Annotated in this window: 54 protein-coding genes (1 of these 54 only partly in view); 30 read left to right on the top strand and 24 right to left on the bottom strand. The window is 71.8% G+C overall.

All coding sequences use genetic code 11. The annotated features are described in order from the left end of the window. A protein-coding gene (locus AB0G10_RS37065) for an ABC transporter ATP-binding protein (protein WP_360932972.1) crosses the window boundary here: on the bottom strand, positions 1–640 show its 5' portion. The gene continues 134 nt to the left of window position 1, outside the view; 640 of the gene's 774 nt are visible here — the first part of the coding sequence; the start codon lies at positions 638–640; the stop codon falls past the left edge of the window. After that, entirely contained in the window at positions 633–1,529 is an 897-nt protein-coding gene (locus tag AB0G10_RS37060) for an ABC transporter permease (RefSeq protein ID WP_360932969.1), read from the bottom strand. The genes AB0G10_RS37065 and AB0G10_RS37060 overlap by 8 nt, the downstream gene beginning before the upstream one ends. Positions 1,530–1,717: 188 nt before the next feature. On the opposite strand from AB0G10_RS37060, the gene AB0G10_RS37055 reads away from it, so the two are divergent. The 3 genes from AB0G10_RS37055 to AB0G10_RS37045 all read left to right on the top strand — a co-directional run bounded on the left by AB0G10_RS37055 (position 1,718) and on the right by AB0G10_RS37045 (position 3,388). Beyond that, on the top strand, positions 1,718–2,317 hold the full coding sequence (locus tag AB0G10_RS37055) for a TetR/AcrR family transcriptional regulator (RefSeq protein WP_360932966.1): 600 nt from the start codon (positions 1,718–1,720) through the stop codon (positions 2,315–2,317). Positions 2,318–2,408: 91 nt separating this feature from the next. Beyond that, positions 2,409–2,774 carry an Atu4866 domain-containing protein gene (locus tag AB0G10_RS37050; RefSeq protein ID WP_360932963.1) on the top strand — a complete coding sequence of 122 codons (366 nt, stop codon included), beginning with the start codon at positions 2,409–2,411 and terminating at the stop codon, positions 2,772–2,774. A gap of 50 nt (positions 2,775–2,824) precedes the next feature. Continuing rightward, complete coding sequence (locus AB0G10_RS37045; RefSeq protein ID WP_360932960.1) at positions 2,825–3,388, top strand: hypothetical protein; 564 nt, start codon at positions 2,825–2,827, stop codon at positions 3,386–3,388. Between the two features lie 7 nt (positions 3,389–3,395). Here AB0G10_RS37045 and AB0G10_RS37040 read toward each other — a convergent pair whose 3' ends face one another. Further along, the gene (locus tag AB0G10_RS37040) at positions 3,396–3,866 is read right to left on the bottom strand and encodes a cysteine dioxygenase family protein (RefSeq protein ID WP_360932957.1); all 471 of its coding nucleotides are present in this window, start codon (positions 3,864–3,866) and stop codon (positions 3,396–3,398) included. 315 nt (positions 3,867–4,181) lie between these two features. Here AB0G10_RS37040 and AB0G10_RS37035 point away from each other — a divergent pair, with 315 nt between their 5' ends. From AB0G10_RS37035 to AB0G10_RS37025, 3 genes are all read left to right on the top strand, one after another. Then, on the top strand, positions 4,182–5,246 hold the full coding sequence (locus AB0G10_RS37035) for a neprosin family prolyl endopeptidase (protein WP_360932954.1): 1,065 nt from the start codon (positions 4,182–4,184) through the stop codon (positions 5,244–5,246). A 134-nt stretch (positions 5,247–5,380) separates the two neighbouring features. Beyond that, positions 5,381–5,902 (top strand): sigma-70 family RNA polymerase sigma factor, encoded by a 522-nt coding sequence (locus AB0G10_RS37030; protein WP_360932951.1) that lies wholly within the window; start codon positions 5,381–5,383, stop codon positions 5,900–5,902. Beyond that, positions 5,899–6,618 carry a zf-HC2 domain-containing protein gene (locus AB0G10_RS37025; RefSeq protein WP_360932949.1) on the top strand — a complete coding sequence of 240 codons (720 nt, stop codon included), beginning with the start codon at positions 5,899–5,901 and terminating at the stop codon, positions 6,616–6,618. Before AB0G10_RS37030 ends, AB0G10_RS37025 begins: the two co-directional genes overlap by 4 nt. On the opposite strand, the gene AB0G10_RS37020 is transcribed toward AB0G10_RS37025, so the two are convergent. Next, positions 6,615–7,079 (bottom strand): response regulator transcription factor, encoded by a 465-nt coding sequence (locus AB0G10_RS37020; protein WP_360932946.1) that lies wholly within the window; start codon positions 7,077–7,079, stop codon positions 6,615–6,617. The genes AB0G10_RS37025 and AB0G10_RS37020 overlap by 4 nt on opposite strands. A gap of 93 nt (positions 7,080–7,172) precedes the next feature. Here AB0G10_RS37020 and AB0G10_RS37015 point away from each other — a divergent pair, with 93 nt between their 5' ends. Beyond that, the gene (locus tag AB0G10_RS37015) at positions 7,173–7,835 is read left to right on the top strand and encodes a hypothetical protein (protein WP_360932943.1); all 663 of its coding nucleotides are present in this window, start codon (positions 7,173–7,175) and stop codon (positions 7,833–7,835) included. On the opposite strand, the gene AB0G10_RS37010 is transcribed toward AB0G10_RS37015, so the two are convergent. Genes AB0G10_RS37010 through pseB form a run of 6 tightly spaced genes read right to left on the bottom strand, consistent with a single transcriptional unit; the run spans position 7,813 to position 14,012 of the window. Continuing rightward, positions 7,813–8,820, bottom strand: coding sequence for a spore coat protein (locus AB0G10_RS37010; RefSeq protein WP_360932940.1), 1,008 nt, complete (start codon positions 8,818–8,820; stop codon positions 7,813–7,815). The genes AB0G10_RS37015 and AB0G10_RS37010 overlap by 23 nt on opposite strands. After that, the gene (locus AB0G10_RS37005) at positions 8,817–9,542 is read right to left on the bottom strand and encodes a glycosyltransferase family protein (protein ID WP_360932937.1); all 726 of its coding nucleotides are present in this window, start codon (positions 9,540–9,542) and stop codon (positions 8,817–8,819) included. The genes AB0G10_RS37010 and AB0G10_RS37005 overlap by 4 nt, the downstream gene beginning before the upstream one ends. Next, a complete protein-coding gene (locus tag AB0G10_RS37000; RefSeq protein WP_360932934.1) occupies positions 9,539–10,960 on the bottom strand; it encodes a hypothetical protein in 1,422 nt (473 codons plus the stop codon). The genes AB0G10_RS37005 and AB0G10_RS37000 overlap by 4 nt, the downstream gene beginning before the upstream one ends. Further along, a complete protein-coding gene (locus AB0G10_RS36995; protein WP_360932931.1) occupies positions 10,957–11,910 on the bottom strand; it encodes a hypothetical protein in 954 nt (317 codons plus the stop codon). Before AB0G10_RS36995 ends, AB0G10_RS37000 begins: the two co-directional genes overlap by 4 nt. Before the next feature lie 3 nt (positions 11,911–11,913). Next, positions 11,914–13,032: an aminotransferase class I/II-fold pyridoxal phosphate-dependent enzyme gene (locus AB0G10_RS36990; protein ID WP_360932929.1), complete on the bottom strand. Its 1,119-nt coding sequence runs from the start codon at positions 13,030–13,032 to the stop codon at positions 11,914–11,916. Continuing rightward, positions 13,032–14,012 carry a UDP-N-acetylglucosamine 4,6-dehydratase (inverting) gene (gene pseB / locus AB0G10_RS36985; RefSeq protein ID WP_360932925.1) on the bottom strand — a complete coding sequence of 327 codons (981 nt, stop codon included), beginning with the start codon at positions 14,010–14,012 and terminating at the stop codon, positions 13,032–13,034. Before pseB ends, AB0G10_RS36990 begins: the two co-directional genes overlap by 1 nt. Before the next feature lie 187 nt (positions 14,013–14,199). On the opposite strand from pseB, the gene AB0G10_RS36980 reads away from it, so the two are divergent. The 9 genes from AB0G10_RS36980 to AB0G10_RS36940 all read left to right on the top strand — a co-directional run bounded on the left by AB0G10_RS36980 (position 14,200) and on the right by AB0G10_RS36940 (position 25,245). Further along, positions 14,200–14,442, top strand: a complete 243-nt coding sequence (locus AB0G10_RS36980) for an acyl carrier protein (RefSeq protein WP_360932922.1) — start codon at positions 14,200–14,202, stop codon at positions 14,440–14,442. Continuing rightward, positions 14,439–15,170 (top strand): SDR family oxidoreductase, encoded by a 732-nt coding sequence (locus tag AB0G10_RS36975; protein WP_360932919.1) that lies wholly within the window; start codon positions 14,439–14,441, stop codon positions 15,168–15,170. Before AB0G10_RS36980 ends, AB0G10_RS36975 begins: the two co-directional genes overlap by 4 nt. Beyond that, a complete protein-coding gene (locus tag AB0G10_RS36970; protein ID WP_360932916.1) occupies positions 15,167–16,390 on the top strand; it encodes an AMP-binding protein in 1,224 nt (407 codons plus the stop codon). Before AB0G10_RS36975 ends, AB0G10_RS36970 begins: the two co-directional genes overlap by 4 nt. Further along, positions 16,387–17,421 (top strand): acyl-protein synthetase, encoded by a 1,035-nt coding sequence (locus AB0G10_RS36965; RefSeq protein WP_360932913.1) that lies wholly within the window; start codon positions 16,387–16,389, stop codon positions 17,419–17,421. Before AB0G10_RS36970 ends, AB0G10_RS36965 begins: the two co-directional genes overlap by 4 nt. Continuing rightward, the gene (locus AB0G10_RS36960; RefSeq protein WP_360932910.1) at positions 17,418–18,626 is read left to right on the top strand and encodes an acyl-CoA reductase; all 1,209 of its coding nucleotides are present in this window, start codon (positions 17,418–17,420) and stop codon (positions 18,624–18,626) included. The genes AB0G10_RS36965 and AB0G10_RS36960 overlap by 4 nt, the downstream gene beginning before the upstream one ends. Continuing rightward, the gene (locus AB0G10_RS36955) at positions 18,626–20,938 is read left to right on the top strand and encodes a hypothetical protein (protein ID WP_360932907.1); all 2,313 of its coding nucleotides are present in this window, start codon (positions 18,626–18,628) and stop codon (positions 20,936–20,938) included. Before AB0G10_RS36960 ends, AB0G10_RS36955 begins: the two co-directional genes overlap by 1 nt. A gap of 71 nt (positions 20,939–21,009) precedes the next feature. Further along, complete coding sequence (locus AB0G10_RS36950; RefSeq protein WP_360932904.1) at positions 21,010–22,314, top strand: sensor histidine kinase; 1,305 nt, start codon at positions 21,010–21,012, stop codon at positions 22,312–22,314. A 13-nt stretch (positions 22,315–22,327) separates the two neighbouring features. After that, the gene (locus AB0G10_RS36945) at positions 22,328–22,972 is read left to right on the top strand and encodes a response regulator transcription factor (protein WP_360932901.1); all 645 of its coding nucleotides are present in this window, start codon (positions 22,328–22,330) and stop codon (positions 22,970–22,972) included. 71 nt (positions 22,973–23,043) lie between these two features. Continuing rightward, positions 23,044–25,245 carry an MMPL family transporter gene (locus AB0G10_RS36940; protein WP_360932898.1) on the top strand — a complete coding sequence of 734 codons (2,202 nt, stop codon included), beginning with the start codon at positions 23,044–23,046 and terminating at the stop codon, positions 25,243–25,245. Between the two features lie 56 nt (positions 25,246–25,301). Here the strand turns inward: AB0G10_RS36940 and AB0G10_RS36935 are convergent, their stop codons facing one another. Next, complete coding sequence (locus AB0G10_RS36935) at positions 25,302–27,173, bottom strand: hypothetical protein (RefSeq protein ID WP_360932895.1); 1,872 nt, start codon at positions 27,171–27,173, stop codon at positions 25,302–25,304. Continuing rightward, entirely contained in the window at positions 27,173–28,072 is a 900-nt protein-coding gene (locus AB0G10_RS36930; RefSeq protein ID WP_360932892.1) for a hypothetical protein, read from the bottom strand. Before AB0G10_RS36930 ends, AB0G10_RS36935 begins: the two co-directional genes overlap by 1 nt. A 379-nt stretch (positions 28,073–28,451) precedes the next feature. On the opposite strand from AB0G10_RS36930, the gene AB0G10_RS36925 reads away from it, so the two are divergent. After that, positions 28,452–28,784 carry a CrcB family protein gene (locus tag AB0G10_RS36925; RefSeq protein WP_360932889.1) on the top strand — a complete coding sequence of 111 codons (333 nt, stop codon included), beginning with the start codon at positions 28,452–28,454 and terminating at the stop codon, positions 28,782–28,784. Further along, entirely contained in the window at positions 28,781–29,122 is a 342-nt protein-coding gene (locus AB0G10_RS36920; RefSeq protein ID WP_360932887.1) for a CrcB family protein, read from the top strand. Before AB0G10_RS36925 ends, AB0G10_RS36920 begins: the two co-directional genes overlap by 4 nt. Before the next feature lie 157 nt (positions 29,123–29,279). Here AB0G10_RS36920 and AB0G10_RS36915 read toward each other — a convergent pair whose 3' ends face one another. The 7 genes from AB0G10_RS36915 to AB0G10_RS36885 all read right to left on the bottom strand — a co-directional run bounded on the left by AB0G10_RS36915 (position 29,280) and on the right by AB0G10_RS36885 (position 37,623). Beyond that, positions 29,280–30,212, bottom strand: a complete 933-nt coding sequence (locus tag AB0G10_RS36915; RefSeq protein ID WP_360932884.1) for a hypothetical protein — start codon at positions 30,210–30,212, stop codon at positions 29,280–29,282. Beyond that, positions 30,209–31,135 (bottom strand): hypothetical protein, encoded by a 927-nt coding sequence (locus AB0G10_RS36910; RefSeq protein WP_360932881.1) that lies wholly within the window; start codon positions 31,133–31,135, stop codon positions 30,209–30,211. Before AB0G10_RS36910 ends, AB0G10_RS36915 begins: the two co-directional genes overlap by 4 nt. Then, complete coding sequence (locus AB0G10_RS36905; protein WP_360932878.1) at positions 31,132–32,685, bottom strand: hypothetical protein; 1,554 nt, start codon at positions 32,683–32,685, stop codon at positions 31,132–31,134. Before AB0G10_RS36905 ends, AB0G10_RS36910 begins: the two co-directional genes overlap by 4 nt. 1 nt (position 32,686) lies before the next feature. Then, entirely contained in the window at positions 32,687–33,703 is a 1,017-nt protein-coding gene (pseI, locus tag AB0G10_RS36900; protein WP_360932875.1) for a pseudaminic acid synthase, read from the bottom strand. Continuing rightward, entirely contained in the window at positions 33,700–34,152 is a 453-nt protein-coding gene (locus AB0G10_RS36895) for a GNAT family N-acetyltransferase (protein WP_360932872.1), read from the bottom strand. The genes pseI and AB0G10_RS36895 overlap by 4 nt, the downstream gene beginning before the upstream one ends. 4 nt (positions 34,153–34,156) lie before the next feature. Next, the gene (locus AB0G10_RS36890; protein ID WP_360932869.1) at positions 34,157–35,218 is read right to left on the bottom strand and encodes a glycosyltransferase; all 1,062 of its coding nucleotides are present in this window, start codon (positions 35,216–35,218) and stop codon (positions 34,157–34,159) included. A gap of 74 nt (positions 35,219–35,292) precedes the next feature. Next, positions 35,293–37,623: an EAL domain-containing protein gene (locus tag AB0G10_RS36885; protein ID WP_360932868.1), complete on the bottom strand. Its 2,331-nt coding sequence runs from the start codon at positions 37,621–37,623 to the stop codon at positions 35,293–35,295. 92 nt (positions 37,624–37,715) lie between these two features. Between AB0G10_RS36885 and AB0G10_RS36880 the strand changes: the two genes are divergently transcribed. Further along, complete coding sequence (locus tag AB0G10_RS36880; protein ID WP_360932867.1) at positions 37,716–39,269, top strand: APC family permease; 1,554 nt, start codon at positions 37,716–37,718, stop codon at positions 39,267–39,269. Here AB0G10_RS36880 and AB0G10_RS36875 read toward each other — a convergent pair. Together AB0G10_RS36875 and AB0G10_RS36870 are read right to left on the bottom strand one after the other, a co-directional pair. Further along, positions 39,266–39,766 carry a hypothetical protein gene (locus AB0G10_RS36875; protein WP_360932865.1) on the bottom strand — a complete coding sequence of 167 codons (501 nt, stop codon included), beginning with the start codon at positions 39,764–39,766 and terminating at the stop codon, positions 39,266–39,268. The two genes, AB0G10_RS36880 and AB0G10_RS36875, sit on opposite strands and share 4 nt — an antisense overlap. Positions 39,767–39,833: 67 nt before the next feature. After that, positions 39,834–40,418, bottom strand: coding sequence for a TetR/AcrR family transcriptional regulator (locus AB0G10_RS36870; RefSeq protein WP_360932863.1), 585 nt, complete (start codon positions 40,416–40,418; stop codon positions 39,834–39,836). Between the two features lie 77 nt (positions 40,419–40,495). Between AB0G10_RS36870 and AB0G10_RS36865 the strand changes: the two genes are divergently transcribed. From AB0G10_RS36865 to AB0G10_RS36835, 7 genes are all read left to right on the top strand, one after another. Next, positions 40,496–41,686, top strand: a complete 1,191-nt coding sequence (locus tag AB0G10_RS36865; RefSeq protein WP_360932860.1) for an MFS transporter — start codon at positions 40,496–40,498, stop codon at positions 41,684–41,686. A 76-nt stretch (positions 41,687–41,762) separates the two neighbouring features. Further along, positions 41,763–43,325 carry an alpha/beta hydrolase gene (locus AB0G10_RS36860; protein WP_360932857.1) on the top strand — a complete coding sequence of 521 codons (1,563 nt, stop codon included), beginning with the start codon at positions 41,763–41,765 and terminating at the stop codon, positions 43,323–43,325. A gap of 189 nt (positions 43,326–43,514) precedes the next feature. Further along, on the top strand, positions 43,515–44,102 hold the full coding sequence (locus AB0G10_RS36855; protein ID WP_360932854.1) for a TMEM165/GDT1 family protein: 588 nt from the start codon (positions 43,515–43,517) through the stop codon (positions 44,100–44,102). Positions 44,103–44,116: 14 nt separating this feature from the next. Then, complete coding sequence (locus AB0G10_RS36850) at positions 44,117–45,325, top strand: tetratricopeptide repeat protein (RefSeq protein WP_360932845.1); 1,209 nt, start codon at positions 44,117–44,119, stop codon at positions 45,323–45,325. A gap of 40 nt (positions 45,326–45,365) precedes the next feature. Next, positions 45,366–46,064, top strand: coding sequence for a hypothetical protein (locus AB0G10_RS36845; protein WP_360932842.1), 699 nt, complete (start codon positions 45,366–45,368; stop codon positions 46,062–46,064). Between the two features lie 9 nt (positions 46,065–46,073). Next, the gene (locus tag AB0G10_RS36840; RefSeq protein ID WP_360932839.1) at positions 46,074–46,463 is read left to right on the top strand and encodes a RidA family protein; all 390 of its coding nucleotides are present in this window, start codon (positions 46,074–46,076) and stop codon (positions 46,461–46,463) included. 43 nt (positions 46,464–46,506) lie between these two features. After that, positions 46,507–47,205, top strand: a complete 699-nt coding sequence (locus AB0G10_RS36835; protein WP_360932836.1) for a LamG-like jellyroll fold domain-containing protein — start codon at positions 46,507–46,509, stop codon at positions 47,203–47,205. Between the two features lie 384 nt (positions 47,206–47,589). On the opposite strand, the gene AB0G10_RS36830 is transcribed toward AB0G10_RS36835, so the two are convergent. After that, positions 47,590–48,795: a glycosyl hydrolase family 18 protein gene (locus AB0G10_RS36830; protein ID WP_360932833.1), complete on the bottom strand. Its 1,206-nt coding sequence runs from the start codon at positions 48,793–48,795 to the stop codon at positions 47,590–47,592. Positions 48,796–48,902: 107 nt separating this feature from the next. Between AB0G10_RS36830 and AB0G10_RS36825 the strand changes: the two genes are divergently transcribed. Both AB0G10_RS36825 and AB0G10_RS36820 read left to right on the top strand, forming a co-directional pair. Continuing rightward, on the top strand, positions 48,903–51,005 hold the full coding sequence (locus AB0G10_RS36825; protein ID WP_360932830.1) for an alkaline phosphatase family protein: 2,103 nt from the start codon (positions 48,903–48,905) through the stop codon (positions 51,003–51,005). A gap of 6 nt (positions 51,006–51,011) precedes the next feature. Beyond that, on the top strand, positions 51,012–52,124 hold the full coding sequence (locus AB0G10_RS36820) for a hypothetical protein (protein ID WP_360932827.1): 1,113 nt from the start codon (positions 51,012–51,014) through the stop codon (positions 52,122–52,124). Here the strand turns inward: AB0G10_RS36820 and AB0G10_RS36815 are convergent. Together AB0G10_RS36815 and AB0G10_RS36810 are read right to left on the bottom strand one after the other, a co-directional pair. After that, positions 52,093–52,923 carry an SDR family NAD(P)-dependent oxidoreductase gene (locus AB0G10_RS36815; protein ID WP_360932824.1) on the bottom strand — a complete coding sequence of 277 codons (831 nt, stop codon included), beginning with the start codon at positions 52,921–52,923 and terminating at the stop codon, positions 52,093–52,095. The two genes, AB0G10_RS36820 and AB0G10_RS36815, sit on opposite strands and share 32 nt — an antisense overlap. An 88-nt stretch (positions 52,924–53,011) precedes the next feature. After that, positions 53,012–53,677 (bottom strand): DedA family protein, encoded by a 666-nt coding sequence (locus AB0G10_RS36810; RefSeq protein WP_360932821.1) that lies wholly within the window; start codon positions 53,675–53,677, stop codon positions 53,012–53,014. Positions 53,678–53,988: 311 nt separating this feature from the next. On the opposite strand from AB0G10_RS36810, the gene AB0G10_RS36805 reads away from it, so the two are divergent. Beyond that, complete coding sequence (locus AB0G10_RS36805; protein ID WP_360932818.1) at positions 53,989–54,801, top strand: RNA polymerase sigma factor SigF; 813 nt, start codon at positions 53,989–53,991, stop codon at positions 54,799–54,801. Between the two features lie 145 nt (positions 54,802–54,946). Continuing rightward, positions 54,947–55,489 (top strand): ATP-binding protein, encoded by a 543-nt coding sequence (locus AB0G10_RS36800; protein WP_360932815.1) that lies wholly within the window; start codon positions 54,947–54,949, stop codon positions 55,487–55,489. Positions 55,490–55,932: the final 443 nt, after the last annotated feature.

The raw sequence follows: 55,932 nt of genomic DNA, 5'->3' as shown, positions 1-55,932 counted from the left end.
AGACCGTTCCGGCCTCGGCCCGCAGCTCACGCACCCGCTGCTCGCTGCGCCGGCGGAACTTGGCGTCACCGGTCGCCAGCGCCTCGTCGATCAGCAGCACGTCGTGCTTCTTCGCCGCCGCGATCGAGAACTTCAGCCGGGCCGCCATGCCGGAGGAGTACGTCCGCATCGGGTACGACGAGAAGTCGCCGCGCTCGTTGATGCCGGAGAACTCGATGATCTCGTCCTTCTTGGCCTTCACCTCGGCCGGCGACATGCCCATGGCGAGGCAGCCGAGCTCGACGTTGCGCTCGCCGGGCAGTTCGTTCATGAGGGCCGCGTTCACGCCGAGCAGCGAGGGCTGGCCGGCCGCGTAGATCGCGCCCTTGGAGACCGGCAGCAGGCCGGCGACCGCGCGGAGCAGCGTGGACTTGCCCGAGCCGTTGCTGCCGATCAGGCCGATGGCCTCGCCCTTGTACGCCGTGAAGCTCACGCCCTTGACGGCGTGCACCTCCTTGACGTTGGCGGCCTTCGTGTTGGTGACCAGGCGCTTGAAGCTGGCGAGCGGGCTGCCGCTGCCCGGCGAGGCCGAGCTGTGCACCTTGTAGATGATGTGGGCGTTGTCCGCGATGACGGTCGGGACGAGCTCGTTGTCAGCCACGGCCGTAGCCCTTCTCTCCGCGCCAGAAGTAGACGTATCCGCCGATGCCGACGACCGCGCTCCAGGCCAGTGCCTGGATCCACAGCATGGTCGGCGTGCCGGCCAGCGTGACGTTCTCCAGCAGCGCGTGGCGGAACAGCTCGATGAAGATGAGCATCGGGTTCGCCTCGACGAGGGCGAGCTGCCAGCCGTCCAGCTTCTCGGTGAACAGGGTCACCGGGTAGAGCACGGCCGAGCCGTACATCCAGAAGCGCATGATGAACGGGATCAGCTGCTTGATGTCGCGGTTCTTGGAGCCGTACCGCGCCATGAACATGGCCAGGCCGGTGTTGAAGAGCGACTGGAGCGCCAGCAGCGGGAGCAGCAGCAGCCACTCGACCGTGATCGGCTCGCCGGTGATCAGGACGATGCCCATCAGCACCAGCAGGGCCACCATGAAGTTGCGGATCTCGACGAGGGCGGCCGAGAGCGGCAGGCTGGCCCGCGGGAAGTGCAGCGCCCGGATCAGGCCCAGGTTGCCGGTGATCGCGTTGATCCCGGTCTGCACGATCGACTGCGTGAACTGGAACACGAACACGCCGATGCAGAGGTACGCCGGGAAGTTGTCGATGCCCTTGCTGGTCCCGATGATCACACCGAAGATCAGGTAGTAGACCGCGGCGTTGATGATCGGCGTGAGGACCTGCCACACCGTGCCGAGCTTGGTGCTGCCGAGCGAGGACGACATCTTCGCGCTGGCGTGCGACTGGATGAAGTGCCGGTACGAGAGGAGCTGACGCGTGTATTCGGGCAGGCTGGGAAGCCGCCCGGACGCCGTCAGACCGTGCCGGCGAGCGAGCTCCTTGGGCGAGAGCTCGGTGCCGGTCTCGGCGACCGCCGTCTCTGGCATGGGATGGTGCTCCGATCTAGTCGGCCCGGCGGAGGCGGGGGGCTCCGGTGGCTTGCGCGAGGACACAGCTGACAAGCATGACAGGCGTTCACCGTCTCCGTTGGAACGGGTTCGTATCGACGTGGCTGTGACGGTAGCTGACCAAACGGCGGAACGCAACCGTTACGTCGTAGCGCTATAGTGACTCTGTGGCGACAGTTAAGCGCGCACCAGCCGGAGCGGCGGTGCTCCGAGGCGACATCACCGTTGCTATCCGCAACGCGGTGATGAACGAGTTGGCGGAAGTCGGCTACGGCCGATTGTCCATCGAGGCGGTGGCCCGCCGTGCGGGGGTCGGCAAGACCGCGATCTACCGGCGATGGAGCAACAAGCTCGAGATGGTCATGGAGATCGTCTCGGACGTCGCCGAGCGCAAGGTGCCGCTCCCGGACACCGGGAGCTTCGCCGGCGACCTCGAGCTGCTCATGATGATCGTGAGCCGGGCGCTCCAGCACCGGATCGCGTCCCAGATCATCCCCGACCTGATGGCGGAGGCGGCCCGCAACCCGCAGATCGCCGAGACCCTGCAGCGGGCGCTCCGCACGCACCAGCAGGCTCTCGCCGAGAAGCTGGTGGGTCAGGCGGTCACCCGCGGCGAACTTCCCGAGGGCACCGACCCGGGCCTGGCCGTCGACATGATGCTCGGCCCGCTCTACTGGCGCCTGGCGATCGCCCGGGAGCCGATCGGGGACGACTACCTGGAACAGCTCGCGAAGGCCGTCACCGGCGCACTGAAGGCCGCCGCGTAACCAACCGGATCGCAACCGGGGATTGGCTGGTCCGCGCCGCGCCGCGGCCGAAGGAAGGGGTCGACCCGACCGACGTCCGAAAGCCGTGCCGATGACCTCCCCCTGCGAGCCCCGCGTCGACTTCACCGTGCTCGACGCCGCCGCCCTCCTCGCCATCGCCATGGGCGGCGCCTCCGACCTGACCGCGCGCCCGTCCGGCACCGCCCCGAAGGTGGTGACGGGCGCCGCGGTGGTCGGCGCCTGGCGCAGCGCCGACGGCGTGGTCCAGCTGCGCCTGCACACCGACGGCACGTACGCCGGCGAGGTCGCCGGGCGCCGTCAGGCGGCCCGCGGCACCTACGACATCGACGGCGCCGACGTGGTGCTGCACGACGAGTCGGGCATCAACACCCCGGTGCACGTCCACGACGGTGAGCTCGAGATGGCCGGTCACCGCCTGCTACCGATCTGCGCCTAAGAACGCCGGCTCCGCCGTCGATCAGTAGGGGACATCGACCTGGGGGACGGATGCGCAAGATCAAGCTGGCCATGGCTCTGACCGCACTGCCGCTGCTGCTCGGCGGGTGCTCCGCGCTCGGCCTCGGCGGCGACTCGCCGGGCGCCACCGCGACGGCGCCGGTGGAGAGCGAGGACTGGATGCGCCTGGCGGCCGGCGACCCCACCCCGAGCCCGGTGCCGACGCGTGGCAAGGCCGTCGCGACGGCCGACCCGACGGTCTCCGCGCCGGCGCCGGACCCCAGCTGCACGAAGATCTGGCCGCGGACCGAGCCGGTGCTCATCCCGGTCGAGGTGACGCCCGGCGCGGGCTCGCTCAAGGTCGAGTGGCCCACCCAGTACAGCTCGGACTACCGGGTCGCGGCCGTGCCGCAGGAGCTGGTCAGCGGCCCGCAGCCGGAGCCGGTGTGGAAGGCGGTCGCGCCCGGCACCGGTTGCACGGTCAGCACCACGCTCACCGGGCTCACGCCGGGTGCGGCGTACATCGTCTGGCTCGACGCGCCGAACACCGGCTACAACGTCGACGGGTCCCGGCACCTCTACAGCGGCCGTTCCGGGGTCGTCTACCCGGAGTGATCCGGGTTCACCACTCGGCGCCGGCCCGCTCCACGGTCAGCACCTCGAGGCCGGCGGGGCCGAGCCGGTACTTCGTCATGGTGGTGAGCGCCGGGCCGTAGACGTGCACGCTGACCGCCGGCCGGGTGGAGAGGTTCGTCATCCGGTGCACGTGGTGCCCGCCGAACCGGCGGCCCGCGCCCTCGCCGAGCTCGCGCGAGGCGACCCGGGCGCCGCCGGGGCCGTTCGCCACGGTGTCCTCGACGAGGGTGCCCCGGAAGACGTGGAAGGCGCCGGCCGACCCGCCGTGGTCGTGGATCTCGGTGCCCTGCCCGGGCAGCCAGGTGAGCAGCCATACCTCGTAGTCGTCGGCGACCGCGAGCCGGTGGTACCACCGCTCGGCCGGGTCGAAGCGGGGCGCCACCGGCCACCGCTCGGGCGAGGCCGCGTAGTGCTGCGCGACGGCGAGATGGTCGAGACGGACTCCGACGGCGGTCATCGACGTTCTCCTTCTCATATATACTCCATTGGTCTAGTAGGTTTTACCACATGACTCGCGGCCTTGGTCCGGAGACGTCCAAACCGTGATCCAGAAAGAGGCTTCTGCGTCTTTGCCTCTTTCTCGAACTGGTGCGAAAAACTTCGTACCGCGACGAGGTGAATACGCTCTGTCGAGAGTTGTGGGCGTTCTGTCACCAGAACGGCCTACCCCTACCGTCTGAACGACGGAATTGCTGCTCAGAGCGGTCCCCGCTGCATCGAGATGGCTATATGGTGAGCTGCGCCAGCCCCCCCGATGAACGAGGACGGACACGTGTTGAAGTCACGCCGCGGTCTGCTCGCGGCCGGTCTCACCGCCGCGGTGATCGGCACGATCGGTGTCGTCTCGACGCTCAGCGCCGGGGCGGAACAGATCCCCGGCGCGACCGCGTCCACGGCGGCCACCGCGGAGGCGGACGCCGGCGAGCCGCTCCTGACCCCGCCCACCAAGCTGCCCTGGGGCGAGCGCCCGCGCAGCATCCGGACCGGGCGGGACGGCGCCAGCAGCCGGTCGCTCAAGGCGTCCGGCCTGATCGCCGCGGCGCCCGACCAGGCGAGCGAGGAGCAGGCCGAGGACGAGGCGCCGAAGGGCCGCACGTCGCGCACCACGTTCGTGAAGTCGGAGCGGACCGAGATCCTCCCGCCCGACCCGCCGCCCACCGCCACGGCGAGCCCGACCGGGTCCAAGCCGACGGTCAACTACCTCTACAGCGTGGGCACCCAGGCGGTCGTCTCCGACGGGGCGTACGCGAACCTGACCATCAGCAAGCCGAAGCTGGCGAAGGAGGACTACCACTCGCTCGCCGAGCTCGCCGTGCAGTCCGCCGACGGCCAGCAGATCGTCGAGGTCGGCTGGACCGTCGACCGCCTGGTGAACGGCGACGACGATCCGCACCTCTTCGTCTACCACTGGATCGACCGGAAGACGACCTGCTACAACACCTGCGGCTTCGTGCAGTACAGCAAGAACATCGCCCCCGGCGACGTGCTGGCGCAGGACAAGGCCGCGCGGTTCGGCATCCAGTTCTTCAACGGCGCGTGGTGGGTGGCGTTCGACAGCGAGTGGGTCGGCTACTTCCCCGGCCAGCTGTGGGACGACAAGTTCACCAAGACCGGCCTCGTGCAGGTCTTCGGCGAGGTCGCGGCGTCCAGCCCGACGCCGTGCACCGAGATGGGCAACGGCCTGGCCGCCGACGACGCCAAGGCGGCCCGGGTCGGCAGCGTGTCCTACCTGAACGGTCCGGCCGTCGACATGAACCCGCGCGCCACCAGCGAGGTCTACGCGGTGTCCCGGATGAGCGCCCGCACCTTCCGCTACGGCGGCCCCGGAGCCTGCTGACGACAAGCACGGCGTGATGCCCGGTCCCTCGCAAGAGGACCGGGCATCAATCTTTTCGGGGCAGCCGTGAACCGGGCCGCGTGCCACGATGTACATCCGGGTGGCCGGGCGGAACCCGAGGGGAGCTGGCGCCGATGAAGCGACGGGTCAACCCCGACGAGCAGCTGATGACCGCGCTCTACACCGAGCACTACTCAGTCCTGATCAACTTCGTGTCCCGGTACGTCTCGGACCGGCACAAAGCTGAGGACCTGGTGCAGGAGACACTGTTACGGGCCTGGAAGCACATCGACCACCTCGACCCGGAACCGGGCCGGACCAGGTCGTACCTGCTCACCATCGCCCGGAACGTGGTGACCAACGCCTGGCGCGCCGAACAGCGCCGGCCGCGGCTGGTCGCCGACGAGAACGCGGTCAACTCGGTGCCGTCGGCGGACAACGTCGATCAGATGGTGGAAGGCTGGCTGGTGGCGGAGGCGCTGGAGCGTCTGTCGCCGGAACACCGGGCGGTCATCCAGGCGATGTACTACGAGGGGCAGAGCGTGGCCGACGCGTCACGGAAACTGTCGGTGCCCGAGGGCACCGTCAAATCGCGCGCGTACTACGCGGTCCGCGCGCTGCGCACCGTCTTCGAGGAGATGGGGATGTTGCGATGAGCGACCTCGACGAACACGGCAGCCTGCACAGGCTGCTCGGCGGATATCTCCTCGGCGGTCTCGACGAGGCCGACACCGATCGCCTCGACGAGCATCTGCGGGACTGCGCGGACTGCCGCGCGGAGCTGGACAGGCTGGCCCCCGTACCCGAAATGCTCCAACATCTGCCGGACGCGCGGCACCTGAGTGGTGGCGCACCGCTCGCGGTGAGTCCGGCCGCCCGGCCGAGCCCGCAGAACATCGAGGGCCTGCTCGGCAAGATGCGCGCCGAGAAGCACAAGGAGGTCCGGACCAACCGGGTCCGCTGGCTGGCCGCGGCCGCCGTCGTGCTGATCGCGGCCGCCGCGATCGGCTACGGGATCTTCACGAACAACGCGGCGCCGCAGGGCTGGCCCGAGGCCATCCCGAGCGCCGAGCTGGTCACGTCGCAGTTCGAGGCGGCGTCCGGCAGCAGCCTGACCGGTTCCGCGGCGGTCACCCAGAAGAGCTGGGGGGTCGCCGTGGCGCTCGACGTGGCGCGGATGAGCGGTGAGGCGCCGTTCCTCTGCCTGGTGCGCAACAAGGCGGGCGCGACCGAGCAGGCGGCGGTCTGGGGCGACACCCCGGACGGCAAGGCCAAGGTGAGCGGGGCGAGCTCGTTCACGGTCAACGACGTCGACGCGATCCTGATCACCGACAAGAACGGCAAACTGATCGGTACGGCGCCACTGACCTAGGCGATGCGGCGGAGCCGGGCCGGCTGCTCCTCGATCCGGAACGACCGGGATGCCGCCAGCGCCGCCGCCCTGGCCGCCGCCGTGGAGCGCAGCGCCGAAGCCGGCGACAGCCGCGTCATGGCCTCCAGCCGGGCCGCCAGCTCGGCCCGGCTGAACGGCTTGACCAGGTAGTCGTCGGCTCCCGCGCACAGCGCCGTCATCACCTGGCCACGCTGCGCGTCCGCGCTGACCATCATGATCGGCAGGAATTCGGTACGCGGGTCCGCCCGCAACCGCCGGCACAGGTCGAGGCCCGATTCGCCGGGCATCCGCACGTCGATCAGGGCGGCGTCGACGTCCCCGGTGGCCAGCGCGGCGAGGGCCCCGTCCGCGTCCTCGGCGGCCACCACGGCGTACCCGAGACGGCGCAGCGCGAGCGTGAGCAGGTCCCGATGGTCGGTCTCGTCATCGACGATCAACACGGTGGGCACGCGAACCTCCGGACTCCCTGGCGACCTTGCCTACCCCTGTTCGGCACCGGGGCCGCACCGCTGAGGCGAAATAGAGTGGGCCATATGCGTGCCGCCGCCATCCCCGAGTCCGCTTCCGCCCTTCAGCCCGCCGGTACCGGAGAGGTGCGGATCCGCGTCGTCCTCGCCGCCGTGCATCCGGCCGGTGCCGCCGCCGGTGTCGTCGACGCGCTCGGCGAGGGCGTCCGCGGCCTGGAGCCGGGCGACCGGGTCTGGATGTGGGGAGAGGCGGAGGGGATTGTCGGGGAATACCCGGTTCTGCCCCGCAGCCGGGTGGTCCGGATGCGCGACGGCGTGCCGTTCGAGGTGGGCGCCGTGCTCGCCGTCCCGGCGCTGACCGCGTACCGCCGCCTCACCACGGCCGCCGGCGTCCCGGACCGGCTCGCACCGGGGGTGCTGAAGGGGCGGACCGTGTTGATCGCGGACGGCGCCGGCCCGGCCGGCATCGCGGCGATCCAGCTCGCCGAATGGGCCGGCGCGACGGTGCTGACCACAACCGGCGCGCAGGAGGAGGACGCGGCCGATCCCGCGCCCGGCCCGGATGCGGTGGCCGCGGTGGCCGAGGCCGTCGACGCCGGCGCGCTCCGGGTGGGGGAGGACGCCGGGCTGCCGATCCGGCGATTCCCTCCGGAGCGGATCGCCGAGGCCCGCGAGGCGGCCGGGGACCACGCCGCGGGCGCCGTCGTCATCGAGGTGACGAAGCCCTAGCCAGGAGCGCGTCCGCCACCCGGGCGACGCCGAGGCCGTCCACCGCCGACCAGCCGCTCGCCGCGAGAGCGGTGCGGGCATCGGAATCGGTCAGGAGCCGGCGCAGGGTCGCGACCGAGGACTCGTCGAACTCGCCGAGACGGCCGAGCCCCGCCGCATAACCGCGTGCCACGGTCCGCTCGTACCCCTGAATCTGGTTGTCGACGACCCAGACCAGCGCGGCGGCGCGGCCGAGGCAGAGCAGCTCCCAGGTCGAGGTCCCGCTCGCGCTGATCACCAGGTCGGCGCCGACGAGGAGTTTCGGCAGGTGGTCGGTCGGCCCGATGATGTCGAAGCGCTGTCCCGGACCGGCCTCGACCGCGAGCAGCTCGGCACGCAGGCTCTCGTCGGCCGCGATGACGGTGGCGTCGAAACCCGCCGCGGTCTCGGTGAGCAGCCGCGCCACCTGCGGCGCCGCGCGGTAGGCGTCGGTCCCTCCGAAAAAGGCGACGACCTTCGGGGTACGGGTCGGAGCGTGTGCGGGGACCGTGACCGGACGCGACTGCCGGACCGCCGAGCGGAGCAGGGCGTAATCGATTCCGGCCAGCCGGACCTCGCCCTCCTCCAGGACCGCGTCCAGGTTCTGGTCGACGTAGATGTCGGCGGACTGCCCCCGCAGGTCACCGTCCACAATGGCCAGCACGGGGAACCCGGCCCGCCGGACCGCGGCGCTCTGCTGCGGCGGCAGCGTGTACGAGTCGATCACCAGCGCCGCGAGGTCGAGCCGCCGGGCCGCCGCGACCAGGCCGACCTCGTCGTAGGGCGCCGGATGCCAGGGCAGGCCGCGCTGCTCGAGCTGAGACTCGGCCCACGCGACCCCGCCGAGGTCGGCGAGGAAGTGCACGTCGGCGCCGCGGGCGGTGAGCTCCTCGGCGAGGGCGACGCACCGCACCAGATGGCCGACCCCGGTACGCGGGCCGGCGTCGCACCGGATCCCGATGTTCACGCCTGGTCCAACTCCTTCTGCCGCACGTGGGCGTTGAGCGCGGCGAGCTCGGGCTGCCCGTCGAGCCAGCTCGCCACGGTCCGGATGGCGGCCGGGGCGTCGCCGAAGTGGTCGATGACCGCCTCGATCAGCTTCCAGTCGTCCTCGGTGTCGAGGGTGAGCCGCAGGTGCGACAGGTCCGGCTGCGCGGTCAGCCCGATCACGTCGAAGTCGTCGGCGTGCGAGTAGATGTACGACGTCACGTGCGTGCGGTGGTGGTCGTACGCCAGCCTGTCGATCTCCTTGAGCACGGTGGCCCGGACCACCTCGACGTCGAGGCCGCGCGGCAGCGTCCGGGTGATCGACGTGGTGAGGTAGTCGACGCCGGCCGCCTCGAAGACCCGGAAGGCGCGCGCCACGAGTTCCGGGTCGAGCAGCGGGCAGTCCGCGGTGAACCGCAGCACGGTGTCGGCCGACCGGGTCTCCAGCACGCCGAGGAACCGGGTGAGCACGTCGTCGACAGGCCCGCGGTGGCAGGCCACGCCGATGCGCTCGCACTCGGCGGCCACGGCGTCGTCGTCGGGCAGCGTCGTGGTCGCGACGACCAGGTCGTCGAGGATCCCGCTCTCCCGGGCGGCGTTCACCACCCGGTCGAGGACGGTGCGGCCGCCGAGCGGGCGCAGCACCTTGCCGGGGAGCCGGGTGGAGCCCATCCGGGCCTGGATGATGCCGAGGGTGGTCATGACCGTCCTTTGTGAAGTCGGTGGCGCGCCTTGCGGGCGAGGCCGAGCCCGGCTTTGGCGGCGCGGTAGGCGAGGGATCCGCTGAAGGCGGCGATCTGGACCTTGGCCCGGCCCAGCTCGGCGTCCCGCTTCTCCAGCTCGGCCTCGAAGAAGCGGCTGCGGGCCTCCGCGTCGGCGAGCTGCCGGCGCAGGGCGTCGAGCTGCTGTCGGTGCTCCCGGTTCCGGACCGGCGGGGCTTCCATCGGGGTCGTGGCGGCTTCAAGGCCGGCCGCTCCGGCCAGGATCTCGGTGAGCCGGGCCACGTCGGTGACGGCCGGCCAGGGGTGGGCGTAGCCGCCGGTCGCGAGGGTGACCGCGAACCGGGCGAGCGCGTCCGGCCGGTCCGGCTGCGCGGGGTCGAGCAGGGTGTACCGGTCGCCTTCCACCAGCACGTTCGCGGCGTCGGCGGCGGGCAGCGCGGCCGTCCAACCGGTGAGCAGCCGCCGCAGGCCGGGCAGGTCGTGCCCGAGCGCCGCGGTGAGCAGCTGCTCCTCCAGCAGGCGGCCGGACGGCAGGGAGCCGGTGCCCTCGACGACGGTGCCGCCGCTGAGCCGGGCCGCCGCCGGAATCGGCACGACCGGCCGGGGCCGTGCGGCCAGCTGGGCCACCGCGATCCAGGCGGGCGCCAGCTCGGCGCCGAGACCGCGGCGCACTGCGGCGCCGGCCAGGCGGCGCGGGTCACTCAGGACCGGCTTCTCCGCGTACGAGGAGGCGACCGCTCCCGCGATGAGCGCGGCGAGGGAGTCGAGCGGCCCGTAGCGCAGGGTCTCCGGGGTGACCGTCACGGTCGGCTCGGCCTGCGACGGCCAGGCGGCGGCGAGCCCGGAGACCGGCAGCCCCTCGGCGCCGAGCGCGGCGGCGAGCCGGTCCGGGCGGCCCGGTGCGGTGCCGAACTCGCCGAGCGGACGCCACTGGACGGTGCCCGGCGCGGTGGCCGTGCCCGGGTCGACGAGGCGGTGCACGCCGAGCTCGTTCTCGACGGTCAGGACCAGGGTGCCGCCGGGGCGCAGGGCGCGTTTCAGGACGCGTACGGCGTCGGCCCAGTCGAGCTGCGGGCCCTCCGGGGAGCAGAGCCGGTTCGTGCCGTCGAGGGCGATCACGGCGTCGTACCGGTCCTCGTCGGTCAGCTTCGCGAGGGTGCCGCAGAGCACGGTGAAGCCGCGCGCCGCGAGCGCCTCGGCGTCCGGCTGCGAGCGGACCAGGCAGGTGAGGCCCCGGCCGTCGGCCAGCGCCTCGAGCAGGGCGGTGTCGTGCGGGCCGGCCACCAGGACCTCGGCGCCGGCCGGCAGCCGCGCGGTGAGGTGCCGGTAGAGGGCGCCGCCGGCGTGGGGCAGCTCCTCGGCGTACTCCGGCATCTCGCCGCCGATCATCCGGATCATGCCGCCCACCTCTCCTCAGCCGATCCCGTCGCGACGGCGGCGGCGCTCCAACCGAGGGTCGCCCTCAGTTCGGCCGGTGAGGCCAGGTGGCCGTCGCCGAGCTCGGCCATCGCGATCTCCCGGGCCACGACCGGGTCGGGCGCGACGCCGTGCAGCTCGGACCACTCGCGCCGGATCCGCTCGGCGGTCGGCGCGTCCTCCTTGGCGAGCTGCATCGGGTTGCCGTAGACCGCCGGTTCGCAGCCGGCCGCCACGCCGTAGAAGACCGCGCTGCTGAGCCGGTTGGACGCCACCCGGCGGTGCCGGCGCAGCTCGTCGAGCTGCTTGTGCAGGAACCGGGCGTCGGTCTGCATCCGCATGTAGCCCCGGTAGCCGTGGCAGATGACCCGGCCGGCCCGCTCGTACGCGGCGCGGATCCGGGCGTCCCGGTACTCGTGCCAGTACAGGCAGAACGTGATCGGGCCGGGCTCGGTCGCGACGATCTCGTCGATCAGCCGCCGGTGATCCCCGTCGACCTCCTGGCCCTCCCAGCCGTGGAACGGGTACCAGATCGTCCCCTCCCTCGGCTGTACGTCAGGGTCGTCCCCGCGCCCGATTTGTCGCTCTGCCGTACAGCCAACTGAGCCCGGCTGTACGGCAGGGCTGTCTTCGCGCCCGATTTGTCGCTCTGTGGTACAGCCGGTGGGGGTGGGGGTGCGCAGCAGGTAGAGGAAGGGGGCGCCGGTCACGGTGGCCAGCGGGCGGCCCATCGACCAGGCCCGGCGCCGGGTGCGCTCGGACCAGACGAAGATCGGCCGGCCGGGCGCGTACGGAGTTCCGGCGCCCAGCCCGTCCACCACGTTCCAGCCGTGCTGGAGATATCCGTCGATCCGCGGGGGATCGGCCGGGTCCAGCCCGCAGTACTCGGCCAGAACGTGGGCGTGACCGTAGAAGTGGTTGCCGTGGTGCACCCGCTAGCTCCCGAGGATGCCGCGCAGCGTCTCGACGACACGGTCCTGGTCGTCGTCGCCGAGGTCGGCGAAGAGGGGCAGGGAGAGCTCCTCGGCGTAGAAGGCCTCCGCGACCGGGCACATGCCGCGCCGGTAGCCGAGATCTTCGAAGACCGGGTGCCAGTAGACCGGGATGTAGTTCACCTGCACGCCGATGCCGGCGGCCCGCATCCGGTCGTAGACCTCGCGCCGGCGCCCGTCGAGGATGCGCACCGGGTAGAGGTGGCGCATCGGGTCGCTCTCCGGGCGCTGGGCCGGGAGGCGCAGGCCGGGCACGCCGGCGAGCAGCTCGTCGTAGCGGGCCGAGAGGTGGGCGCGGCGGGCCTTGAACGCGCCGAGCCGGCGCAGCTGGGCGCTGCCGAGCGCGCAGAGCACGTCCGGCAGGCGGTAGTTGAGCCCGAATTCGGGGACCTCGTACCACCAGCCGCCCTCGTCGGGGTGCCGGAGCTCGTCCCGGACCACGCCGACCGTGCGGAACGCGCGCAGCCGCTTCACCAGCTCCGGCCGGGTGGACGCGACCGCGCCGCCCTCGCCGGTGGTGAAGTTCTTGGTCGGGAAGAACGAGAACGTCGTGAGGTCGGCGAGCGTGCCGACCGGACGTCCCCTGTAGAGCGAGCCGATCGAGTGCGCGGCGTCGCCGAGCAGCAGCGCGCCGGTGCTCTCCCCGACCTTGCGGAGCCGGTCGTAGTCGGCCGGGACACCGGCGTAGTCGACCGCGGCGATCACCCTGGTGCGCCCGGTGACGGCGGCCTCCACGGCGGCCGGGTCGAGGTTCGCGGTGTCCTCCTCGACGTCGGCGAAGACCACCGTGGCGCCGAGCATCGCCGCGCCGGACGCCGTGGCCACGAACGTCATCGGCGTGGTGACCACCTCGTCGCCGCGGGTCACGCCGGCCGCCGCGTAGGCCGCGTGCAGCGCCGTGGTGCCGTTCGTGACCGTGACGCAGGGCGCGCCGGCGACCTTCTCGAGGTCGGCCTCGAAGTCGGCGACCCGCGGCCCGGTGGTCAGCCAGTCGCTGCCCAGCGCCGCGACGACGGCCTCGACGTCCGAGGGATCGATGGATTGCCGTCCGTAGGGGAGCATCAGTTCTCCGCGAGCAGGGCGCGCATGTCGTCGACGGAGAGCCAGAGGTCGTTGTTGTCCGAGCGGTAGTTGAAGCCGTCGGCGACCGGCTCGCCACCCGCGGGCGGCTCGTAGCCCCAGCTCGCGGCGACCGGCTGGACCACGTAGCGGTCCGGGAAGCGCAGCGTGCGGCGGCTGTCGTCGGCCGCGATCATCTCCTCGTGCAGCTTCTCGCCGGGACGCATGCCCATCTCGTGGGTGGGTGCGTCCGGCGCGACGGCCTCGACCAGGTCGAGGATGCGCATGCTCGGGATCCGGGGCACGTAGAGCTCGCCGCCGCGCATCACGTCGAACGAGTCGACGACGAACTGCACGGCCTGGTCCAGGGTGATCCAGAAGCGGGTCATCCGCTTGTCGGTGATCGGCAGGCTCTTGCCCTCGGCCGCCAGCTTGCAGAAGAACGGCACGACCGAGCCGCGGCTGCCCATCACGTTGCCGTACCGGACGACCGCGAGGCGGGTCGGGTGGGTGGCGGCGTAGTGGTTGCCGGCGATCACGATCTTGTCGGCGGCCAGCTTGGTGGCGCCGTACAGGTTGATCGGGCTGGACGCCTTGTCGGTGGAGAGCGCGACGACCTTCTTCACCTCGGCGGTGATGGCCGCGTCGATGACGTTCTGGGTGCCGTTGATGTTCGTGGCGACGAACTCGGAGGGGTTGTACTCCGCGGTGTCGACCTGCTTGAGCGCGGCCGCGTGGACGACGTGGTCGATGCCGTGCATGGCGCGGGCGAGGCGGTCGCGGTCGCGGATGTCGCCGATGAAGAAGCGCAGGCGCGGGTCGTCGCCGAACATCTGGCGGACCTCGTACTGCTTCAGCTCGTCACGCGAGAAGACCACGATGCGAGCCGGGTCGAGGTGGGTCAGGGCGTACCTCAGGAAGGCCTTGCCGAACGAACCGGTGGAGCCGGTGACAAGGATCGAGGAGCCGGCGATTTCAGACACGAGTTTTCTCCGGGGGTCAGCGATAGGCCGGTACGAGCCGGAAGCATAACCAGAGGATTCGCCATTTCCAGGGGCGCGGGAAAAAGCTGATGCGAGTTCATTTTCAGTTAATCCTGGATTGGTCGCGGCGTCCGGTCTGCTGCGGGATCGTAGGACTCCTCTAATCACCCCCCATTGGAGTCATACCGTGAGTGAGCTGCAGAGACTACGCGACGCGTTCCGCACCGCGCTCGATCTTCCGGCGGACGCGCCCGTGGACGACCTGCGCTACCAGGACAACGAGAAGTGGGATTCGCTCGCTCACATGTCGTTGGTCGCCGCTATCGAAGATGAATTCTCGGTAATGATCGACACTGATGATGTCATCGGTATGTCCAGTTTCGACGAGGCCGTGCGAATCCTCGGTAAATACGGGGTGGACGTCAAGTGAGTGTCGCCCTGGTGACCGGGGCGTCGCGCGGCATCGGGCGGGCCACCGCGCACCGCCTGGCCGAGCAGGGGTACGACCTGGTCCTGCACGGCCACGGCGGGGCCGGCGCGGCCGAGGCGGCCGAGTCGCTGGCCGCGAAGTTCGGCGTCACCGCGGTGAGCGCCGCCGGTGACATCGCCGACCCGGGGACCAGCAAGGCCCTCGTCCGCCTCGCGTTCGAGACCTTCAAGCGCCTCGACGTGCTCGTGATCAACGCGGGTACGCACGCGGCCGGGATGCTCGGGATGACCGACGACGCGACGATCGAGCGGCTCTTCGCCGTGAACGCGGCCGGCGCGGCGTACACCCTGCAGAACGCGGTCCGCCTGCTCGCGCGCGCGCCGCAGGCGTCCGTCGTGCTCACCGCCTCGATCACCGGCACGCACGGCGTGGCCGGGCAGGCCGTCTACGCGGCGTCCAAGGCCGCCGTGGTCGGCCTCACCAGGTCCGCGGCGAAGGAGCTCGGCCCCCGCGGGGTCCGGGTCAACGCGGTGGCGCCCGGCTTCATCGCGACCGACATGCTCGACACCCTGGACGAGGCGGGCCGCGCCGAGCGGGTCGCCGGCACCGCGCTGGGCCGGCTCGGCACCGCCGAGGACGTCGCCGACGTGATCGCCTTCCTCGTCTCCGACCAGGCCCGCTTCGTCACCGGACAGGTGATCGGGGTGGACGGGGGACTGACGCTGTGAACCTGCTGCACCCGGACGCCCGCGTCGTCGACGCCGCGACCGGCGAGACCCTGACCCCTGCGCTGATCGCCGGCTTCGAAGCCGAGTTCGCGGATCAGAAGCTGGTCTTCCTGCCGATGCCGACCACGGTGCCGGCGATCGCGAAGTACCTCGCGGCGCTGCGCTCGCAGAAACCGGTCGTGCTGCTCGACCCGGACGCCGACCACACCGAGCTGATCCAGCGGTACGCGACCGACGCGGTGCACCCGGACCTGGCTCTTCTGCTCACCACGAGCGGCTCCACCGGCAGCCCGAAGCTGGTCCGGCTCTCCCGCTCGGCGGTGTTCGCGAACGCCGGGCAGGTGGCCGAGTCGCTCGGCGTCACCCGCGACGACGTGGCGATCACGACGTTGCCGCTCTTCTACTCGTACGGCCTGTCCGTGCTGCACTCGCACCTGCTCAAGGGCGCCACCGTGGTGCTGGAGCGGACCGGGATCATGCAGCGGGACTTCTGGTCGGCGGTGGACGAGCACGGCGTCACGTCGATGGCGCTGGTCCCGTACCAGTTCGAGATGCTGCGCCGGCTCCGTTTCGACCCGGCGAAGCACCCGTCGCTCCGGACGGTCACCCAGGCCGGCGGCCGGCTCCGGGCCGAGCTCGTCACCGAGTTCGCGCAGCGGATGGACGCCGCGGGCGGCCGGTTCTTCGTGATGTACGGCCAGACCGAGGCGGCGCCCCGGATGGCCACACTGCCGCCCGAGCGGCTCGCCGGGAAGCTCGGCTCGGTCGGCCTGGCGATGCCCGGCGGCGCCTTCGCGATCGAGGACGACGAGGTCGTCTACCGCGGCCCCAACGTGATGATGGGGTACGCCGAGAGCGGCGCCGACCTGGTCCGCGGCGACGAGCTCGGCGGCGTGCTGCGCACCGGTGACCTGGGCCGCCTCGACGAGGAGGGCTTCCTCTTCCTCACCGGCCGGATCAAGCGGATGGCGAAGGTGTTCGGCGTCCGGATCAACCTGGACGACGTCGAGCGCAACTTCCCGGTCGCCGCCGTGGCCGGTGACGACAGACTGCACGTCTTCGCCGAGGGCCTGACCGCCGAGGACGCCCGCGCGCTGCGCACCAAGGTCGCCGAGTGGCTCGGCACCCACTTCACCGGGGTCGACGTCCGCTCGATCGAGGCGCTGCCCCTGCTGCCGAACGGCAAGACCGACTATCGGGCGCTGGAGGCGTCACTGTGAGTGTCTTCACCCTGCCGCAGTCCGTGAAGGAGGAGGTCCTGCTCAAGGAGCTCTCCTCGCTGACCGAGCACCACCGGGCCCACTGCGAGCCCTACGACCGGATCCTGGCCGCTTCGGGCTTCGCGTCCGCCTCGTCGGTGGCCGGCCTGCCCTACCTGCCGGTCCGGCTCTTCAAGAACCTGGAGCTGAAGAGCATCCCGGACGACGAGGTGTTCAAGGTCCTGACGTCGAGCGGCACCACCGGCGAGGTCAGCCGGATCTACCTGGACAAGGCGGCCGCCGCCGAGCAGCAGCGCCGCCTCGCCGCGACCGTGCAGACAGTGCTCGGCCCGAAGCGGCTCCCGATGCTGCTCGTCGACACCAAGGCGATGCTGAAGGACCGCCGCTCGTTCAGCGCCCGCGGGGCCGGCGTGCTCGGCATGTCGACCTTCGGCCGCGACCACGTCTGGGCCTTGGACAACGACGGCGTCGTCGACCTCGAGGCGATCCGCGGCTTCCTGGCGAAGCACGGTGACCAGCCCTTCCTGATCTTCGGGTTCACCTTCCTGGTCTGGCTTCATCTGTACGAGGTGGCGCTCGAGCACGGGCTCGACCTCGGCAACGGGATCCTGATCCACTCCGGCGGCTGGAAGAAGCTGGTCGACCAGGCCGTCTCGCCCGACGAGTTCCGGAAGCGGCTCGCCGGCGTCGGGCTGACGAACGTGCACAACTACTACGGCATGGTCGAGCAGATCGGCACGATCTTCCTGGAGGGGCCGTCGGGTGGCTCGCTGTACTGCCCGGACTTCGCGGACGTGGTGGTCCGCGACCCGGAGACCTGGGCGGAGCTTCCGCCCGGCGAACCGGGTCTCCTGGAGGTGGTGAGCACGCTGCCCACCTCGTACCCGGGGCACGTGCTGCTCACCGAGGACCTCGGCGTGGTGCACGGCGTCGACGACGGCGACTGGCCCGGCAAGCGCTTCTCGGTGCTCGGCCGGCTGCCGCGGGCCGAGGCGCGGGGATGCTCGGACACGTATCGGAGCGCGGCATGAACGTCACCTTCAGATTCGGCGTCCCGGGCGACCTGACCGCGCCCTCCGCCGACCGGCTCACCGTCGGCGACCCGCGGGTGGTCGACTTCCTCGCGAAGCTGGCCCGCCGGCTGCTCGCCCCGGCCGTGGCCCGCAAGCACCCGGAGCTCGGCTCGCTCGGCTACTTCCTGCGCCCGGCCGAGCTGAGCCGGGCCGTCGCCAAGATGCGGCGGGACGACGCCCTGGCCAATGCCCAAGTGATAGTCAGCCCGAGGGGCAACGTCTTCCACCTGCCGCCGGCCAACGTGGACACCATCTTCGTCTACTCCTGGGCGCTCTCGGCGCTGGCCGGCAACCACAACGTGGTCCGGATCTCGTCGCGTTCGGCCGGCGCGGCCGAGGTGATCCTGGAGGCCCTCGACGCGGTCGCGGCCGAGGCCGACCCGATCGTCGCGCGGACCCAGCGCATGGTCACCTACGGCCGCGACGACGCCGTCACCGGAGCTCTCAGCAAGTGGGCCGACCTGCGGGTCATCTGGGGTGGCGACGCCGCCGTGGACACGATCCGCAAGCAGCCGCTGCGCCCGTCCGCGCGCGACCTCACGTTCCCGGACCGGACCAGCTGGGCCGTGCTCTCGACGGCCGGCTGGCGCGCCGCCGACCCGGCCGCCCGCCGGGCCGCGGTGGTCGGGTTCGCCAACGACGCGTACTGGTTCGACCAGGCCGCCTGCTCCTCGCCGCGGACCGTGTTCCTGGTCGGCGGGGACGGCGACGACGTGCGGGCCGAGTTCCTCGCGCTGCTGCTCGAGGTGGTCGACGCCCGCGGCTGGGTGGTCGATCCGGCCATGGCGGTGGAGAAGCGGGTCAACGCGTACGGGCTGGCCGCGATCGGGGCCGCCGGGGCGCTCGACTTCCCGGACAACCGGATCACCGCGCTCACCCTGACCGGCACCGAGGCCGCGCCCCGCCGCTGGATCGGCGCCGGCGCGTTCCCGTTCGCCGAGGTGGGCTCGCTGCTCGACCTGGTGCCGGCGATGAACCGGCAGGACCAGACCGTGAGCCACTTCGGGTTCACGCCGGCCGAGCTCCAGGCCTTCGCCACCGAGCTGGGCGGCCGTGGCGTGGACCGGATCGTGCCGTTCGGGTCGGCGCTCACCTTCGGCGCGATCTGGGACGGCTACGACCTGCCGAGCGAGTTCACCCGCCTGACGGTGCTGCAGCCCTGATGACGACAGTTCTGGAAACGCCGGCGCCGGCCGCTCCCGCGCCGGCCCGGACGCTGAGCCGTCTCTGGGCCGTGGCGCCCTGGCTGCTGCCGGCCGTCTCCGCGTTCGGGGTGCTGCACACCTACGACACGCCGGACCGGCAGATCGCCCTCTACGCGGTCTACCTGCTGCTCGCCGTCGTCGTGCCGGGCACCCTGGTGTTCCGGGCGGCGTTCGGCAGCCGCGGCAATCTGCCCGAGGACCTCGGCCTCGGCGCGGCGACCGGGCTCGTCGTCCTGCTCGCGGGCTGGGCGCTGGCCGCCGCGACCGGGCTCCAGCACCTGCTGATCGGCTGGCCCGCGGTGGTCATGGCGCTCTTCGCGGCGGTGCCGGCCCTGCGGCGGCACTGGCGGACCGGGCCCGGCGACCCGCTGCCGATCGGCTGGCACGTCGCCATGGCGGCGGTCCTGTTCCTGGTGACGCTCTGGGGCGCGACGGTCTTCCGGACGATCCCGCTCCCGCCGTCCACCGTGGAGCTGTACCCGGATCTCTACTACCACCTCGCGCTCGTGCACGAGATGACCCGCTCGATGCCGTTCCAGGTGCCGCAGCTGGCCGGCGAGACGCTGAAGTACCACTATCTGTCGGACGCCGACATCGCGAGCGCCAGCATGGTCACCGGGATCGCGCCGCACATGGTGTTCTTCCGGCTCTGGCTCATGCCGGTAGCGGCCGTCGCCGTGGTGGTCTTCGCGGCCCTGGCCCGGAGCGTGAGCGGCCGCTGGTGGACCGGGCCGGTCGCCGCGACGGTCGGCTTCGTCGGCCAGTCGGTGGTGGCCGGGAACGTGGCCAGTCCGCCCGGGATCGGCCTCCCGATCACCCTGCTCAGCCCGTCACAGACGTACGCAATGCCCTTGATCGGTCTTTTCGTGGTGATCGCCGTCGACGTTCTGCGAGGCCGCGGACTCCACCGGATGGGCTGGGCCTTCCTGCCGCTGCTCGCGATCGCCTGCGCCGGCAGCAAGGCGAGCGTCCTGCCGCCGCTCGCCGCCGGTCTGCTGCTGGCCGGCGTGATCCACCTGATCGGCAAGCGGACGATCCCGTGGACGACGATCGGGCTGCTCGCCGCGGTCGGCTTCGGCATGGTGATCGGGCTGAAGCTCTTCGCGGGCGGGGGCGCGGGCACGCTCCAGCCCCAGTTCCTGGCGACGATGCGCTGGTTCCTGCCCTACCAGGAGATCATCGGGATCCCGAACGACGTGCAGTGGGGCGGCCTGGTCCCGGACGGCCTCGAGGTGGCCGGCACGGCGGCCCGCTGGTTCGTGGCCTGGTCGCTGATCTGGTGGTTCCTGGTCCAGTCGCCGCGGCTGGTCGGCCTCTTCCTGCCGCCGAAGGTCCGCTGGCTGAAGCCCCGGCGATGGGCCGACGACCAGGTCCCGTGGCTGCTCGGCGGCATCGTGGTGGCCGGCGTCCTCGGGATGTGGATGCTCTGGCACCCGTCGGCCAGCCAGATCTACTTCTACAACGCGGTGCTGCCGGTCTGCGGCGTGCTGACCGCGTGGGCGCTCGCGGATCGGGTGCGGGGCTGGATCGTCCCGGTCCTCGGCGCGGCGGCCGGCGGCCTGTGGGAGTTCTTCGCCCCCGAGGTGACCAAGCCGGTCGAGCCGACCGAGGGCGGGTGGGCGTGGGCCATGGCGCTGCCGCTGCTCCGCACCGCCGGCCTGGTCACGGTGGTCGCGCTGATCGCCGTGCTGATCTGGCGCAGGCGGGCGGCGCGGGCCCTCACCACCGCGCTGATCGCCGCGATCGCGGCGGCCGGCACGGTGAGCGCCGTGTCGAGGACCGCCGAGACGCTCAGCGGGCCGCCGGCGATCAAGGCGCGGAACAACGTGGCGGTCACCGCGGCCGAGATGAAGGCGGCGCTCTGGCTGCACGACAACGCCGGCGAGAACGACCTGGTCGCCACGAACGTGCACTGCATGCCGATGAAGGTGCCGCAGTGCAACGCGCGCGCGTTCTGGGTCGCCGGGCTGGGCGGGCACCGCACCCTCGTGGAGAGCTGGGCCTACACCGACCGGACCGTCGCGGCGAACGGCGTGAACGACCTCAAGTACTTCTTCCAGCCCGCGCCCGACCCCGAGGTGTACGCGCTCAACCAGCGGGCCTTCGAGAAGGGCGACCCGGCCGACGTGGCGCGGCTGCGCTCCGAGTACGGAGTCCGGTGGCTCTTCGCCGACCGGGCCGCCGGCAAGGTCGCGAACGCCGAGCTGAAGGCGGCCGGCGCCATGGTCGTGCATCAGAGCGGGACGGTCATCGTCTACCGGCTTTACTAGGGTTATCCCTACTACTGATCGGGTGGCACGCAGGATCGGATCGGGGGGCGCCGGTGAATAACGTCGACGGCATGACAACGACCTATGCCGGCGCCACCGCCACACCCGCGCCCGCCCGGCGGTTCCTGCGCCAGCTGGGCGTCGACACGCAGTACGTCCTGCTGGGCTTCCCGCTCGGCCTGCTCACCCTGGTCCTCTGCATGACGCTGTTCTTCGTGGGCATCGGCACCGTGGTCATCTGGGTCGGCCTGCCGATCCTGGTCGCCACGCTGCTGATGTCCCGGGGCTTCGCCGTGGTCGAGCGGGCCCGGATGGCCCCCGTCCTCGGCCGCCCGGTGACCCACCCGGTCTACCGCACCAGCCGGGACGGCGGCCTGATGCGCCGCACGATCGCCCCGCTCGCCGACGCGCAGGCCTGGCTCGACATGGTGCACGGGATGTTCCGGTTCATCCCCAGCACGATCGGCTTCTCCTTCGTGATCACCTGGTGGGCCTGCGCGCTCGGCGGCCTCACCTACCCGCTCTGGGACTGGACGCTGCCGCACCCGCCGGCCAACAACGAGCTCCCGGAGCTCCTCGGCTTCGACGACACCGCGTTCACCCGGATCCTGTTCTACCTGGTGATCGGCGCGGTCTTCGCGGCGACCCTCTACCCGGTGGTCCGGGCCGCCGCGCTGCTCGAGGCCGCCTTCGCACACAGCCTGCTCAACGGCGTCGACCGGCTCCGCCGGCAGGTGGCCGAGGCGAACGAGGCCCGGGACGTGGCGCAGCAGCAGCGGGCCGCGGCGGTCTCGGCCGAGGCGGTCGCCCTGCGCAAGCTGGAACGCGACATCCACGACGGCCCGCAGCAGCGGCTGGTCCGCCTCGCCATGGACCTGGGCCGGGCCGAGCAGCAGTTCGCGACCGACCCGGAGGCGGCCCGCGCCACCGTCGCCGAGGCGCTCAGCCAGACCCGGGAGACCCTCGACGAGCTGCGCGCCCTGTCCCGCGGCATCGCGCCGCCGATCCTGGTCGACAGGGGCCTGCAGGCGGCGCTGACCGCGCTGGCCGGCCGGTGCACGATCCCGGTGGACCTGGACGCGCCGCCGATCGAGCGCCTCGACCCGGCGATCGAGTCGACCGCGTACTTCGTGGTGGCCGAGGCCCTCACCAACGTGGCGAAGCACAGCCACGCCAGCGAGGTGCAGGTGACCGTGCAGCGCAACGCCACCGGCCTGCTGGTGACGGTGGCCGACGACGGGGTGGGCGGCGCCAGCCTCGCGAAGGGGCACGGCCTGGCCGGGCTGGACGACAGGGTCCGGGCGGCCGGCGGCGTCCTCGACGTGGTGAGCGCGGCCGGCGAAGGGACGCGGCTCACGGCGGCGCTGCCACTCTGAAAAACTGTGAGGCATGCGCGTAGTGATCGCCGATGACGCGGTGCTTCTCAGAGAAGGCCTGGTACGGCTCGTCGAGGAGAACGGCCACACCGTGGTGGCGGCCGTCGGCGACGGGCCGTCCCTGGTGGAAGCCGTGAAGGAACACCGTCCGGACGTCTCCATCGTGGACGTCCGGATGCCGCCGTCCCACACCGACGAGGGTCTCCGCGCCGCCGTGGAGGCCCGCGCCTCCGTTCCGGGCAGCCCGATCCTGGTGCTCTCCCAGTACGTCGAGGTCTCGTACGCCGACGATCTTCTGGCCGACCGCCGCGGGGCGGTCGGCTATCTGCTCAAGGACCGGGTGTCGCTGGTCGCCGACTTCCTGGACGCGCTGAGCCGGGTCGCCGAGGGCGGCACCGTGCTCGACCCCGAGGTGGTCGGCCAGCTGCTGGTCCGGCGCCGGCGCGACGACCCGATGCGCAGCCTCACCCCGCGCGAGCGGGAGGTGCTCGGCGCGATGGCCGAGGGCCTGTCGAACACCGCTATCGCCCGCAAGATGGTGGTGACCGACGGCGCCGTGGAGAAGCACGTCCGCAACATCTTCACGAAGCTCGGCCTGCACCAGGACGAGGAGCAGCATCGGCGGGTGCTGGCGGTCCTGACCTACCTACAGACGTAGGGCTAGCACTACCCCGTACCGGGGTGTCCGCCGGATCGATCGCCCACTCCGGACTCCATAGCGTCATTGCCATGGAGAACAGGGAGAACGTGAAGGGCATCGCGGCGAGGACCGCGATGTGGAGCGCCCGCCATCGGGTGCTCGCGATCCTCGGATGGATCGCGTTCGTCGCGGCCACGGTGGTGCTCAGCTCCCAGGTCGCGACGATCGAGGCGAACTACGCGCTGGCCGGGCACGGCGAGTCGGGTCGGGCGGACCGGATCGTCGAGGAGGCCGGCTTCCCGGTGTCGCCGGCCGGCGAGATGGTGCTGATCCAGAACCGCGACGGCAGCGACCGGGTGACCGCTGCGGAGGAGGTCACCCTCGCGCTCTCGTCCGTCCCCGGGGTCGGCGACGTGCAGAAGCCCATCGAGTCGCCGGACGGCCGGTCCACGCTGATCACCTTCGACATCGCGGGTGACCCGGAGACCGCCGGCGAGCGGGTCGGGCCGGCCCTCGAGGCGGTCGCCGGCGTCCAGGCCGCGCACCCGGACCTCTACATCGCCGAGGCCGGCGACGCGAGCGGCGACAAGCTGATCGGCGACGAGCTCGAGTCCGGTCTGACCCGGCTGTCGCTGCTCTCCATCCCGGTCACGCTCGGCATCCTGCTGATCGCCTTCGGGGCCGTGGTCGCCGCGCTGCTCCCGGTCGCCCTGGCGATCATGTCGGTGGTCGCCGCGATCGGCCTCATGGCGCTGGCCAGCCGGTTCGCGCCGGTCGTCGACGAGACCACCCACGTGATGCTGCTGATCGGGCTCGCGGTCGGCGTCGACTACTGCCTCTTCTACATCCGCCGGGAACGGGACGAGCGGCGTAAGGGCGCCGACCCGCACCGCGCCCTGGTGATCGCGGCGCAGACCTCGGGCCGGTCGATCTGGGTCTCCGGGCTCACCGTGATCGTCGCGATGGCCGGCATGTTCTTCACCCAGGACGTCACGTTCGTCAGCTTCGCCACCGGCACGATCCTGGTGGTGGCCACGGCCGTCCTCGGTTCGCTCACGGTGCTGCCGGCCCTGCTGTCCGCGCTCGGCGACCGGGTCGACGCCATCAAGATCCCCGGCCTGTACCGGCGGAACAGCCAGGGCCGCTTCTGGAACGGCCTGCTGAAGGTCGTACTCGCCAAGCCTTTGATCTCGGCCCTGGTCGCCGTGGCGGCACTCGCCGCGATCGCCTCACCCGCTCTCGACATGAAGACCAAGGGTCAGCGGATCCAGGACGTGGCGCACGACTCGCCGGTGGTGGTCGCCTTCCTCGCGATCGGGGACGCGTTCCCGTCGAAGACGACGCCGGCCCGGATCGTGGTGTCCGCCGACTCGGTGAGGACGCCGGAGTTCGAGGCCGCGCTGCAGGACTTCCGGGATGTCGCCCGGGACAGCGGCGGCAAGCTCGTCGAGCCGATCGACGTCGACGTCAATCCGGCCGGCGACGTCGCGGTCGTCGCGGTCGGCCTCACCGGCAAGGAGGAGGACCCCGCCTCGATCGCGGCCCTCGAACTGCTGCGCACCGACGTCGTCCCGGGCACCTTCGGGCAGCTCGCCGGCGCTACCGCCCTGGTCACCGGCAGCACCGCGTCGAGCGTCGACTACAACGAGCGGCTCGAGGAGAGCCTGCCCTGGGTCTTCGCCTTCGTCCTGGGCCTGGCGTTCATCCTGCTGCTGGTCTCGTTCCGCTCGGTGGTCGTGGCGATCACCGGCGTGGTGCTCAACCTGCTCTCGGTCGCGGCCGCCTACGGCATGCTGGTCTTCGTCTTCCAGGACGGCCACTTCGAGAAGCAGCTCGACTTCGTGTCGGGCGGCGCCATCACCAACTGGATGCCGCTCTTCCTCTTCGTGATCCTCTTCGGACTGTCGATGGACTACCACGTCTTCGTGGTCTCCCGGATCCGCGAGGGCGCCGACCGCGGCCTGCCGATCCGCGACGCGGTCCGGGAGGGCATCGGCCAGACCGCCGGCGTGATCACCAGCGCGGCCGTGGTGATGGTCGCGGTGTTCGCCCTCTTCGCCACCCTGCCCCTGGTCGCCACGAAGGAGCTCGGCGTCGGCCTCGCCGCGGCGGTGCTGCTGGACGCCACGATCATCCGGGCGGTCCTGCTGCCGGCCGTGATGACGCTGCTGGGCCGGGCCAACTGGTGGCTGCCGCGCGGCCTGCGCTGGCTGCCCGAGGTCGCCCACGAGCCGCCCGCGCCGGCCGTCCCGGAGCAGCCGTCGCCGCGGGAGTTGACGCCGGTGGCGTGACCGGATCCGGACACGAAGGTGCCCCCGTCGCGTGGCGACGGGGGCACCCCCGCGTCTCAGCCCTCGGCTTCGGGCAGGCCCTTGGCCTTCTGGGACTTGCGCCAGCGGCGGGCCGCCGCGGCCGCCGCCCTGCGCTGGCGCCGCCGCGAGCGGGCGGCCCGCAGGTCGCGGCTGATCAGCCGGTAGGCGGTCCGGGACATCGTGAGGAACCGGCCCGGCCAGGACGTCCGGTAGAACTGGATCTCCCAGTCCATCTTGCTGAGCCAGCGGTCGCGCGAGGCGATGATGTCCTCGGTCCACTCCATCATGTGCAGGAGGTGGCTGGTCTGGTACCGCTGCCGCCACAGCGCCTCGGTGAGCTCGCGGTACCCGACCACGTCGACCGGGACCGTGCCGGGCTGGACGGCCAGCAGGTTCAGCTTGTGGTCGTGCTGCTCGGCCGGGCGCAGGCCCAGCTCCGCCGAGTCGATCGCGACCTGCAGGTCGACGGCGGCCCGGAGCTCCGGCTCGGTGATGCCCCGGCCGGCCATGCCCAGCAGGATCGTGGTGAGGTCCATGGCGCTCGACGTGATCGGCCACGGGTGCGGGCGGGCGCCGGTGATCAGGCGGACCGCGAACTGCCAGAGCGACCGCACCACGGCGGTGTCGACCGGGACCGGGTCGATCGGCTCCCAGCGGACCGCCAGGACGACCGGGCCGTCCCGGGTGATCAGCACGTCGGAGACGTCGGCGACCGCGACCGGGCCGTGCAGCATGCCGTCGCGCGCCTGGTCCCGGACCCAGCTCTCGAACTGGATCACCTCCTGGCGCAGCCGGCGCACGTCGCTCGTGGCGCAGAGCTCCAGCAGGCGGTCCTCGAGCAGGTATCCGTCGGCGGCCGCCACGGTGGGCACGCCGGTCCGGCGCATCCCGGCCCGCTCGCGCGGCTCGGCCAGCGGAACCAGCTCCACCGGTTCGCCGCCGGCGTCGACGCCGTAGGTGAACGTGCCGTGGACATCCCCGACGATCACATCGTGACCGGTGAACCCGGACCGGTCGGCCGCGGCGATCACGAGCCAGCCGCCCGCCACCGCGTCCTCGGCGCCGGCCCGCAGCGCCCGGGCGGCCAGCCTGCGCGGGTCGCTCAGCACCGGGCGGCCGCGGTAGGCCGCCGTGAACGCCTGCGCCACCACCGAGCCGAGCCACGGGCGCAACGGCGACGCGGTGTCGCCGAGCACGGCCGAGCCGAGCAGGACGGCGGGCGCGGCCGGCTCCGGGAAGACCGCGAACGAGGCGTCGATCGCGAGGCCGGCGTCGGTGATGCGGGCCAGCAGCGCCTCCCGGGAGGCGGGCCGGGCCGAGTCCTCCGGGTACCAGCTCGCGTCCGTGCCGTGCCGGCCCTCCGGACCGAGCTGCACGGTGTGGTGCACGCCGAAGTGGTTGTCGTGCAGGAGCAGCAGCGTGCCCTCGGCGTTCACGGCCAGCGACAGCCGGTCGATCATCGCGCCGACCGGCATCTGGTCGCCCTCGGCCGAGTTCAGCCGGGTCACGCCGTCGGCGGCGAGGACCACGTCGTACTGGTCCGGGGCGAGCTTGCCGAGCACGCCGGCGAGCACCGTGACGGCCGGGTGGGCCGCCGCGCACTTCTCGGCGTCGGTGAGCGAGCGCAGCAGCCAGGTCACCGACGCGCCGGCGTCGACCAGCTCGGTGATCAGCTCGTCCGCGTGCGGACCGGCGACCAGGACGGTACGTCCCGGACCGGCCAGCGAGCGGAACAGGTAGCGCAGCAGCCCGCCGGAGGGGGGTGCCGGGCTGCGCCGGGGGTCCCGGTCGGTCCAGGCGAACATCTCGCCGCCGATGCGGTGCAGGTTCTCCAGCGGAGGCGCGGCGACGACCTCGGCCAGGTCCACCGGCTCGGCGGGGACGAGGGCTACCGGACGATCCGGCATCACGCGTGCCTTTCCGTGGCTTGGGGACGCCACTTGATGTCGGCGAGCACGGTGTCGTCGCCCCGCCATTCGTCGTCGGTGAAATCGCGCCAGCCGAGCAGGCCGCGGAGCTCGGCCGGGGTGGCCAGCTCGTCGGCGCCCAGCTGTTCCCGGGCGAGCCGGTGCACGGCCTCGTAGTCGGTCCGGGTGCCGTAGACCTCGGGCCACTGGCGGTGCAGCCGGGGCTCGCCGCCGAACGTCGTGTCCGCGTTGTCGAGCACCATCGGGTCGCCGTAGACGGCCACCTCCCGGCCGGCCAGCGCGCCGTACCAGATGGCGCTGCACAGCCGGTTCGACACGACCCGCTTGTGCCGGCGGATCTCGGCGAGCTGGCCGTACAGGAAGTCCCGGTTGTGGTCGCGCCACCAGAAGCCCCGGTAGCCGTGACAGACCACCCGGAAGCCGGCCTTCTGGTAGAGCCGGCGGACCGAGCGCATCTTGTACTCGTTCCAGTACAGGCACGCGGTCACCGGGCCGGTCTCGGTGGCCTTGACCTCGTCGATGAGCTTCTGGTGGTCACCGATGATCTGCTGACCCTCCCAGCCGTGGAAGGGGTAGAAGATGGTGCCCTCGGCCGTCGCCTCGCTGGTGTCCGGTTCCATCTCCAGCAGGTACGCGAAGGGCGCGCCGACGACGACCACGTCGCGGCGTCCCTGCGACCAGGAGCGGCGGCGGGTCTCCTCGGACCAGACGAGCAGCCGGCTGCCGCTGACGTACGGCGTGCCCGGCGCGAGTCCGTCACCGATGTTCCAGCCGTGCTGGAGGTATCCCTGGATTCGTGGCGGATGCAACGGATCGGGGAGCTGACAATAGCGGGCCAGGATGTGCGCGTGCCCGTAGTGATAATTGGCGTGATGCATTCCTTTTTCCGTCCCCCGTACGTTGCCGGTCCACTGCCACGGCGCCTCGACGAGCGATGGTCGATCAACGTGCGAAGCCGCACGCTACCAGGGGTTGAAGGGTCCGATTCATCGCATTTGGCGAATGAATAGGCCGGGTTTCGGGTGATTTCTCGCCACCGTTCACGCCGTGGCTGGCGTCAGTCGACCGGCTGGACACCGACGGCACACCGGCTCGACGCCCAGAATTCAAATGAACGGTGACGAGCGGCCCGCCGCCGGGCCGTTCAAGATCGTCGCCTACAGTGGACACTCAGAGGCGGGCCGGGCCCGCGCTCGCATACCGGCCGGGGTGGACGCCGCCACGTCCCCCCGGCCGCCTGCGTTAACGTCATCGATGATGGATCTTGACGAGGTCGCCGCGGTCGCGGCCGGCGGCGTGATCGGCGCCCTGGCCCGCTACGCCATTTCCACCGCCTGGTCCGGTTCGCACGAGGCCACGCTGCTGATCAACGTGTCCGGCTGCTTCCTGATCGGCGTGCTCTACACGCTCGTCGACCGGAAGATCCCCCGGCTGTTCCTGGGAACGGGGATGCTCGGCGGCTACACGACGTTCTCGACCGCCTCGGTCGGCGCCCTGGACGCCGGCCTGCCCTACCTGGCGGCCACCCTGTTCGGCGCGATCCTGGCCGTCTGGGCGGGCAGCGCAACGGCCGGTGTGATCAAGCGATGACGCTGCTCATGGTCGCCCTGGGCGCGGCGGTCGGCGCCCCCCTGCGCTTCGCCGCCGACCGCCTGATCGGTTCGCCGCGGGGCACCCTCACGGTCAACGTGATCGGTTCGCTGATCCTAGGTTTCGTGCTGGCCGCACCCCTGTCGCCGACGCTGGTGGCGCTGCTCGGCACGGGTTTCTGCGGCGCGCTCACGACGTATTCGACGTTCGGCTGGGAGACCCTCACGATGGCGCGCCGAGGCGAGCGGACCGCCGCGTTCGGCTATGTCGCGGCCAGCGTCGCGCTCGGCCTGGGTGCCGCGTGGCTGGGTTCGTTCCTAGGAGATTTGTACGAATGACGGGCCGCTCCCGCGGCCATCACCCGTCCCCCCGCCCGGGGGGACCCGACGCCGGTCAGGCCGGCGGTCCGCCGCCGGCCTCACCCGCCCGTCCCGCCGGCATCAGCGCGCCGCCGGAACCGCCCGGCCTGCGAGGACCGCTTCGCCCCGGCGGCATTCAGGAGCTGACCGTGATGTCCTCGAGGGTCACGCCGGGCGCCTGCTCGATCAGGATCGGCGACCACGAGCCGCCGGTTCCCCGGCCCCGCAGCCGGCAGTCGCGGATCACGGTGTCCCGGTAGTTCAGGACCGTGACGGCACCGTCGATCTCGCTGCGCCCCCAGCCGGCGATCCGCACGGCGTAGAGCGGTCCCGACCACCTGACATCCACGTCGGCGATCTCGATCCGAGCCCCAATATCCGGATATTTCACGAATCGGTCCGTGTTGTCGCCCGGCAGCAGCCGGAACCCCATCTCCACCCCGGTCAGCAGGGCGCCGGTCACCCGTACGTCGTGGACCGAGCTCAGATAGAAGCCCTCGATCGCGTCGGCGACCCGCAGGCCGGAGACGACGAGGTCGTGCGGGTGGTAGGTCGGGCCGACGAGGGTCGAGACGTCGTCGCCCACGGCGCCCCAGTGCACGGCCAGGCCGGTGTAGCCGCCGGTCACCGTAACGTCCTCGAGCACCACGTCGCGGACCGCGCCCATCAGCCCGACGGCGTTGGCGGTCCGCAGCACGCCGTGATCCACCCGGACCCGGCTGACCCGCACGCCCGAGATCCACTCCGGGGCCTCGGCGTAGAGGTACTCGCCCACGGTCAGCCCGGTTCCCCGGTCGCCGCCGTGCTCGCCCGGGTCGGACGGGGCGGGCCGCAGACCCAGGTCGCTGATCGAGACGTCGGAGCCGAGCACGTGCAGGACCGGATGGCCGGTGCGCTCCACCACGGTGAGCCAGGTGTCGGCGGTGCCGCGGATCGTCCAGCCCGCGGGAACCCGCAGACCGTCGGAGAGGGGATGGCTTCCGGCGGGGATGTCGAGCTCTCCCGGCGTACCCGAAAGGATCTTCTGCAGGACGCGGTGGTTCTCCACCGGGTCGGCGCCCAGGATCATCCGAGCCGCCAGGCCAGGGTCGGCTGCGGACGGGCCGCGGCGAGCAGGACCGGGCGCTCGACCGGGCCGGGCAGGCGGATCTCGTCGCCGTTCACGACCACGTCGATCGGCGCGCCGGTCAGCACGTCGGCGGCGACCACCCCGGAGAGCGGGCCGGGCCGGGGCGGCATCGCGCGGTAGGCGACCCGCCGGGCGGCCCGGGCGGCCTTGAAGGCGGCGCGGGCCGGGCGCCGGCGGGTGAGCTTGTTGCGCGGGGTGAGCGGCAGCGGCGGAGCGGCCGGGACGGTCTGCGTGGTGAGCCGCTGCATCGCGGCGGCGCCGGGCTGGACGACCGCGAAGTCGCAGCCGGTGGACCCGGCTGCGAGGGAGACCGGCGCGGGCGCGGAGGCGGCGCGGACCTCGATGCGGTTGAAGCGCAGGCCGACCACCGGGCGGGTGGAGAGCCGGCCGGACGCCCAGGCCGGCGGCGTGGTCTCGCCCAGCTCGACCATGAGCAGGCCGTCGCCGTCGAGCTCGCCCTCGGCCAGGTCGAACGCGAGGACCGCCTCGGCGCTCGCGGCGCCCCGCCAGCCCTGCCGGCGGGCCAGCACGGCGCTGCCGCGGATCCTGCCCTGGGCGCGGAGGACGATCAGGCGGGGCAGCTCGGGCGTGGTGCGGGACGGCCGGACGCGGTCGGCCCACCAGCGGGTGCTGACCTCGTCGAGCCCGACCGAGACGGTGACCCGCACCGGCCCGCCGGTGCCGGCCACCTTCACCGCGACCGCGCCGAAGTCGCCGGTGATCCGGCCGATGATGCCGCGGCCGCGGACCATCTGGTCGACGATCGTGACCGACGGGTGCATGCCGGTGGTGAGCTCCATCGGCAGCGCGGCCGGGACCGACGGCTCGTCGAAGTCGGTGCGGAACCAGGCGCCGACGCTCATAGCGGGGTCCGGGTCAGCATCGGCTCCCGCCGCGTCCACATCCGCTCGACCGTCTCGAAGAGCGGGTCGGCGTCGCTCTCGATGTGCCGGAACGTCGCCCGTACCGCCTTGAGCAGCGTGTTGGCCGGCCACACCTCCCACTGCGGGACGTGCGGGGTGACCACGTCGGCGCCGCTGCGGTAGAGCCACAGCCAGAGGCGGGCCCGGCGGACCTGCTCCTCGGTGACGAGCGCGGCGCCGTCGTGCAGCGCCGTGATGCTCTCGTCGAGCGTCTTGAAGTACGCGTCGGTGGAGTCGACGACCGTCGACAGCCCGCACGAGCTCCACTCCGACCAGCCGGCCTGGATGACCGGGATGCCGTACGCCGGCAGCTCGTTGCTGACGCTGCCCCGGACCGTGACGCCCAGGTCGGTGAGGCTCCACAGCGCGTTCTTGCTGATCGCCGCGCTCGGCTTGAAGACCAGGTGCCGGGACTTGCGGTGCTGCTTCGCGAGGTTGCCGAAGAAGCCGCTCGAGTCGTAGAGGGCCTGGCTCGGGTGGTCCAGGAACAGCCACTGGGCGTCGTCGCGGGACGCCGCCCACGCGGCGGTGTCGGTGAACCAGTCGGCGAGGCTCGGGAAGAGCTCCCGGTTGGTGCCGAGCGCGTCCGAGACGGCGTGGTTGAAGACCGCGACGATGGGCTTGTCCGGGTCGAAGCCGAACCGGGCCGCCGTGTGGGTCCGCAGCACGGCCCGCTCGGACGGGTTGTTCAGGTCGACCGAGGCGGCCGCGCCACCGCGCCACCAGCTCGGACGCCCGAGGTTGACCTTGGCCCGCCAGGCGATCAGCTCGGTGGCCCGGCGCAGCTCCTCGCGGCGCGGCCAGAGCTTCGTCTCGAAGACGTCGGCGATCTGCCGGGTGAGCTCCTCGCGGAACGTGCCGGTGTGCGTGTCGTGCTCGGGGAAGAGCGCGTACGCCTTGAGGCAGCCGGTCTGCTGGGTGTGGATGACCGGGATCGACGAGCGGCGGGCCACCTCGACGGCGAGTCCCCACTGGTCGTAGTCGACGTGGCTGGTGACCAGGGCGACGACGTCCCGCTGGAACTGCTCCTCGTAGAAGGCGGCGAGGCTGTCCCCGTACCGTTGCCTCTCCGCAGGCGGCTGCTGCCGCAGCCGCGGCAGCTTCGCGAGGCGCGCGTCGGTCGCGGCCACGTAATCCGAGGTGTCGAACGTGGGCTTGCGGTCGGCGCGGCGCACGACATCCCAGACGTCGATCGTCTCGCTGGCGCCGTAGGCGGTCGCGAGCTCGCGCACCAGCGCCACGTCGAAGCCCTGCCACAGGGTCTTCTGCCAGGACTCCTCGACGCCGGTGAAGACGACGAGGCGGGCCGGCCGGATCCGCCGGATCGCGTTGGCCACCGCCAGGTTGCGCAGGGTGACCCGCAGATCCTGGTGGAACGCCTCCACCAGGATGACCGCGTCGTCCTCCGCCGGCGGCAGGTTCTTCTGCCAGAAGACCTCAGCCGCGGTGAGGAAGTGTTTCCACTCCTGTTTGTTCGCCGTCAGCCACACGTCAGATCAGATCCCAGGTGAGTGGTGTTCCCTTGGCGGCGTCGGACCGGAAGACGCGTCCCAGCACGGTGCCGATGGCGTCCGGCTCCAGCCCGCCGGTCGGGCGGATGGACCGCACGTTCGCGGCGGTGACCGGCTCGCCCGCCTTGACGTCCTCGACGACGTAGAGCGACCGGCGGAACCGCAGGCCCTCCTTCTCGGCCTCGGTCGGGCCGATGCTGGTGGTGCCGAGGGACTGCCAGGCCCGCTCCGATTCCACCACGAGCGACGCCAGTTCGGCCGGTTCGAGGGAAAAGGCCGAGTCAACCCCGCCATCGGTACGGCTGAGCGTCACGTGCTTCTCGATCAGCACGGCGCCGAGCGCGACCGCGGCGATCGGCACGCCGATGCCGAGCGTGTGGTCGCTCAGGCCGATCGGCAGCCGGAGCGCCTCGGCGAGCACCGGGATGCGCCGCAGGTTGGTGTGCTCGGGCGGCGTCGGGTAGGACGCCGTGCAGCTCAGCACCGTGATGTCGGTGGCGCCGGCGCTCTGGGCGGCGTCCACCGCGGCGGTGATCTCCTTGAGGTTCGCCATGCCGGTGGAGATGATGATCGGCTTGCCGGTCGACGCGGCGAGCCGGATCAGCGGCAGGTCGGTGATCTCCGAGGACGCGATCTTGTACATCGGCGCGTCCAGCTTCTCCAGCAGGTCGACCGCGGTCGGGTCGAACGGGCTGGAGAAGGCGGCGATGCCCTTCTCCCGGGCACGCTCGAAGATCGGCTCGTGCCAGTCCCACGGGGTGTGCGCGCGGGTGTAGAGGTCGTAGAGGTACTCGCCACCCCAGAGCTCGTGCCCCTGGGAGAGCTGGAACCGGGGGTGCTTCACGTCCACGGTCAGGGTGTCCGCGGTGTACGTCTGGATCTTGATGGCGTCGGCCCCGGCATCGGCGGCGGCATCGACCAGCTGCAACGCCCGGTCGAGCGAACCGTTGTGGTTGCCCGACATCTCCGCGACGATGTACGGCTTCGAATTGCTCATTTCGCTCTCTCTGTCCAGACGACCGTCTTCGGCACCCCGTCGACGATCCGTTCATATCTGCGCGTCTCCCGGAAGCCGAAGCGCCGGTGGAGCGCGAGCACCTGCTTGTTGTCGGCGAGCGTCTCGCCGCCCAGGGTCGTAAGGCCCAGCGTGCCGAAGGCGTACTCGACGGCCTCCTTCTCGAGGCGCATCCAGGCCGGCAGCAACTGCGGGCCGAGGCCTTCGACGTCGAGATAGAACGACCAGGTGTTGCCGTTGAAGATCACCACCCCGGCCGGTGTGCCGGCGGCGTCCTCGTAGATCAGGACGGTGCCGCTGCGGGCCGCCCACCAGGCGGCGTGCTCGGCGGGCTGGATCTCGTGGGTGGTGAGGCTGACCGCTCGCACCGATGGGTGGTTGCGCCAGCCCAGCACGAGGTCACGGTCGGAGTCACGGGCGGGACGAAGCACGCCGTCAACGTAGGGATGTGGTTCGGACGGGCTGTGGCGCGGAGGGGAGGTCCGGGGAAACCACAGGTGTCCGTTCGGTGGACCGGCGCCGCAGACCCGCCACCCGGTAACCCGTTCGCAGCGCGGAGTACATCGCGTAGCTGTTCAGGGCGACCAGCCGGTGCTTGATCCCGGGGGTGCCGGCCGGCGGCTGGTAGCCCTCGGGGCGGTGCCGCCGGTACAGGTCGGCGATCCTCCGGAAGAACTGGCGGCGGCGGCTCGGGTGCACCCGGGAGTCGTTGCCGGCGACCACCAGCAGGTGGCTGATCATCAAGGTGAACAGCCGGACGCGCAGCGCCCGGTCCACGCCCTCGACGTCGAGCCAGGCGTGCAGCCGGTCCCACTGCTCGAAGGCCTCGAAGTGCCGCTCGCTGCGGGTCGCCGTGATCGCGCCGATCCGGCCGACCCGGTAGTGGTAGCAGACCCGGTCGAGGACCTCGACGCGGTCGGCGGCGAGCAGCACCGGGTTGCTGAACGGGACGTCCTCGTACCAGCCGGCCGGGAAGCGCAGGTCGTGCTTCGCCAGGAACTCCCGGCGCATGATCCGGTTCCACGCGGTGTGCTGGACGCCGAGCAGGCGCTCCAGGGTGGCCGGGCCGCGCAGCAGCGGCGAGCTCGCGTCGGTCTGCAGCCGGCCGTTCTCGTGCACCCGCAGGTGGTCGACGACGAGCACGTCGGGTTCGGTGTCGCGGAGCTTCTGCAGCACCGCCCGCACCGAGCCGGAGGGCAGCCAGTCGTCGCTGTCCACGAACCACACGTACTTCCCGCGGGCCTCGGCCAGGCCGGCGTTGCGGGCCAGGCCCAGGCCGACGTTGGCGCTCAGGTGAACGACCCGCAGATCGCCGTGGCGTGCGGCGTACCCGTCCAGCATCGCGCCGCACGAGTCCGGCGAAGCGTCATCGACGGCGATGACCTCGACCTGCGAGTTCTCCTCGGCGGTGAGCCCGGCGCGAATCGATTCGAGGCACTGGTACAGGTAGCCCTCGACCGCGTAGACCGGCACTACGACGGTCAGTAGAACGTCCATGCGGTTGAATTTCGACCCCCCGAATGAAGTAAAGGGGAACGCAGGCTTTCAGGGATCTACGTCACAGGCAATTCTCACGGTCCAGAAGGAGAACGGAAGAGGAGATCGCTCATCGCCTCGGACGTGAGCGGCTCGGCGAAGTAGTAGCCCTGACCCAGCTCGCAGTTCCCACCGGCCAGCTCGCTCAGCTGCCCGGCGTCCTCGATGCCCTCGGCGATGGTGGACAGCTGGAGCGCCTGTCCGAGCTGGATGATCCCGTGGGTGAGCGCCGCCGCGGCCGGCTCGTCGCCGACGTCGTCCACGAACGACTTGTCGATCTTGATGATGTCGACCGGGAAGCGCCGGAGGTACGCGAGCGACGAGTACCCGGTGCCGAAGTCGTCGATCGCGAGCCGCACGCCGAGCGCCTTGATGGCGTGCAGCCGGTTCAGCGTCTCCGGCCGGTGGTCCACGATCAGCGACTCGGTCAGCTCGATCACCAGCAGGTGGGGCGCCAGCCCGCTCTCGGTCAGCGCCGACTGCACCACCTCGGGCAGGTCGGCCCGGTCCAACTGCACCGCGGAGAGGTTCACGCTGACCGTCAGCGGCGCGGCGCCGGTGCGCCGGGCGTTCCAGCCGGCCGCCTGCCGGCACGCCTCGCGCAGCACCCACTCGCCGATCGGCACGATCATGCCGGTCTCCTCGGCGAGCGGGATGAAGTCGAGCGGCGGGATCATCCCGCGCTCCGGGTGCTGCCAGCGGACCAGCGCCTCCAGGCCGGAGATCTCGCCGGTGCTCAGCCGCACGATCGGCTGGAACCGCAGCTGGAACTCGTGCCGCAGCACGGCCCGGCGCAGGTCGGCCTCCATCTCGAGGTGCTTCTGGAAGGACTCGCGCATCGCCGGGTCGAAGACCGCGAACTGGTCCTTGCCCTGCTTCTTCGCCTCGAACATCGCCAGGTCGGCGCGGACCAGCAGCTCCTGCGCGTCCTCCGAGCCGCCCTCCCCGTACGCGACCCCGACGCTGCAGGTCACGAACGTCTCCCGGCCGTCCAGGTCGAACGGGTCCCGCATCGCCGCGACGATCCGCCGGGCCACCGGCACGGCCGCCTCCACGCCCGCCACGTCCGGCAGCAGCACGGCGAACTCGTCGCCGCCGAGCCGGGCCGCGGTGTCGTCGGTGCGCAGGCACTCGCGGATCCGGTCGGCGACCGCGGCCAGCAGCCGGTCGCCGGCGTTCGGCCCGAGCGAGTCGTTGATGACCTTGAAGCGGTCCAGGTCGACGAGGAGCGCCGCGGCGCCGCCGGTGCGGGCCGTGACGAGCGCGTTCTCGGTGCGGGTCATGAACAGGGAGCGGCTCGCCATCCCGGTCAGCGCGTCGTGGAAGGCCGCGTTCATCTCGCGCAGCGTGCGCGCGTCGGTGATCGCGAGGCTGACGTGCTCGGCGAACGCCTTGAGGACCTCCTGGGACGCCTTGTCCCACTCGCGCATCCGGGTGTAGGAGCCGACGAACATGGCGCCGACGACCACGCCGTTCTCGTGCACGGGCAGCGCCATCACGCTCTGGAGATGGGCCCGCACGATCTCGGGTACGGCGATCGGCGAGTTCGCGTAGTCGTCCACCGCGACCAGCTCGTTCCCCATGATCGCGAGACCGGCGGCGCCCAGCGACGCGACCGGCACCCGCTGCATCCGCGCGACCGCCTCCTCGGGGACGCCGTGCGCCGCGACCAGGCTGGTCCGGCCCTGGTCGTCCGGGTCGAGCACGGTGAGCCCGGCCATCTCGACGTCCATCAGCTCGGCCGCCGACTCGGTGATCATCGTGAGCAGCCGGGGGAGCGGCTCGCGCCGGGCGATGGCCCGCTGCACCGTGCTGAGCTCGTCGAAGAGCCGCTGGCGGCGCTGCAGCGAGTCGATGAGCCGGCCGTTCTCGGCGGCCTGCCGCCGCTCCGCCTCGACGAGCTGGAGCGCCTGGAGGCTCAGCTCGAGCACCTGCGCCATGCCGCGGAGCAGGCAGACCTCCTCGACCGTGAAGGCGCCGCCCGCCGGGGTGTCGAGGGCCGGGGCATCGGGGGCCGGTGCGTCGGGGGCACGCCGGCCGAGCACCAGGGCGCCGGGGGAGTCGCCGCCGATCGGGGCGTAGGCGACCGCGTACGTCTCGCCGCCGATCTCGAGGGAGCAGCGCCGGCCGGCGGCGACCTCGCCGACGGCGTACGCGGGGACGGCGTCGGCGGGCAGCCCGACGGCCGCGGCCACGCCGCCGTCGATCAGAAGGACCGCGAGGTCGGCGCCGAGCGCGCGGACCGCGCACGCCACGGCGGCGTGCTGCGCCGCGGCTTCGTCCGGCCGGTCGGCGACGACGGTGAGGAACTCCGTCAGTTGCTCTGTCGCTAGCACGTGGTTGCTGTCGGCGGTGGCGGTGCTCACTTGAGGAAAATAATGAAGACGCGTGCCAACCTGGTCACGAACGGTCATTCATCGGCTACCGCGAGTTGCGATGTTGGGACCGCTGGGACTGAATGGAGCCCGTGGCCACCCCTGAGGACGAATCGCCGTACGCGCTGGCCTCCGGTCGCATCGGCGCGGCCTCCGTCGCCCTCTTCGGGCTGGCCGCCGCTGCCCCGGCGGTCACCCTGATCACTCTCGTCCCGGACGCCTTCGCCGCCGGCGCCGGCCCGCTGCTGCCCTGGTCGTTCGCGGTGCTCGCGGTGGTGCTGTTCCTGTTCTGCTCCGGGTATGCCGCGACGGCCCGCCGGTCGCCGAGCGCCGGCGCCGCGTACACCCAGGTGGCCCGCGGCCTGGGCCGACCGGCCGGGCTGACCGCCGCCTGGCTCGCCATCGCCGGATATCAGGCGATCCAGTTCGGCCTGTACGCCATGGCCGGCGCGGTGGCGACCCCGCTGGCGCGGGACCTGTCCGGCGTGACCGTTCCGTGGTGGGCTGGCGCCGCCGTGTGCTGGGCCGTCGTGGCGCTGCTCGGCACCATGCGGATCGAGGTGGCGGCCGGGGTGGTCGGCCTGCTCGCGGTCGCCGAGGCCGCGGTCCTCGTCGGGATCGGCGCGAGCAACCTGCTCCAGCCGGCCGGCGGGCGGATCACCGCCGCGTCGATCGTGGTGAGCGACCCCGGCGCGGTGAGCCGGCCGGCCCTCGGGCTGCTGCTGGCGGCCGCGGTGCTGGCCTTCGCCGGCTTCGAGAGCACGGCCGGCTACGCCGAGGAGACGCTGCGCCCGCGGCGGACGGCGGGCCTCGGCGGATACGGCGCGGTGGCGCTGATCGCCCTGCTCCTCGGCGGCCTGAGCTGGACGATGATCGTCGCGGCCGGCCCGGCCCGGATCGCCGGGATGGCGGGCGCCCGCGACGGCGAGCTGATCTTCGACCTGGCCGGCGAGCGGCTGCTGCCCTGGGCCGTCACGACCGGCCGGGCGATTCTGGTGATCGGGGTGCTGGCCGGGGTGCTGGCGCTCCATCACGCGGTGACCCGTCATCTGTTCGCCATGGGCTGGGAAGGGGTGCTTCCCTCCGTACTCAGAACGACCGGTCGCCGCACCGGCGCGCCGCGCGCCGCCTCCCTGACCCAGACGCTCATCGCGGGAGCCGCCCTCGGCGGCGCCTACCTGGCCGGCGCCGACCCGGGCCCGGCGACCGCGCGTTGGATGATCCTCGGCGGCGCGCTCAGCATCCTGGTCCTCTGGCTGATCGTCTCGGTCGCCGCGCTGCTGCACCTGAACCGCGTCCCGGGCGGCGAGAGCGCCTGGGAGCGTTTCGTCGCGCCCGTTCTGTCCATGGTGTTCCTCGGCAGCCTCGCCTACCTGGCGTTCCGGGACCTGCCCGGCATCCTCGGGCTGCCCGCCGGATATCCGCTGGTCCGGGTCGTGCCGGCGGCGATCGGCGGCTGCCTGGTGCTCGGCCTCGCGCACGCCGCCGTGATCAAGGGCGTCTGGCCGGAACGCTACGCGGGGATCGGGCTGTGCGGCACGGCCGTGGTGATCACGCCCCGGAGGCCGGAGCCGGCCCCGCTCATCCCGCGGCAGCGGACGCCGGGCGCCCATCGGCCCGAGCGGGTGGATCTCTAGCCGAAGAAGTCCTGCACCTGGGTCAGCGTGAGGTAGCCCTGCTGCTCCAGCTCGCGCGGGATGGACGGCAGCGACTTCGCGGTGACCGGCACGTCGTCCGCGTCGCCGGGTGGCGCCGACGGCTCGGGGGTGGGCGGCAGGTCGGGCAGCGCCATCGCCTCGCGGATCACCTCGAACATGGTCCGCACCTCGGTGGTGGCCCGCCGCGCCAGCTCGTCCGGCCCGGCGCCGATCGGCGGCAGCTCACAGGTGAAGTTGGCCCGCAGGTGGTCGTCGACCCGGCGGATGTCGGCGCTGGGACGCAGGTGGTCGAGCCGTCCTTCGGTGACGATCCCGAGCTCGCATCCGCCCAGGCCGGACCGGTGCCACCAGCGCTGCCAGCGAGGGTCGGCGTCGAGGGTCTGCGCCGCGTGCTGGAGCGCGCTCAGGTAGGGCCGCGGGGCATGACCGTCCCGAGTTGCCGTCCCCAGCCGCGGGTGGAGCCAGAACTCGTCCATGTTTCGCATGGTGACAGGCAACGCGCCTCAAGGGGGAAATTTCGGGCGCGCGCGTCGGAGTGGCTCTTCAGACCGCGGCGTCCAGCAGGGCCGACGCCATCACCCGGGCCAATGCCGGCGCGTCCCTTCCCGGATCGAGCCGGGCCCCGGCGAGCGCGCCGTCGTAGAGGATCACCAGCTGGCCGGCGAGCGCCTCCGGATCGCGGGCCCCGGCCTCGCGGGCCAGCTCGACGAAGAGCGACCGGGTCCACGCCCGGCTGATGTCGGCCTGCTCCTTGACCACGCCCTCCTTGACCGCGCCGGACGGGTGCCGCTCGGCGCTCGCGTTGTAGAACGCGCAGCCCCGGAACCCGGGCCGCGCGGCCGTGTCGGCGAGCACGTCGAACACGCCGAGCAGCCGGTCACGCGGGTTGCCGAAGCGCTCGAGCCCCCTGGTGATCCGCTCGCGCCGCTCCTCGTGCCGGCGCTGCAGATAGGCCCGGACCAGCTCGTCCTTGCTGCCGAACGTCGAGTAGAGCGACGCCTTCGCCACCCCGGCGTGCTCGATCACCCGGTCGATCCCGACGGTGTGCACCCCCTCCGCGTAGAAGAGCTCGTCGGCGGCGTCGAGCAGGCGATCGCGGGCGGAGCGGCGGGGTGAGGTGACCGACATGGTTTGACGATATCAGACAGGTCTGTCTAGTCTCGGCTTCAATCAGACAGACCTGTCTGTTCGAACTGGGGGAAGTCATGACGGTGCTGATGGAGAGGCGAGCGACCCGCCTCCGACACCCGGCGGCGTTCGTCGCCGTCGCCGCGATCCTGCTGACCTTCGCGGCGGCGGCCGCCGTGCCGTCCCCGCTCTACGTCGTCTACCAGCAGCTCTGGGGCTTCTCCGCGGCCACGCTCACGGTGATCTTCGCGGTCTACGTGGCCGCGCTGATCCTGGCGCTGCTCATGCTCGGGGCGCTCTCCGACCACGTCGGCCGCCGCCCGGTCCTGATCGGCGCCGTCGCGCTCGAGGCCGTCGCGCTGCTCCTCTTCGTGGTCGCCGGGAACGTGCCGACGCTGATCGCGGCGCGGATCGTCCAGGGCGTCGCCACCGGCGCGGCGCTGGCCACCCTCGGCGCCGCGCTGATCGACCTGAACCCGCGCCGGGCCGGCCTGATCAGCGGCATCGCGCCGGTCGCCGGGCTCGGCGTGGGGGCGCTGGGCTCCGGCGTGCTGGTGGAGTACGCGCCGTTCCCGACCCACCTGGTCTACGCGCTGCTGCTGGCCGGGATGGCCGTCGCCGGAGTCGCCGTGGCGGCGCTGCCGGAGACGGCGGGGCGGCGGCCGGGCGGGGTGGCGTCACTCGTACCCAAGCTCGGTGTTCCGGCCCGGCTGCGGGCCGACCTGCTCGCGCTCGTCCCGATCATCGTGGCCAGCTGGGCCCTCGGCGGCCTCTACATGTCGCTCGGGCCCTCGGTCGCGGCCGACTCGTTCGGCCTGCACGACCACCTCGTCGGCGGCCTGGTCGTCACGCTGGTCTGCGGCGCCGGCGCGGTGACGTCGTTCCTGCTGCGCCGGACGCCGACGCCGCGCGTGCTGGCGATCGCCGGCGCCGGGCTCGCGACGGGCGGGGCGATCGGCGTGGCCGGGCTGCTCGCCGGAAACCTCCCGCTCGCTACCGCCGGCTCGATCGTCTCCGGGATCGGCTTCGGCGCGGCGTCGCTCGCCTCCTTCGGCACGCTGGCCCGGATCGCCGCCCCGCACGAGCGCGGTGAGCTGATGGCCGTGGCGCTGGTCGTGTCGTACGTGGCGTTCAGCCTCCCGGCCGTGATCGCCGGTGTGCTGGCCGGGCGGATCGGCCTGCACGAGACCGCGCTCGGGTACGGCGGAGCGGTCGCGGCGCTCGGTGCGGTCGCGCTGATCGCTCAGGCGGTCCGACAAAAAGCGTGACCGCCCGGCGTGGAGTCCCACCGCGTTCCGGATTCACCCCACAACATATGGGGTGAATCGGACACAAGGGGCAAACATGAGAAGGACTTGGGCGGTCGTCATCGCGGCCGCGCTGTACGCCACCGGCGCCACGGCGAGCGCGGCACAGGCATCCGGCCCGGCCGGGCGCGGCGCGGCGACGATCACCTGGGGCCCCTGCGCCGAAGCGGGACTCAAGGCGCAGGGTGCCGAGTGCGGCATGCTCGCCGTCCCGATGGACCACGCCAAGCCGGGCGGCAAGAAGATCCAGCTGGCGATCTCCCGGATCAAGCACACCGTGCCGGCCGCGAAGTACCAGGGCGTCATCCTGGTCAACCCGGGTGGGCCCGGAGGTGCCGGCCGGAGCATGGCCACGCTCGGCGCGCACGTGCCTAAGGGCGCCGGGGCGGCGTACGACTGGATCGGCTTCGACCCGCGCGGCGTCGGCGCCAGCATCCCGAAGCTGACCTGCGACAGCGACTACGCGGGGTACGACCGCCCGGCGTACGTGCCGGTCACCGCGGCGATCGAGAAGGCCTGGCACGCCAAGACCACGGCGTACGCGGCCGCCTGCGCGAAGGCCGGCGGTGAGCTGCTCGACCACCTGCGTACCGAGGACACCGTCCGGGACATCGACCTGATCCGGTCGGCCCTGGGCGCTGACAAGATCAACTTCTACGGCTTCTCGTACGGCACCTATCTGGGCCAGGTCTACGCCACGCTCTTCCCGGAGCGGGTGCGGCGGATGGTCCTGGACGGCGTCGTCGACCCGGGCCGGGTCTGGTACCGGTCGAACCTCGACCAGGACGTCGCGTTCGACAAGGCGATCAAGGTGTACTTCGCCTGGATCGCCAAGTACGACGCGATCTACCACCTCGGGAAGACCGCCGAGGCCGTCGAGAAGCTCTACTACCGGCAGCTCGGCGCGCTCGCCGCGAAGCCGGCCGGCGGCGTCATCGGCCCGGCCGAGCTCACCGACATCTTCCTGCAGCCCGGGTACTACATCTTCGGCTGGGAGGAGACCGCGCAGGCGTTCTCGGCGTGGATCAACAAGAAGGACCCGCTGCCGCTGAAGAAGGTCTACGACGAGAACCACCCGCAGAACCCGGGCTCGGACAACGGCTACGCCATCTACCTGGCCGTGCAGTGCACCGACAACAAGTGGCCGGTCGACTGGCGGCGCTGGAAGAAGGACAACTGGCGGGTGCACAAGAAGGCGCCGTTCGAGACCTGGGGCAACGCCTGGTACAACGCGCCCTGCCGGCACTGGGCCGCCGACGCCGGACGCCCGGTCGAGGTGAACGGCTCCAAGACCCCGCCGGTGCTCATGCTGAGCGAGACGCTCGACGCCGCCACCCCGTTCTCCGGCGCACTCGAGGCGCGCCGCCGGTTCCCGCGGGCCGCGCTGGTCGAGGGCGTGGGCGGGACCACGCACGCCGGATCGCTCTTCGGCAACGCCTGCGTCGACGACACGATCGCCGACTACCTGGCGACCGGCGCACTGCCGAAGCGGGTCAAGGCGAACCGCTCCGACAAGGAGTGCGCGCCGATCGCGCAGCCGTCGCCGAACGCGGCGATCGCGGTCGACAAGAAGCGCCTGGAGTTGCTGGTCAGACAATGAGCTATGCTCGTCCCCGCGAAGGGGAGTAGCTCCCAATGACGCGGTCGACACACTGACGCTCTCGGGCGTCCGGCCGCGCGGCCTTTCTTCAGGAAAGGCGAGCGAGACCTTCGACCAGGCCGTCACAATTGCGGCCGGGTCGAGGTCGCCCTGCGCCTTCAACCCGGTCGCTGTCTACCGGGAGTTTCTGTGGAAGGTTTCCTCGCCGCGCTGGGCATCAGCTTCGCGGTGATCTTCGTGGCCGAGCTGGGCGACAAGTCGCAGCTCATGGCTTTGACGTTCGCCACCCGCTTCAAGACGATTCCGGTGCTGATCGGCATCACCGTGGCGACCGCGGTCGTCCACCTGGTGTCGGTCGGCATCGGCTACGGCCTCGGGGCGACCATCCCGACCGGCTGGATCTCCCTGATCGCCGGCATCGCGTTCCTGGCCTTCGGCGCCTGGACACTGCGCGGAGACTCGCTCACCGACGACGAGAAGAGCAAGGCGGAACGCTCCACCGGCTCGGCCATCCTGGCCGTCGGCGGGGCGTTCTTCCTCGCCGAGCTCGGTGACAAGACCATGCTCGCCACCATCACCCTCGCCACCCAGCACGGCTGGTTCGGCGTCTGGGTCGGCTCGACGGTGGGCATGGTCGCCGCCGACGCGCTCGCCATCCTGGTCGGCCGCTACCTCGGCCGGCACCTGCCGGAGAAGGTGATCAAATATGGCGCCGCGGCGCTCTTCGCTATCTTCGGCATCTGGCTGATCGCCGAGGGTGTGATCGAAGTCCGTTAGGCAGGTGTGGTGGCGTGACCCGATCCGTCGAGATGGCCCGGATCCAGCTGGTGCGCGGCGAGCCGAAAGCCGCCGCGGAACTGCTGGGCCCGGTGCTCGCGGCGGAACCGGACGACGTCACCGCCCTCATCCTGATGACGCACGCGCAGCTCGCGCTGAAGAAGCCCGGGCTCGCCGAGGAGGTGGCCCGGCGGGCGGTCCGCAACGCCCCCGGGTCGGCGGACGCCCTCGCCGCGTTGAGCCGGGTGCTCACCGCGCTCGACCAGCACGACGAGGCGATCGCCACGGCCCGCGAGGCGGTGCTGCGCCAGCCGGAGAACCCGTACCGGCACAACCGGCTGGCCTGGGCGTTCCTCGAGGAGGGCCGGCACCCGGTGGAGGCCGAGCACGCCGCCCGCGAGGCGGTGCGGCTCGGCCCGGACGAGGCCGACTTCCGGATCACCTACGCCATGGTGATGAAGCAGCTGAACCTGCTCGACCGGGCCCGGCAGGCGCTGCGGGACGCGCTCGCCCTGCAGCCGGACAACGCGGTCGCCCAGCACGAGCTCGCCGCGATCGACGTGGTCCACCACCATCCGTTCGCCCTGGGCCGCCTCGCCCGCGGCGCGTCCGGCCTGGTCGGCGCGTTGCGGGCGGACCCGAGCCAGCAGGCGAGCCGGTTCCTGCTGGACGTCGCGCTGCGGCAGTTCCTGGTCTACACGGCCATCCTGCTGACGCTCCTCGCGTACCTCGGCTGGCGTCTCGCCGGCTCGTCCACCGGCTCGGCCCGGGTCATCGCGGCGGCCGCGGCGCTGGCGCCGGCCGCCTACGCAGGCTTCTTCGTGGCCCGGCTCGACCCGGCGCTGCGCGGCTACCTGCGCGGGCTGCTCGCCTCCGGCCGGCAGCGGATCGCGATGATCGCCGCGGGGGTGGCGGTGGCCCTGCTGCTCTTCGCGATCGTGGCGCCGGCCGGGTGGCTGCCGGTCCTCCTCGGCACGGCCGCGGCGACCGGTTTCGGGGTCCGGCTGCTGACCGCCCCGGCCGAGGAGCCGGGCGAGTCCGGGCGGGGCCTCTCCACCAACTCGCTCTGGCTGATCGTCGGCGTCTGCGCCGCCGCCACGGTCGGCTTGGCGATCACCGACGCGGCCGACCCGGCCTGGCGGTTGGCCGCGCTGCTGGCAGCCCCCATGGCCGCCCTGGCCTGCCTGTTGGTGATCCTCCGGCGGAGACGCATGTCGCACTGATTTGTCTCAGTTGTGCCCCGCAGTTGCCGATGTGGACCGTGTGACCCCCATCCCGACCCCCTCCGACGCCCCCGCACGTGCCTTCGCCGACCCGGTTGAGCAGGGCGTGGCCCGGGCCGCCGCGCTCTTCGAACACCTCCAGCCGGAACGTGCCGCCGCGCTCCTCGAACCGGTGCTGGTGAGCAACGGCACGTCGGCGCCCGGCTGGATCCTGATGGCCCGGATCCGGCTGGCGATGGACCAGGCCGAGGCCGCCCTCGACGCCGCCGGCCGGGCCGTGACGCTGGCGCCGGACGACCCGCGCCCGCTGGCGATCGCGAGCCGGGCGCTCACCCTGCTCGGCCGGCACGACGAGGCGCTGTCGATGGCGTACCGCGCCGTCGTCGTGGAGCCGAAGAACCCGCTCTGGCACGACCGGGTCGCCTGGGCACTGCTCGCCGCCGACCGGCAGATCGCCGACGCCGAGCAGGCCGCGCGCACCGCGATCGGCCTCGACCCGAACGAGGCCCACTACTACTTCACGCACGGCGTGGCGCTGGCCGCGCTCGGCCACGTCGACCAGGCCCGGCAGGCGCTCGGCACCTCGCTGCGGCTGGAACCCGGCAACCCGGTCGCGAAGCACCGGCTCGACGTCCTGAACGGCGTCGCCGAGCCGGTCGTCGAGAAGAAGAAGCGGGGCTGGAAGCTGTTCGGCCGTAGGGAGGAGGCGCGGACCGGCCGGCCCGAGGAGCGTCACTAAGCTCGCCGCATGACCCAGCGACGCGCGATCTTCAGCGGTTCGACGTTCGAGGAGCGGTACGGCTACGCCCGCGCCGTGGTCGACGGCGACCGCGTGCACGTCTCCGGCACGACGGGTTTCGACTACGCCACGATGACCATCTCGGAGGACGTGGCGGAACAGGCCGAGCAGTGCCTGCGTACCATCGCGGCCGCGCTCGCCGAAGCCGGCGGCTCGATCGCCGACGTGGTCCGGGTGCGCTACCTGCTGCCGGACGGCGCCGACTTCGAAGCCTGCGCCCCGGTGCTGAGCCGCTGGTTCGGTGACGTCCGGCCGGCCGCCACGATGATGGTGGTGGGCCTGCTCGATCCGCGCATGAAGATCGAAATCGAGGCGGAAGCGCGGCTGCCGAACGGATAATCCGGACATGCGATCATGCTTGTCCATTGCACTCTCGGCCATCGTGACCGTTGCCGTACCCGAACCGGCCGTCGCCGACGAGCCGGCCGAGCCACCGGCCGTCACCGTGGTCCGCTACGACTTCAACGGGCTGACCGAGTCCATCCCCGACGAGTCCGGTAACGGTCACCACCTGCGCGTCCTCTCGGTCGACGGCGGGCGGGTACGCCCGGTCGTGCACGGCCCCGGCACCGCGCTGGCGTTCCCCGGCCGATGCACCGAGGACGTCTGCCCGCACGTGGCCCTGCAGAGCACCGCCGCGGCCGACCTGAACCCGGGCACCCGGGACATCGCGTTCGGCGCCGACGTGCTGCTCGCGCCGGGGCAGACCAGCCCGGGCCAGAACGTCCTGCAGAAGGGCTACTCCCGGCAGAACAGCCAGTACAAACTCCAGATCGACGGCGCGGCCGGCCATCCGAGCTGCGTGCTCGTGGACGAGCGGCGGCCGACGATACGGATCGCCCGCAGCGCGGTCGGTACGGCGGACGGCCGCTGGCATCGGCTGCGCTGCCAGCGAACCGGTGGCCGGCTGGAGATCTACGTCGACGGCGTCCGGCACGGCTGGACCGACGTGCCGGAGACGCTGTCGGTCAGCAACGACCGGCCGCTGAGCATCGGGGCGAAGGGCGCCTACCGCGACAACGACCAGTTCAACGGCGTCCTCGACAACGTCTGGGTGGAGATCAGCCCCACCCGATCTTGATGATCCCCACCGGAACGGTGCGGTCCAAATCCACAAGATCGCGCCGAGGGCTCGCGGGGAGGGCCCCACCCGGCCCGATCTTGGTGATCCGCACAGGGCCGGTGTGGTCCGGATTCACAAGATCGCGTGGGGGAGGGGCTGGCGGGAGGGCGCGGCCCGCCCGGTCCGATCTTGGTGATCCGCACAGGGCCGGTGCGGGCCGGATTCACAAGATCGCGTGGGGGGCAGGGGCTCGGGGGAGGGCGGCGGGCCACCCGGCCCGATCTTGGTGATCTGTGCGGGGACGGTGCTGGGCGAATTCACAAGATCGAGGAGGGGGCGAGGGGCGAGAGGGCGAGGGGGTGAGGGGACGGCGGGACGGCGGGGAGCGGCGGGAGAGCGTCGTCAGCGGGAGAGCGCCGTGAGCAGTTCGGCGTCAGGGGTGTCGCCGGAGAGTTCCCACGCGAAGAGACCGCCCAGCCGGTGTTCCCGGGCGTACGCGACCTTCGCGGCGATCGTCTCCGGGGTGTCGTAGGACCACCACTGGGCCCCGCATCGCGCGTACGCCTGCCCGCCCGCCGTCCCGGTCGGCGGGCAGCGGTCGACCAGCACGTGGTAGTCCTCGATGCCGTCGCCGTACTTCCCGGGCGCCGGGCCGGTGGCGGCAGCGCCCGGTTCGGCGCCGTTCACCCCGGTCCAGCCGCGGCCGTAGAAGCCGACCCCGATCAGCACCTTCGCGGCCGGTACGCCGAGGGCGAGTAGTTCGGTGACGGTCGCCTCGGTGGTGGCCGCCGTCCGGGGGATGCCGGGGTAGGCGCTCAGCGCCGAGTGAGCCGCAGTCCGGGAAGGTCCGGAAGGTCCGGAAGGTCCGGATGGCCCGGAGGCGGCGCCGAAGTAGTCGTAGGTCATCGCGCCGAGCCAGTTCGCGTACCGGGCAGCGCCCGCATAATCGCCGGCCCGCAGCTTTCCGACGTCGCCCGGCACCGCCGCCGTGATGATCGCCTGGCCGCCGAGAGACGCGCGCAGCGCGGCGAGCAGGGCGGTCAGCGCGCCCGGACCGCTCCGATCGCAGACCTGGCCGCAGGCGTTCGGGTATTCCCAGTCCACGTCGACGCCGTCGAAGAGGCCGGCCCAGCGCGGGTCGTTCAGCAGTGCGCGGCAGGACGCGGCGAACCGGGCCGGGTTGCGGGCCGCCGCGGTGAAGCCGGCCGAGCCACTCCAGCCGCCGAACGACCAGAGGATCTTCAGATCGGGGTTGGCGGCCTTGAGTTTGCGCAGCTGGCCGAAGCTGCCCCGGAGCTTCTGGGTGGCGGTGTCGGCGACACCGTCCACACTGTCCGCGGCCTCGACCGGCTTCTCGAACGCGGCCCAGCGGTCGCCGACGGCGCACCGGCCACCGTCGACCTTGCCGAACGCGTACTTCAGATGGGTGAGCCGTTCCACCGCCCGGCTGTCCTGGAGGTTCTTCACCCGGAAGCCGCGGTCGTAGACACCCCACTCGGTGAAGTAGCCGGCCACCACCTGGGGGGACGCAGGCGGCGGCTGAGGTGCGTCGCCGCATGCGGCGAGGGCGAGAACGAGGACGAGAAGGACCGCGATTCGGGCGTGCACCCGCCCGAAGCTAGCCGCGATGCCCATGGAACAGCTCATCAACCACTCGAACGTGTCCTTGGTGACGTCACCGCGTACGGGGAGCGTGCCTGTGCCATCGTCAAGACGTGGCACCGAGCTGGCGTACCGAGATGCGCGCCCTGTTCGCCTGGCGGCGCGTCCTCAACCGGATGCGGGCCGTGCTGCGCAGCGCCGTCACCACGTTCGTGGTGCTCACGCTCACCCTCTGGCTGATGCCCGGGGTCGCCAGCACCGACGTGCTCGACATCCTGGGCCTCGTGGTGCTGGTGGCCGCGGTCGGTGCGGTGCTGCGCCCGCTGCTGCTGCTCGGCATCACCGCCCTCGGCGGCTGGGGTGCGATGCTGCTCGGCGTGGTCGCCCAGGTGGCGGTCATGGTGATCGCCTTGGAGCTGGACCCGGCGGAGCAGATCAGCGGCCTGCCCACGCTGGTGGCCGCCGCAATCATGGCGGTCGTGGTGGCCGCCCTGCTGGACTGGATGGCGGACAGCGGCAGCGACGACACGTTCGTCCGGGAGGCCCGCCGGCTCATGCGGGGCGTCCGGCGCCGGGCCGCCCGCCGGGCCGGCGGGCCACTGATCACGTTCCGTCGCCCGCGTCCCGGCGCCGAGCCCGGCCTGCTGATCGTGCAGCTCGACGGGGTGGCCGAGCCGGTGCTGCGCTGGGCGGTGCGGGCCGGCAACCTGCCGACGCTCGGGCACTGGCTGCGGACCGGCAGCCACACGATGCGCGGCTGGCACACCGGCCTGCCGTCGACCACCCCGGCCTCGCAGGCCGGCATCCTGCACGGCGCCTCCCGGCAGATCCCCGGCTTCCGCTGGTACGAGAAGGAGACCGGCAAGCTGATGGTCTCGAACCGCCCGCGCGACGCCGCGATCATCGAGAAGCGGCTGAGCGACGGGGACGGCCTGCTCCGCGACGGCGGGGTGAGCATCAGCAACGCGTTCAGCGGCGATGCCGTGACGAACCTGCTCACGGTCAGCCACGCGGCGCTGCCCGGCCGCTCGGCCCGGGGCTGGGCCGCGTTCATGGCCTCCCCGTACGGCTTCACCCGCGCTCTCGTGCTCGGCGTGGCCGAGGTCTTCACCGAGCTGCACCAGGCCCGCCTGCAGCGCCGCCGCAACCTGCAGCCCCGGGTCAGCCGCTCCGGCGCGTTCCTGGCGCTGCGCCCCGCGTCGATGCTGCTGCGCGACGTCAACGTGTCGCTGATGGCCGAGCAGATGGCCCGCGGCGTGCCGGCGATCTACTGCGACCTGGTCGACTACGACGAGGTGGCGCACCACGCCGGCCCGGCCCGCCCGGAGTCGATGCGCCAGCTGGAGAGCCTGGACCGGATGCTCGGCGTGCTGGAACGCCTCGCGCCCGAGGCGGCCCGCCACTACCACCTCGTCGTCCTCTCCGACCACGGTCAGAGCCAGGGCGCCACGTTCCGCCAGCGGTACGGCGAGACCCTGGACCAGGTGGTCGACCGGCTGGCCGGCCCGGATCACGCGGCCGGCCCGCGGATCCCCGCCGAGGAGGAGGGCAAGGTCGAGCCGGAGACCACGCCGCCGCCGGCCGCGCCGCTGCTCGTGGTCTCGTCCGGCAACCTGTCGATGATCTACCTGACCCGCTTCCCGCGCCGCCAGCACCGGGCCGCGATCGATCACGCCTACCCGGATCTGGTCGACGGCCTGGCCCGGCACCCCGGCGTCGGCCTGGTCGTGGCGCAGACCGAGGAGGGGCCGGTCGCGTACGGGACGAACGGCGCGCACCGGCTCCGGGACGGCTTCGTGACCGGCGCCGACCCGCTCCTGCCGTACGGGCCGGCCGCCTGCCGGGACCTGCTGCGGCACCAGAGCGCGGTGCACCTCGGCGACCTCGTGGTGATCAGCGCGGTGGACCCGGTCACCCACGAGGTGGCGGCGTTCGAGGAGCTCGTCGGCTCGCACGGCGGCCTCGGCGGCTGGCAGACCGACGCGGTCCTGGTGCACCCGGCGGGGTGGCCGGTCGCCCGGGACCTCGACGGCCCGGACGCGGTGCACCGGCAGCTCGTCGAGTGGCTGACCATGCTGGGACTGCGCGATGAACAAAGACGCGATGAACAAGGACGCGATGAACAAGGACGCGATGAACCGCGAAGAGCGTTGGAGAAGCTCGAGGATCTCGATCCGGTACGAACGGCGCGACTTTCCCCGAGCCGGGATGGTTAGTGCTGTGTGCGTTTTCTGGCTGCCCTGATCCTCGTCGTCTCCCCACCGGTCGTCTCGACGACCACGCCCACCTTCAACGGGACGGTCTACGCGGTCGCCTACCGCGGCGACACCGTCTATGTGGGAGGCGAGTTCACGAAAGCGGTGCAGGGTGGCCGCACCTACCCGCGGCAGCGCCTGGCGGCGTTCGACGCAAGGACCGGAAAAATCCTGAAATGGGCGCCGGAAGCGGATGGCACGGTGCGCGCCCTGGCAGCGTCCGACAACGCGATCTTCGCGGCCGGCAACTTCCACACCGTCGCCGGGAAGAAGCGGGACTCGCTGGTCCGGCTCAGCCCGATGAGCGGCGTGGTCGATCCGGAGAGTCACGTGATCGACGGAACGCCGTACGCGCTCGCGACCGGCAACGGCCGGCTCTACCTGGGCGGCAGCTTCCGCGCCGTGGACGGCATCGCCCGGGACAACGTGGCCGCTTTCGACCTGGCGAAGGGCCGCCTCGACCGGAAGTGGGCCGCCGCGGCCGACGACCGGGTGCACACCCTCGCCGTGAGCGGCACGCAGGTCTTCCTCGGCGGCGCCTTCCATCGGGTCAACCGGGTGAGCAGCACGCTGCGCCTGGCCGCGGTGAGCGGGACCACGGGCGAGCTGGACCGCTACTTCCGGCCGAAGGTCACCGCCGAGGTCAACGCGATCGCGGTGGACGGGGACGGGGTCTACGCGGCCACCGGCGGGCAGGGCGGGCGGGCCGTCGCGTACACCCTCGACGGCTCGATGCGCTGGCAGCGGGTCTTCGACGGGGACGCCGTGGCGATCGCCAGGCGCAAGGGCGTCACGTATGTGGGCGGCCACTTCGACCGGGCCTGCCTCACCCCGCGCAACGGCCCGCGCGGCGCCTGCCTGGACGGCTCGCAGCCGCGGGTGAAGCTGGCCGCGATCACCGCGTCCGGCGGCCTGACCGGCTGGGCGCCGCAGGCGAACGGCGTGATCGGCGTACGGGTGCTGAGCACGTCCCGGTACGCCGGAGTGATCCACGCGGGCGGCGACTTCACCACGGTGGGCGGCGTGGCCCGGCCCCGGTTCGCCGGGCTCAGCGGAGTCGCCGCGCCACCAGCTCGCTGATCTTCCAGTACCGGGCCGGCGCGATCCGGGCCAGCCAGTCGCCGGCCCGCGCCTCCCGGGTGATCACCAGGCGTGGCCGGCGGGACTGGACCGCCGCGACGATCCGCCGGGCCGCCTCCTCGGGCGGCATCGTGAGCGCCGCCTCGGCGAACCGGCGCGCCTGTCTCGCCTGTTCACCGTCCGGGTCGAGGCCGCTGATCCGGGCGTTCGCGGCGATGCCGGTGCGAATACCGCCCGGATGCACGACGGTCACCCCGACGCCGCGCGGTTCGAGCTCGTGCCGGAGCGCCTCGGTGAAGCCGCGGACCGCGTACTTGCTCGTCGCGTAGGCCACCTGCCCGGCCGGCGCGAGCAGCCCGAACAGGCTCGAGACGTTGACGATGTGCGAGCCCGGCCGGTCCAGCAGCTGCGGCAGGAACGCCTTCGTCGTCCGGATCACCGCGTGCAGGTTGATCTCCAGCAGCCAGTCCACGTCGGCGATGCTGTTCTGCTCGAACGTGCCGGTCAGGGTCACGCCCGCATTGTTCACCAGAAGATCGGCAGGGCCATGGCGGTCCAAGACCGCCGCGGCCAGGTCATGCCGGTCACCGCCATCGCTCAGATCGATTTCGTACGTCGAAAGCTCCGTGGCTCCGAGCTCGCGGCACGTGGCGGCCACCCGGTCCAGGCCTCCGGTGTCCCGGTCCACGAGCGCGAGAGCCGCCCGCCGCTTCGCCAGCTCGACGGCGAGCGCCCCGCCGATGCCGCCGGCCGCGCCGGTGATCACGCAGGTGCGACCCGCGAAGGTGAACCGTTGCACTCTCGTCAGCGCCTCTCTGATAGCCCGGCCCGTGGGCCGCACCGGATCTTTTCCGATCACGGTGCTCTCCCTCGTACCCCGAAGGGTCTCAGGTCTGCTGAGGCTCCTCGATCGTGGCCGCGGTGCGTGCCCGGCGACGGCGGATGTGCCGGACGTGCCAGAAGGCGTAGCCGCCGATCGCGAGGACGACCAGGACGAACGCGACCCAGGTGTACTTGTGGGCGTGCTCCATGATCGTGACGATGTGGGTGCCGAGCAGGTGGGCCACCGTGCACCACCAGCCGACCCAGATGGCCGCGCCGATCGCGTTGTAGAGCAGGAAGGTGCGCCATGGCATCTTCGTGATGCCGGCGATCACGCCGTTGAGCTGGCGCAGGCCGTCGATGAAGCGGGCCACCACGATGATCCGGTTGCCGCGCCGGGCGAAGAACTTCTCGGCGCGGTCGAGGCGCTCCGGGGTGACGAAGATGTATCGGCCCCAGCGGTGCACCGCCTTGCGGCCGCCGCGCAGGCCGATCCAGTAGCCGATGTTGTCGCCGACCACCGCCGCGACGAACGAGATGATCGCGACGAACCAGATGTTCATCCGGCCGGCGCCCGCATAGATGGACGCCGCCACCATGATCGTCTGACCGGGGGCCGGGACGCCGAAGCTCTCCACGCCGATCACTCCGCCGATGGCGAGGTAGCCCCAGCGGTCCAGGATCGGGGCGACGCTGTCCAGGAACCCGGGGAGATCGGCTGAAGGTGGCATCCGCTACACGGTAGCGCCAGCCGGGAGCGACGCCACACGGACCTGTGGTCGGACCTTTTTCCCGTTTGCATCCGAGTTCCTGCGATCTTCAGACAGGCGTATATCGCTTTTGCCCTCGTCTCGTACGGTAAATGACTCATACTTTCGGCTAGTCATCTCTCCGCCTGTCAGTTAGAGTCTCCATAACCGAACGGCCAAGTGTGCCCGGACGGCGTTTAGCCGACACCGTCCGCTGGATATGGACGCCCTTACCGACACGGGCCCCTTTCGAGGGGCCGGCTCTCCGGAAAGGTGTCAGGGAGGACCACGACATGACCGTGACCGAGACGAAGACGGCGGTGCCGTCGCAGACCGCCGCCAGTGCCAAGGCCCCGGTGGACAGCGCGGCCGAACTGCTCAGCGCCCTCGCCGCGATGCCGGCCGGCCACCCGTCCCGCCCGTCGCTGCGCGACCAGGCGATCGAGGCGTGGCTTCCGCTGGCGCGCCACCTCGCCCACCGCTACTCGGGCCGCGGCGAGCCCACCGACGACCTCATCCAGACCGCCACGGTCGGCCTGATCAAGGCGGTCGACAAGTTCGACCCGGAGCGCGGCGTCGACTTCGCCGGCTACGCGATCCCGACCATCATCGGCGAGATCAAGCGGCACTTCCGCGACCGGACCTGGTCGGTGCGGGTGCCGCGCCGCCTCCAGGAGCTGCGGCTCGCGATCACCGAGGCGAACAGCACGCTCACCCACTCGCTGGGCCGCTCGCCGACGGTCGCCGACATCTCCGCCCACCTCGGGATCACCGAGGAGGAGGTGCTCGAGGGCCTGGAGGGCGCGCGTGCCTACAACGCGACGAGCCTGTCCACGCCGATCTCCGCCGACGGCAACACCGAGCTCGGCGACACGCTCGGCGGCGAGGACCACGAGTACGAGATCGCCGAGACCCGCGTCTCGCTCGGTCCCGCGCTCGCGACCCTCGACGAGCGGGAGCAGAAGATCCTGACGCTCCGCTTCTACGGCAACCTGACCCAGTCGCAGATCGCCGACCAGATCGGCATCTCCCAGATGCACGTCTCGCGTCTGCTCACCAAGGCCCTGACCAAGCTGCGCAGTCAGCTGTCGGCCGACACGATCTGATCGTCTTCTAGATGGTGGCGCCGGCCCGCTCCTGGGGCGGCGCCACTTTCTGTGCCGGGTGTCTAGTGATATGCCCTCTTTGTGACGCTGGATGTGGGCTGGTCGGACCAGTGCGGATCTCGGCCGAGCGGGCAAGATGGACGACATGACCGCGCTGCCAGCTTCGGTGCCTCCGGGTGAGGCCGTGGAGCTCGGCCGGTGGACGGTCGAGAGCTATCCCGGTTTGCGGCATCTGCGGGCTGCGCTGAGGGAGGCGGTCGAGGAGCTGGCGCCGGTTCTTCCCTCGGCTGCCGGTGCTTCGTCTGTTGTCGGTGCTTCCTCGGCTGCCGGTGCTTCCGGCGGTGCTTCCTCGGCCGCCGGTGCTTCCGGGGGTGGGTCTGCGGGGTCCGATGATGAGGATGACGTCGCTGAGCGGATCGCCGTGGTGGCGACCGAGCTCGCGACGAACGCTCTCCGGCATGGCAGGCCGCCGGCGGAGGTCCGTCTCCTCCGGGTCGGCGATCTTCTCGTGGTGGATGCGTGCGATCACGATCCCGAGGGCGAGCCGCAGTTCGACACGGAACGGCCTCTCGGCCAGGGCGGTCTCGGGCTTCTGCTCGCCCGGACCTTCGCCCTGGAGGTCGGCTGGCACCGCGACGGCAGTTCCAAGCACGTCTGGGCGAGCTTTCCTTTTGTGTACGGCGGGTAGTCGGCCGCACACCGAGAATGCAATTCTTGCTCAGTTATCCGCGCCGGCCTCATCAGCAACACCTGCCACGTATGGGTGAGGGGGCCGATTTGGCGTTGCGGGGGTGAGCGGGTAAAGTTCTCCGAGCCGGCAGGGAAACGGGCGAGGCAGCGGGGTCAACCCGCAGCGGCCGTCCTGCCAAACCCCGAGATTTGATCACGGCTCAGCGTCGTGTAATGTCTCGCGGGGCTCGAACGGGATCTCAACCGATTCGAATTCGCTTGAAAACGCGGATTTGACGGGGCGGAAAACGAGAGAGTAAAGTTGAACGAGTGCCCCGGCGCCGAGCTGAGAAATCGGTGAAGCAATGGTGTGCGGTTGTTCTTTGAGAACTCAACAGGGTGCTTGATAAGCCAGTGCCAATTATGGCAATACCCCGGCCTGTCCTTCGGGATGGGTGGGAG

Source organism: Actinoplanes sp. NPDC023714, from assembly GCF_040639855.1.
Classification (GTDB): Bacteria; Actinomycetota; Actinomycetes; order Mycobacteriales; family Micromonosporaceae; genus Actinoplanes.
Note: the sequence above shows the minus strand (reverse complement) of the source record. Positions and strands in the feature narration are given on the sequence as shown.

Excerpts from the sequence above, each read along its gene's own strand:
- AB0G10_RS36940 (WP_360932898.1), top strand. The coding sequence starts at position 23,044 with ATGGAGAACAGGGAGAACGTGAAGGGCATCGCGGCGAGGACCGCGATG.
- AB0G10_RS36935 (WP_360932895.1), bottom strand. The coding sequence starts at position 27,173 with ATGCCGGATCGTCCGGTAGCCCTCGTCCCCGCCGAGCCGGTGGACCTG.
- AB0G10_RS37060 (WP_360932969.1), bottom strand. The coding sequence starts at position 1,529 with ATGCCAGAGACGGCGGTCGCCGAGACCGGCACCGAGCTCTCGCCCAAG.
- AB0G10_RS37005 (WP_360932937.1), bottom strand. The coding sequence starts at position 9,542 with ATGACCACCCTCGGCATCATCCAGGCCCGGATGGGCTCCACCCGGCTC.
- AB0G10_RS36860 (WP_360932857.1), top strand. The coding sequence starts at position 41,763 with ATGAGAAGGACTTGGGCGGTCGTCATCGCGGCCGCGCTGTACGCCACC.
- AB0G10_RS36990 (WP_360932929.1), bottom strand. The coding sequence starts at position 13,032 with ATGCTCCCCTACGGACGGCAATCCATCGATCCCTCGGACGTCGAGGCC.
- AB0G10_RS36960 (WP_360932910.1), top strand. The coding sequence starts at position 17,418 with ATGAACGTCACCTTCAGATTCGGCGTCCCGGGCGACCTGACCGCGCCC.
- AB0G10_RS36800 (WP_360932815.1), top strand. The coding sequence starts at position 54,947 with ATGACCGCGCTGCCAGCTTCGGTGCCTCCGGGTGAGGCCGTGGAGCTC.
- AB0G10_RS36870 (WP_360932863.1), bottom strand. The coding sequence starts at position 40,418 with ATGTCGGTCACCTCACCCCGCCGCTCCGCCCGCGATCGCCTGCTCGAC.
- AB0G10_RS37025 (WP_360932949.1), top strand. The coding sequence starts at position 5,899 with ATGAGCGACCTCGACGAACACGGCAGCCTGCACAGGCTGCTCGGCGGA.
- AB0G10_RS37000 (WP_360932934.1), bottom strand. The coding sequence starts at position 10,960 with ATGATCCGGATGATCGGCGGCGAGATGCCGGAGTACGCCGAGGAGCTG.
- AB0G10_RS36910 (WP_360932881.1), bottom strand. The coding sequence starts at position 31,135 with ATGAGCGTCGGCGCCTGGTTCCGCACCGACTTCGACGAGCCGTCGGTC.
- AB0G10_RS36955 (WP_360932907.1), top strand. The coding sequence starts at position 18,626 with ATGACGACAGTTCTGGAAACGCCGGCGCCGGCCGCTCCCGCGCCGGCC.
- AB0G10_RS37045 (WP_360932960.1), top strand. The coding sequence starts at position 2,825 with ATGCGCAAGATCAAGCTGGCCATGGCTCTGACCGCACTGCCGCTGCTG.
- AB0G10_RS36950 (WP_360932904.1), top strand. The coding sequence starts at position 21,010 with ATGACAACGACCTATGCCGGCGCCACCGCCACACCCGCGCCCGCCCGG.
- AB0G10_RS36840 (WP_360932839.1), top strand. The coding sequence starts at position 46,074 with ATGACCCAGCGACGCGCGATCTTCAGCGGTTCGACGTTCGAGGAGCGG.
- AB0G10_RS36805 (WP_360932818.1), top strand. The coding sequence starts at position 53,989 with ATGACCGTGACCGAGACGAAGACGGCGGTGCCGTCGCAGACCGCCGCC.
- AB0G10_RS37040 (WP_360932957.1), bottom strand. The coding sequence starts at position 3,866 with ATGACCGCCGTCGGAGTCCGTCTCGACCATCTCGCCGTCGCGCAGCAC.
- pseI (WP_360932875.1), bottom strand. The coding sequence starts at position 33,703 with ATGAGCAATTCGAAGCCGTACATCGTCGCGGAGATGTCGGGCAACCAC.
- AB0G10_RS36890 (WP_360932869.1), bottom strand. The coding sequence starts at position 35,218 with ATGGACGTTCTACTGACCGTCGTAGTGCCGGTCTACGCGGTCGAGGGC.
- AB0G10_RS37050 (WP_360932963.1), top strand. The coding sequence starts at position 2,409 with ATGACCTCCCCCTGCGAGCCCCGCGTCGACTTCACCGTGCTCGACGCC.
- AB0G10_RS36865 (WP_360932860.1), top strand. The coding sequence starts at position 40,496 with ATGACGGTGCTGATGGAGAGGCGAGCGACCCGCCTCCGACACCCGGCG.
- AB0G10_RS36875 (WP_360932865.1), bottom strand. The coding sequence starts at position 39,766 with ATGGACGAGTTCTGGCTCCACCCGCGGCTGGGGACGGCAACTCGGGAC.
- AB0G10_RS36880 (WP_360932867.1), top strand. The coding sequence starts at position 37,716 with ATGGAGCCCGTGGCCACCCCTGAGGACGAATCGCCGTACGCGCTGGCC.
- AB0G10_RS37015 (WP_360932943.1), top strand. The coding sequence starts at position 7,173 with ATGCGTGCCGCCGCCATCCCCGAGTCCGCTTCCGCCCTTCAGCCCGCC.
- AB0G10_RS36945 (WP_360932901.1), top strand. The coding sequence starts at position 22,328 with ATGCGCGTAGTGATCGCCGATGACGCGGTGCTTCTCAGAGAAGGCCTG.
- AB0G10_RS36915 (WP_360932884.1), bottom strand. The coding sequence starts at position 30,212 with ATGATCCTGGGCGCCGACCCGGTGGAGAACCACCGCGTCCTGCAGAAG.
- AB0G10_RS36920 (WP_360932887.1), top strand. The coding sequence starts at position 28,781 with ATGACGCTGCTCATGGTCGCCCTGGGCGCGGCGGTCGGCGCCCCCCTG.
- AB0G10_RS36810 (WP_360932821.1), bottom strand. The coding sequence starts at position 53,677 with ATGCCACCTTCAGCCGATCTCCCCGGGTTCCTGGACAGCGTCGCCCCG.
- AB0G10_RS36925 (WP_360932889.1), top strand. The coding sequence starts at position 28,452 with ATGGATCTTGACGAGGTCGCCGCGGTCGCGGCCGGCGGCGTGATCGGC.
- AB0G10_RS36930 (WP_360932892.1), bottom strand. The coding sequence starts at position 28,072 with ATGCATCACGCCAATTATCACTACGGGCACGCGCACATCCTGGCCCGC.
- AB0G10_RS37030 (WP_360932951.1), top strand. The coding sequence starts at position 5,381 with ATGAAGCGACGGGTCAACCCCGACGAGCAGCTGATGACCGCGCTCTAC.